Here is a 57,671-nt window from a genome sequence, read left to right on the forward strand (position 1 = left end):
TCAATCATACCAAACACTTTCTCTTTACCTACCGCCGTTGCTGCAATGGCATTGGATGTCGGATCATTGGCGTCCATGGACGTTAACAGATTAACCGTTGATGTATATGAGCTGACATGACTGATCACGCCGACCAGCCCTTCCTGGGAGGTAACGGCCATCCCCGGCTTGATTCCCGCATTTTCACCGATATCAATGTTAATGGTTCTGCTATTTGGATCCGAATTGGCACTGATAACCTGAGCAATTCGTGAACCGTAATTATAGCGATTCTTCTGTTCTTCTGTGAAATTGAGCGCTTTCTGAAGCTGCTCATTCACTTGCTCCATATCATTGTATTTCAGCCGATCTCGAGTGTAGTGACCCATCGCGATGCGGAGCTCTTCATTCTCTTCATATACCGTACGCATGTTCGCTACATCTTTGAAAAAGCCCGCTACATAGGAAGCGGGCTTGTAAAATACGTATTGTACAAATCCAACTGAATCCTTCAGGAATTTCTCCGGCCAGGATAGAGTGGTTCGCGGACTGAGCGTAAAGCCCATTAACGCGATAAATGTAACAAGGCCCACCAGCAAAACAAAAAGTCTTTTGTTGCCTAGCAGTTTAAACAGTTCGAACACCCTCTAACATCCATATTCTCTTCCGAGCCATGCCCGGCGGGGAGACTGTCAGACCTGTAGTCCCTGCGAGAATATCAGCCGATCCTCCCCTGTTAAGCGGGTAATAGCTCATCCCCGGGGTTAACCGGGTCCTCTATAAAGATATCTTGCCACTTGGTCGCTATGCCAAGTTAGGCAAATACCAATTAACGTTTGGAACGAACTGCCGAACTGCTTCTGCTTTTGAACAAATGAATATTCTCTAGCGCTTTACCTGTTCCGATGGCTACACAATCCAGCGGGTTCTCAGCCACAATGACAGGCATTCCTGTCTCACCAGCGAGAAGCTTGTCCAGGTTGCGAAGCAACGCCCCACCACCTGTAAGAACGATACCCCGATCCATGATATCGGCAGCAAGTTCAGGCGGGCATTTTTCCAGTGTTACTTTTACCGCTTCAACAATCGCATTCACCGTATCAGCCAGCGCTTCACTGATCTCGTCCGAAGTAATCGTAATTGTCTTCGGCAGACCTGTTACAAGGTCACGTCCACGAATTTCCATCGTTTCTACTTGTTCCAATGGCATAGCTGATCCGATGTCCATCTTCAATTGCTCCGATGTACGCTCACCGATCATCAGATTGTATTGGCGTTTGATGTACTGGATAACGGATTCATCCATCTCGTCACCTGCTACACGAACCGAACGGCTCGTTACAATACCACCAAGAGAGATAACAGCCACTTCCGTTGTACCGCCACCGATATCGACAACCATACTACCCGTTGGTTCCCATACAGGCAGATCTGCACCGATTGCAGCAGCAAAAGGCTCTTCAATCGTATAGGCTTCACGGGCTCCAGCCTGTTTGGTTGCATCTTCAACCGCACGTTGTTCTACTGCCGTGATCCCGGATGGTACACATACCATCACGTTTGGATGACGCTGGAACATGGAGCGTTGTTTTTGCGCCTCACGGATGAAATATTTGATCATTGTTGCCGTTGTATCGAAATCGGCAATAACGCCATCTTTCATTGGACGAATTGCACGAATGTTACCTGGTGTACGTCCAATCATTTTTTTGGCGGCTTCACCTACTGCCTCGATGCTATTTGTATCTGTCCGTATAGCGACAACCGAAGGTTCTCGCACCACAATTCCTTTTCCTCGTACATAAACCAACGTATTTGCTGTCCCCAAGTCAATACCCAAATCTTTCGTAAAACCACCAAACATAACATAATCTCCTTTTCTGCCTCATATAGCCGCTCCATTCTGATCCAGAGCGTAATAATTTTATTCCCACGCAATACGTGGAGCTAATATTCGCATTTGTTTTTTTGCATTTGTAAAGTGAACCTATCTTTTACGGACAACGCCGTTAACATTCATAGGAAAACATCAACGCCAACCATTATATTATACTAAGCCCTTCTCCTTCAAACTTACGTACGTTCCATCTCCAATAATAATATGATCAAGCACGTCAATGCCAACAATAGCGCCTGCTTCAATCAGTCTCTTGGTTATTTGGATATCCTCCGGACTTGGCGTAGGATCACCACTCGGATGGTTGTGTGCGCACACAATCGATGCGCTGCTGCATTTGATGGCAGCCCGGAACACTTCACGCGGATGTACAATCGAAGCGTTAAGGCTGCCCATGGAGAGTGTTTCCTGGGCAATAATATGATTTTTGCTATTCAGAAAGAGACACACAAAATGTTCTTTTTGCAAATAACGCAATTGTTCCATCAGGATATCAGCTGCATCACGCGGTGTACGAATTGAAGTCGACTGTGTGAGTCTGCTTTTGGCAATCCGATGACCCAGCTCAATGCCAGCTTTCAATTGCACAGCCTTGGCATTGCCGATCCCTTTCATCGCGGTCAGTTCTTCCAGGCTCAAATCCATCAACGAGCGAATGCCACCCGCTTCGGCCAGAATCCGCTGTGCCATATGCACCGCGGATTCCTGTCTTGTGCCTGTTCGAAGTAAAATTGCCAGCAATTCAGCATGGCTTAAGGCGCCCGCCCCGTATTCCATCATGCGTTCTCTCGGGCGTTCTTCCTGGGGGATGTCGCGCATCATGTATTGAGGCGACTCCATATGTTCCCTCTTTTCATTTCACAACATTTGGCTTCATTCATGTTCGTGGCAACACATGTACGCCGAACCCGTCCAACATATCACTTAACAAAGATAGCGGCAACCCAACCACATTAAAATAACATCCTTCAATGCGGTCGATCAGTGAAGCACCAATGCCCTGTATGGCATATGATCCTGCCTTATCTGAAGGCTCACCTGTCTGCACATAAGCACGGATGGTCGCATCCGACAGCTCTTTCATCGTTACATCGGTCTGGCGGTAATGAACTAACGACTGTCCATTGCCCGCATCAATACAAGCGACGCCCGTAAACACCCGATGTACGCGGCCCTGCAGCCGGGATAACATACGTTCAGCATCCGCTTCGTCTAAGGGTTTGCCTAGAATCTCACCATCCAGAACAACAACGGTGTCACTACCAACAATAATAGCTTCCTGCTCGCGGCCTTCAAGCCCGCGATACACGGCAAGCGCCTTGCGCAAAGCAAGTTCCTGTACCGTCTGTTCAGGTGTCCACTCTGGTGGTGTATCTTCATTGGCATGACTTGGTATTACATCAAACGCTAGGTGGAGTGATGCGATCAGTTCTTTGCGCCGAGGCGATGTGGAGGCCAGAATAATAGGGCGCTGTTGTGTGTTATCCAAAATGAACGGCTCCTTATGCCACGGCAACATCCTGTCCGGATCACGATAATAGATGTCACTGGTTTAATTTTTTTCGTCATAACTCGTCATTCTCCTACAGTCTGCGATACAGCCACACAGCAGCAATCATACCGATCAGACTCAGAAGGCTCATTTGAAATTGAAGTGAAATATCATAACTGATAATATCCAGATCAGCCTGTGGCGACCAACGTATGGTCGTGGCTTTCGTAAGAAAGGCTACTGCCTTTACAGGCTGCAGTGCCTTGGCGATCCACGCTCCGGCCATCCAGCCGAGCAGCAGAAACAGCAATAACATGCCGAAGTTTTTTTTCATCGGTAATCTTCCCTCGCCATTTTTTGACACCCACATTATTATACGGGGTTTTGTACGTCAATACAAACACAAATCCGGCAAGGGGAACTATTTCCAGTTCCTTGCCGGATGGGTATTTCCAAGCGTTGTTATGGGAAAGAGCATGTTACTGCTTTATCGCTTCGAGCCATTTTTTCTGCTGCAGTACATATTCCATCAGATCGGACTGCACGGACCACATGTGTACATCATCCGGGTTTTTGTTGTACTCCGCGATAGCCGTAATTGCACTGTTCATTGATTTCTCCATTCCACCAATAATAGGTTGTACATCTGCGGTCAGGCCAGGTGTAAGACTATTCAATCCCGTCAGCCATGACTCGTGCTTATTTTGAATCGCGGTCATCGTTTCTGTAGAAACTGCTGCCGGAGCAGACTGTCCCAGCTGCTGAATGGACAAAGTAGATAATTGTTCCACCAGTGCAGAACTGTTTGTGAAGAAAAGCTGCACATCCTCTTGTTTGCCACCGAATATAGCCGGATTGATCTCAGGGTTCACAATCTCCTTGACATATAGTTCAACTCCCTGGGCTTTTAGCCTGGAGCTAAGTAGCTTGGCCTCTTCACGATCAGCCGAAATGCCTGCATATACTCGATTTCCATCTTCAGGATCAGAACCTGCGGCTATACCTGCCTGAGCCAGCTCAAGCTTGGCCTGCTCAGCTCGTTCAGGAGAACTGAATACGCCGTATTGAAGTGCATAATACGTGCTGCCAGTCGCCGCTGTCTGAACCTGCTGTTCTGTACCTGCAGCCCCCTCCTGACCCGTCACAGTGGAAACTGCCTGATTGACGGGAAGAAGATCGCCTGGCTTGACGGCTCCTTCTTTATTAAAAAATGAAAGAATAACCATACCAAAAAGCGCTCCGGTAACAAGTGCCCCAGTGACAGAACCAATCATTTTCCATCCCCTTGGGGGGCGATTGCGTTTATAGGAATAGTTCTCGGAATCTGCAAGCCAGTCGTGGCCTTGATCATCATGGGTATTGGACAGATCACGACGCTCTTCCTCCGGATTATCGGTGTGATTAACATAACCGTAACCGGTACGGTTCCCAAAATAATGGGCCTCATCCAAGTTCAAGTTCGAATCATGGCTCACCCGCTCGTCAGGTTCAGGTACAGTAGAGCTTGTCAGCACCGTCTCTCCCCAGTCTCCGGGGATATCCTCAGGCGTCCATGATGGGGTTGTATCCATCTGCTTAGGCGTTAGCGGTTGATTATGCGGTAATTCTTCACTTAACGTCACCAATGGACTGGACGCGGATATCCTCTTGTTTTCAGGCTTGTCCGACTCATGATCCCCGAAGCGAAACGTCATTCTAGCATTGCTCACCCGTACCCTCTCCTTTGTCCCATTTATATAAGCTATATGCAGAGACCGGAGAATACATTCCATATAACGCAAAAAACGCCTGCTTCGTATCGAAGACAGGCGATTTCTCAATTGATCTATTTCAAACCTTTGGCAAGTGTATCGCCGACTTTCCAAATATCACCTGCACCCATCGTAATCACAAGATCTCCTGGCTGCAGACGATGCTGCAAATCAGCCACAACTTCCTCTTTCGTTGGGAGGTAACGTGCAGAAGCATTACTGTTTTGAACGATCAGTTCAACCAGTCTGGCTGAGGTTACCCCTTCGATCTGTTTTTCGCCCGCAGGAGAATAGATATCCGTAATAAGCACCTCATCCGCTTCCGCGAAAGCACGACTGAACGCATCCAGCAGGAAGAACGTCCGCGTATAACGCTGTGGCTGGAATACCGCAATAATGCGTTTGCCCGTTGCTTTGGCGGCACTAATGGTAGCTTCAATCTCAGTCGGGTGATGAGCATAATCATCGATGATCAGCATATCGCGCGCCTCACCCAATACCTGGAATCTGCGTTTGGCTCCGTGGAATTGGATGATAGCTGCCACAATCTTCTCAAATGGAATGCCCGCTTCCAGACAGGTAATCACAGTAGCCATCGCATTATAAACGTTATGCTTACCGGGCACTGATAATTCCACCGTGCCCATAGCAGCACCCTGATGATTCATCGTAAAGGAGATACGACGATCGCCCAGTACAATATCCGTTGCCGTATAATCCGCAGCACGATCAATACCATAGGTTGTAATCCGTGACTTGAGTTCTGGCAAAATCGCTTGAACATTCTCGTCGTCAGAACACACAATCGCTGTTCCTTCCGGACGAATCTGGCTCAGGAACTGCACATAAGCCCTTTTGAGCTCCTCAAAATCACTGTTGTAATTCTCCAGATGATCTGCCTCAATATTGGTTACAATACCGAGCCATGGATGGTACTGCAAAAACGAACCATCGCTCTCGTCCGCTTCAGCGACTACCCAGTCGCCTTGACCGGCCTTCGCGTTGGTACCCACATTCATGATTTCTCCGCCAATAATGTATGTCGGATCTGTATCACATTTATCCATAACAAGTGCAATCATGGATGAAGTGGTTGTTTTACCATGAGCCCCAGCTACAGCCACACCTTTACGTTCGTTCAACAAACGTGCAAGCATCTGGGAACGATGCAGAATCGGAATATTCAGCTCTGCAGCTGCTACCCGTTCCACATTATCAGCAGGCGCTGCCGTAGAGTAGACAACAAGATCTGCTCCAGTGACGTGCTCTGCCGTATGTCCGATATATATTTTCGCTCCCTTGGCTGCCAACTTCTCGGTCAACTCCTGTGAAGCGACATCCGATCCGGTAACGGTGTATCCCATTTCCAACATAACTCTTGCGATGGCACTCATGCCATATCCGCCAATCCCTATAAAATGAACGTGTTCCGATGTATTTAACAAAACTTTCACCAACCTTTTTCAGAATCGGTTTGATGCAAAAGGGCTGCCCGCACATCCGCAATCAGGTACAGTGTGCCGGAGACCACCCCCAGATCTTCCGCTTCCGTCCGTGACTTCAATAGATCAAGTGCCTTTGCCCATTCGGGCTCGACGATGATTTCCAGTTCCTGCTTCGCAATGGCGGGACGTACCCGTTCGACAATCTGCAGCAATTCGGCTGCATCCATTTTGCGTCGGAAATCTGGCTCGGTCAGGATCAGCGTATCCACTAGTGGCAGTATATGCTGCAAATACGCTTCGTGATGCTTATTTGCCAACATACCCATCATCAAAATTAACTTGTTGTGCGGATAGACATCCATAATGCTCTTGGCCAGTGACTCTGCCCCTTCCGGATTATGTGCTCCATCAAGCACAATTCGGGGTTCATCGACGACTTTTTCGAATCTTCCTGCCCAGAAAGCATTCTCCAGTCCAAGTGCAATATCGTTGTCATCCAGCATAAATGCCATGTATTGTCTAAGCAATTCAAGCACCATAAGTGCGGCCGCTGCATTGTCACATTGATGTGAGCCCTGCATGCGTATGCGAACGTCCAGATCACGGAACGGGCCTGTAAAATGAAAAGATTGTCCGTTCTCATTGCTGTCCAGTCTATGATAAGAGAATTGATCTCCAGCCAAATACACGCTTGATTGAAGCTGCTGTGCTTTCTCCTGAATCACCTTCACAGCTTCGGGTTGAGTCGCGCAAGTCACAACGGGTACTCCCGGCTTGATAATACCTGCCTTTTCTCCAGCAATCTGCTCAATCGTATCTCCAAGCACATCCGTATGATCCATACCAATGTTCGTGATGACGGACACAACAGGTGCGACAATATTCGTTACGTCCATCCTTCCCCCTAGCCCCGTCTCCCATACCACAACGTCAGGGTAACACTCCTCTGCATAGTACAGAAGCGCCAGAGCCGTGGACACCTCAAACATCGTGGGTGATCCAAGCGGAGTGGAGGCCATTTCCATAACCAGTGGATGTAATCGGTTCGAGAGCTTAAGCAGGATTTCTTCAGGAATATCCTCACCGTTGTATTGAAAACGGTTTGTAAACTTGGTGATATAAGGCGACGTAAAGGTACCCACATCATATCCAGCCTGAAGAAGCACTGACGTCAAAAAAGCGCAAGTCGAACCTTTGCCGTTCGTTCCCGCGACATGAATAAATTTGAGACGTTGGTGTGGATTGCCTAACATGGACATCAGACTCTCGATTCGTTCCAATCCAGGTCGGATGCCAAAAGGAATAAGGCCATTGATCCAGTCCACGGCCTCGTTGTACGTAAGTAAAGGAGCTGCTGCATCTGTCCCGTCTAATTCCGTCATCTGATTCACCTTCGGTCCCGAGTTTGAGTGAAAAAAGCGGCCGGATGGCATAATGGCTCTCCATCCGACCCACATATATTAACCTTTAAGTTCCTTGATTCGTGCAATCACTTTATCCCGTTTATCGGAATAATCTGCTTGCTTGGCGCGCTCTTCCTCAATAACTTTGGCAGGAGCTTTGGCAACAAAGCCTTCGTTCGCCAGTTTTTTCTCTACACGGAGAACTTCGCCCTCAAGGTTCTCCAACTCTTTCTCCAAACGAGCCACTTCCTGCTCGATATCAATAAGACCTGCGAGCGGCAAGTATAGTTCTGCCCCCGTAATGATCGCAGTCATTGCCTTATCCGGTGAGTTTAAATCCAGCCCACTATCGAACTCGGACGTATTACAGAAACGTTTGATGTAGTGACTGTTACGCGCAATGATGCTGGACGTCTCAGCACTATTTGCTTTGACCATCAGCTCGATCTTTTTGCTCATCGGCACGTTCACTTCTGCACGAATGTTTCGCACTGCACGAATGGTATCCATGAGCAGGTTCATCTCGGCAACAGCCTCTGGGTTCTCCAGAGCAGGATCATATACCGGCCATGATGCCAGCGTAATGGTCTCACCTTCATGCGGCAGATGCTGCCAGATCTCTTCGGAGATGTATGGCATAAACGGATGAATCAGGCGCATGGTCTGATCCAGCACATAAGCAAGCACGGATTGTGTTTTCTTCTTGGCAACCGGATCTTCCCCATAGAAGGACAGCTTAGCAAACTCGATGTACCAGTCACACAGGTCATCCCAGATAAAGTTATACAACACTCGACCCGTTTCCCCAAATTCATACGCTTCGATTAGACGCGTAATATCGCGGGAAGTTTCGTTCAGACGGTGCAAAATCCAATAATCCGCTGTACCAAGCTCTCCGCTAATGTCACGTTCCTCATAGGTGAATCCTTCCAGATTCATCAATGCAAAGCGCGAAGCATTCCAGATCTTGTTGGCAAAGTTACGAGCCTGCTCCACTCGTTCCCAACGGAAACGCAGATCCTGACCTGGCGTGCTGCTGGTTGAGATCATGTAACGCATTGCATCTGCGCCGTATTTCTCAATCACATCCAGCGGATCTACACCGTTGCCCAGTGATTTGGACATTTTGCGTCCATCTGCATCACGAACAAGACCATGCATCAGCACATCCTTGAACGGAATCTCATCGGTGAATTCCAGTGCAGTGAAAATCATACGTGCAACCCAGAAATATATGATGTCATACCCTGTCACAAGTACACTTGTCGGATAATAACGTTTCAGGTCTTCCGTATCTTCCGGCCAGCCTAGTGTGGAGAATGGCCATAAGCCGGAGCTAAACCAAGTATCGAGTACGTCTTCGTCCTGTCTAAGCTTGCGTCCAGCATTCTCTGGCAGCGTTGTTGGATCTTCAGCAGATACGATGATTTCACCTGTTTCTTCATCATACCAAGCAGGTATACGATGTCCCCACCACAGTTGACGGGAAATACACCAGTCACGAACGTTCTCGATCCAGTTCAGATAGGTTTTCTCAAAACGATCTGGAACAAAATTAACCCCTTCGCCGCTCTGTTGTTTCTTAATCGCTCTCTCTGCAAGTGGCTTCATCTCAACGAACCACTGTGTAGACAGATACGGCTCAACAACAGCTCCGGTACGTTCACTGTGTCCAACCTGATGCGTGTGATCCTCAATGTTGATCAATACGCCCTGCTCTTTCAAGTCAGCAACAATCTGCTTGCGGCAGTCACTGCGATCCAGTCCCTGATACTTGCCTGCCTCAGCATTCATTGTGCCGCTCTCATCCATTACTGTAATCTGAGGCAGATCATGACGAAGACCTACTTCAAAGTCATTTGGATCATGCGCAGGCGTGATTTTAACTGCACCACTTCCAAACTCTTTATCCACATAATCATCAGCGATAATTGGAATTTCGCGTCCAATGATAGGCAGTACAAGTACTTTACCAATCATATCTGCATAACGCTCATCCTTCGGATGAACAGCAACCGCTGTATCACCCAGCATCGTTTCAGGACGCGTTGTTGCCACTGTAACGTAGCCACTTCCGTCTTTGAGCGGGTACCGCAGATGGTACAGGTGACCCTGAACCTCTTTATATTCAACCTCAATGTCGGACAGAGCTGTCCGGTTCACCGGGTCCCAGTTAATGATACGTTTGCCTCGGTAAATAAGGCCTTTTTCATACAGTTGAACAAATACTTTACGAACCGCTTGGGACAGACCTTCATCCAGCGTAAAACGTTCACGTGAGTAATCAAGCGACAATCCCATTTTGCCCCATTGCTGACGAATGGTAGTGGCATATTGATCTTTCCAGTCCCATACCTTCTCCAGAAACTTCTCACGTCCCAGATCATAACGAGTCAGACCTTCTTCACGCAGCTTCTGCTCCACTTTGGTTTGGGTAGCAATACCTGCATGGTCGGAACCCGGAAGCCACAGTGCGTCATAACCTTGCATCCGTTTGGTGCGGATCAGAATATCCTGCAGTGTAAAATCAAGCGCATGCCCAATGTGCAGCATCCCGGTCACATTTGGGGGTGGAATTACAATCGTATACGGCTCGGCATCTTTACGTTGACCGGCTTTGAAATATCCACGTTCCATCCAGGTGGAGTACCATTTATCCTCTGCCGCCTTAGGATCGTAAGTGGTCGGCATTTCTGTTGCAGCTGATTTTTTTTCCTCAGACATGTGTCATTCCTCCGTTACTTCATCATCTTCGCCAAAAAAAACAAAAAAACCTTTCATCCATCAAAGGACGAAAGGTTAGCTTTCGCGGTACCACCTTTGTTTCACGCCTACAGCAAGATAGACTTCACCCTCTGTACATGACGTGACACTTCAAGCAGATAACGGCTGCTACCGGCCCATCCTACCTCAGAAATAAATGACGATAGATCTCATTCATCCCTTGTATTCAAACAGGCAACTCCCGGGCGACTTCGATCAGTTGGTTCCTGCGGAATCTCACAGCGTTGCAATTCCACTCTCTGAAAGGTCATACTGTCTACTACTCCCGTTCCACGTTGTTCTTCAAAAAACCTACACACATCATACCTTGCTCGTGCGCGATAGTCAACCTGACAACAGCGGATAAAGAGCGCTGGAATGCAGGTTTAGGACGAATCATGCAAAAACCCGCAATCCTCAAGGGGATCACGGGTCGTAACGAAGGCTTTAACTACGGATTAAGGGATGTACAATATCTGACCTTCTTCCACAACCTGCTCAGATAATCGGTTATACAACTGAAGTTCCCTCGTGCTCAATTGATATCGATCTGCAATAGCATCCAGTGTATCTTCTCGCTGAACGATGCAAAGTTTCACCTTGCGGAACGGGGTCTGGTCCACGATCGTTCCCAGGAACAGGTTCTTCCATTCCACATCATCAGCTGGATACGTTTCTTCCTGTACCACACCCGCAGGAACCTCATCGCCTCGCTCCACTTCAGCATCGCGTGCCGCTCTACCGGAGGATAACAAAGAAGAGATACCTACGCCCTCTTCTTGCCGTGGTGCGGATTCTTTTTTGCTGCCAAAAGCAACCTTCAGCTCTGGCTTGTCTTCCGTCTCAGCCACAGGTTCAGGAACAAATGCTTCGTTCTGTACGAACTCGTCTACCCCAGTCGCTTCAAAAGACGGCCGGTCTTCCTCAGCGTTGCCTGGTTCGGACGAAGCAAATACACCTTGCCAGTTCTCCGCCTGTGATTCGCCCGGGACATCGGCAACTGCCTGATTCTCCTGCTGAGGTACAGATCTCGCGGATTCGAAGTGCCATACCTCTGGTGCGTCCGGTACATCCGGTGATGCCAACTCATTAGATGATTGAGCAGTAGGCTCTGAGACTGCTTGATCTGCACTTCTCGAGTTCGCAGGCAATGCATCCACGGAAGGCTCGGACCAACCCGAAGACTCATCTTCCAGAGGCAGCAATGGTTCTGACTCAGGGTAAGAAGCTAATCGATCTGCGGTCTCAGCCATAAATGACGAAATCGGAGAAGGTTCGCTGTATTGCTCATGAGATGCCAATTCATCTCCATTCGCTGTCAGAGATGCGGGATCTTCATTTGCATCAGGTTGTCTGTTTTCGTTAGCGTACTCCGCACTTAGCTCCTCAGATTGAAGTGGCTCTGCGGATGACGCATTCGCATAATCCTGCTGCCATTCTTCGCTATTCCTTAATGTCTCTTCCCTTGTGGACAGGTCAGCGAATTCCGGAGCACCATATGCAAGTTCTGCTGCATTCGCAAGTCTCTCTTCCTCACTCCGCTGGAGCAGGTACTCTTGTGCAAATGTGTTGGGATCGCTACCTGCCTGTGCTGCTTCATCGGAACGGTTGGATTGCTGAACATCAGGTGAATGAACAACTGTAAACTCATCTGCTGACCATACTTGTGGCTCTTCAACAGGAAAACCTTCGATACCTCGCAGCGACAATACACCTGTAATGTTCAGACTGCGATTGGATAACAGATCCACGTCAAAATTTTCGATCTCGATGGAAATATCCTCAATCGATCTGACCCGGTTCAGCGGCACTGTGATCTCCACGGGAATGAAATGTTTGAGCTCCTCTGAAGCCTCATTTTCTCCTCTGTACGCACCTGTAAGTAAAAGATGCCCTCTTAATGTGGCATGATCATCCTGCCCTATGACTTGAATGCGCGGGTATAGTTCAATCTCCTCCAATTCCTCAATCGCAGGAACTCCCTCAGACAAATGAACGCGCTCATAAATATCGAACCGCAAACCATAAGGTTGATTCAACAAAGGTGGCGTCCTCCTTTCGGCATATGTTCACCATGATCCTTCTCATGGGACTGATCCATGGTCCAAATCCTTCGTTACCCCATCTATATGCCTTGAATGAGGGGAGCATGCCACCTTTTGAAAAACCTTGCTATATATGTTCACCTCATGATTATTTACACTGTCACTCCAATGACAGAACAACCTTCTGATCGCTGTTATCCCCAGATTTTTTTCATTCCTTTTTATAAAGGGAAAATCCGGGGATAGCTTATGCTTCCGAAGCAGTTTTCTTTCAGAAAGCTTTTAGGCGAACGCTTTGCTTCTTCTGGTTGTTTCTGTCCTCTCCGTTCTCGTGTAAATAGTTAGTCGAACTTATATAGTGTATTAATAATTTTGACGCTCACGCTCTGCCAATTGTGTGAAATCGGACGGCCAAGGGTCGTTCACTTCAATCATCGCTCCGGTTAACGGATGACTAAACTTAAGCATCTCTCCGTGAAGTGCTTGTCGTCCAATGGCATCCGCTCTACCTCCATACAACGCATCACCAATAAGCGGATGTCCCGCGTAACTCAGGTGTACACGAATTTGGTGTGTGCGTCCTGTATCCAGCTTTAATCGTACAAGGGTTGCTCGTTCCCACACTTCGACGATCTCCACATGAGTAACAGCTTCCTGTCCACCTTCCGAGACACGCCTGCGCTGTTTGTGATGTCTATCCTTGCCAATCGGAGCATCAATTTTGTGGAGTTCAGGGGGGATTTGTCCACCTGCAATGGCTACATAATGGCGGCCAATCTCTTTGCGACGCATCGCTTCATCCAGTTTGGCGAGGGCAAAAGCATTTTTGGCATACAGGACAGGTCCGGTTGTATCCTCGTCCAGTCGATGAACATGGCGTACGCTCGCCTGGATTCCGTTCATTTCATAATAAGAGGCAACCACATGATCCAGCGTGATGGCCTGATCGGCAAGGCTTCCATCTGGATGCAGTTTCATGCCTGCCGGTTTGTGCATAACCAGACAGAAATCATCCTCATACAATACATCCACATCAGCCCAGCGTGGCTCAACATCGATTGGCTGGGACGCAAAAAGGGCCAGCCGAAGCCGGTCCCCTGCAAGTTGTATTCCTTGGTTTGCTTTTAACTGACGGAGCAGTTTCTCCGGAAACTGAAGTTCAGACAATAGCCACTGCTCTGCGGCCATCGGTTTGTCCGAACTGCCTGTTACGGCTTTCCCTGGCATCAGCTCAAGCCATTCCCCGCGGCGTTTCCAACTTTTGATGGTCATAGCGATTGAAGAGCTTTACGATTCGCCTCAATCGTATCGTCAATATCCTGCTCTGTGTGCACACCAGAGACAAACATACCTTCGTATTGCGAAGGCGCAACACTCACACCTTGATCAATCATGGCCGCAAAATAACGACGGAATTGATCCAGATTGCTTTCTTTGGCAATATCATAATTGGTTACTGGAACGGCACTGAAGAATGGACAAACCATGGAACCCACACGGTTAATGGTTATCGCAATACCCGTCTCAGCTGCATTTTTCTCGAATCCGGCTTGCAGACGTGCAGACAATGTCTCCAGACGGTCATAGACCTCTGGTGTTAATAATTTGAGCGTGGTATATCCTGCTGCCATAGCCAGCGGGTTCCCACTCAGTGTACCTGCCTGATAGATCGGTCCTGTTGGAGCAATCTGTTCCATCAGATCCCGACGGCCACCATAAGCACCAACCGGGAGTCCGCCACCGATAACTTTACCCAGACAAGTCAGGTCAGGTGTAACCCCATATCGTCCCTGAGCACAGTTCAACCCTACGCGGAAACCGGTCATGACTTCGTCAAAAATAAGCAGGCTGCCATATTGGGTCGTCAAACTGCGCAGGCCTTCAAGGAAACCGGAAGCCGGAGGAACAACCCCCATGTTACCCGCCACAGGCTCCACAATAACAGCGGCCAGTTCTTCACCATAACGTTCAAAAGCAAGTCTCACGGACTCCAGATCGTTATAAGGCACCGTAATGGTATTCACAGCTACGCCTTCAGGTACGCCTGGACTATCTGGCAGACCCAGCGTTGCAACACCTGAGCCAGCCTTGATCAGCAAGCTGTCTGCATGTCCATGATATGATCCTTCAAACTTCAGAATTTTACTGCGTCCGGTTACCCCGCGTGCCAGTCGAATGGCACTCATGGTTGCTTCCGTGCCGGAATTAACCATCCGCACGATATCGATAGAAGGTACACGCTCACAGACCAGTTTTGCCATCTCGGTCTCCAGCAAGGTAGGCGCACCAAAGCTTGTTCCTTTGAGGGCTGTCTCACGCAAAGCTTCTACAACGTCAGGGTGTGCATGTCCCATAATGAGTGGGCCCCACGATCCCACATAGTCAATAAAAACATTGCCATCAATATCGTAGATTTTGGACCCTTCACCGCGCTCTGCATAGATCGGAGTAAGTCCCACCGATTTGAATGCGCGTACAGGGCTGTTCACACCCCCGGGTATGTACTGCTTCGCTTCCTCAAACGCGCTGCGTGAGCGCTCATCATTGCGACGATTACCTTGTTGTGCAGTCATGAATATCCTCCTCAATGTAATTATTTTATTTCTCAGCCAACCAGCGTGAAGCGTCTTTTCCGTAGTAGGTAATGATCATATCTGCACCTGCGCGTTTCATGCTGAGCAGGATTTCCATGGCAACTTTTTTCTCATCGATCCAGCCTTGAATCGCCGCCGCCTTCACCATGGCATACTCGCCACTTACATTATAGGCAACAAGCGGAAGATCAAATTGATCCTTAATCGTACGCATGACATCAAGATAGGAAAGGGATGGTTTTACCATCAACATGTCCGCTCCTTCGAGCACATCCGTCTCTGCTTCACGCAAGGCTTCACGTGCGTTCGCCGGGTCCATCTGATATGACTTGCGGTCTCCGAATTGTGGTGTGGAATCCGCAGCTTCACGGAATGGACCATAGAATGCGGATGCATATTTAACAGAGTAAGACATAATCGGAATATGACTGAATCCATTCTCATCCAGCCCCGCGCGGATCGCTTGTACAAATCCATCCATCATGTTGGATGGTGCAATAATGTCCGCTCCTGCTTTGGCTTGAGACACTGCCGTTTGCACGAGTAGATCAAGTGATTCATCATTTAACACATCTCCGCAGATGTGGCCGTCAATCTCCACGGTGTGTACCATACCGCAGTGACCGTGATCCGTGAATTCACACAGACAAGTATCCGCAACAACCAGCAGTTCCGGGTACCAGGATTTGATCAATCTCGTCGCTTCCTGCACAATGCCATCTTCAGCGAAGCCAGATGAACCCACACTGTCCTTCGTCTCGGGAATACCGAACAATAACACGGCTGGAATTCCCAGCTCGGCAATTTCCGTTACTTCCTCCTGAAGACGATCCAGCGAGAAGCGGAATACGCCAGGCATGGATTTAATTTCAGATTTCACATTTTCTCCATACGTCACATAGATCGGTTGAATAAAGTCGTCCACGGTTAGATGGGTCTCTCTGACCATATTGCGAATACCTGTGGATTGACGTAAACGGCGATGCCGTACAATTGGAAAACTCATACGAGTAAAACCTCCTTGAAAGTTAAATAGAGCAAAAAGGGAAGCGCGCTGGTATCCTATCGAATTCAGCACGCTTCATATGTTGACATGATTACATGTGTATTAATTTCGAAGAGCGCCTTCTTTGGTACCTGTCCGTTTCCAGTCGCATAGCACTGTGATCAAGCTATCCATCGTTGCTTCCTCTGCCATCAGTGTAACCTTCAGTCCAGCGGCTTCTGCCGTCTTGGCTGTAACAGGTCCGATGCACGCAACCTCCACATCTTTCAATAAAGGCAGTGGATCTTGCAATCCCATACGTTTCAACATACTCATGAAATTGGTAACCGTCGATGAACTTGTAAAGGTCACCGCATGAATTCCACCTTCTTCAAGCAGCTTGAGCAGTTCATCATCATCCTCACCAGCAAGGATCGTATCGTAGGTGATGGCTTCGGTGACCTGAATTCCTCGTTCTCTCAACTGGTCACGTAACCATGTACGTGCAAGATCACCGTGCGGAAGCAATACTCTCTGGCCTTCCTTCAGCTCACTTTCAAAAGCCTCAAGCATGCCTTCGGCCTGGAAAGGACCTTTGACAACCTCTGCAACGATGCCATGTTTGCGCAAGGCATCTGCTGTGGAAGGTCCTACGGCAGCAATTCTCGCTTGATGAATCGAACGAATATCCTTGCCTTCCTGTTCCAGATGGCGGAAGAAAAACTCCACGCCGTTCACACTTGTGAAAAACACCCAGTCATAGGTATTTAAAGCACTGAAGGCGTCTTTGACACTTTGCTGCGCAGATTCACTGGACGGCATAACCGTCTCAATGACCGGAAACTCATACGGTTCGCCGCCGAGTTCCTCAATGCGATTCACCAGTTCACTCGCCTGACTGCGAGCACGGGTTACCAGAATTCGTTTGCCAAACAGCGGCAGCGCTTCTGCCCATTTCAACTGTTCCCGCTGATTGACGACATCTCCCACCACAATAACAGCTGGTGGTTGGAAATTGGCTGCGATCACTTTCGCTTCTATATCTTCAAGGGTACCTGTAAGGGTATCCTGTTCCGCTCGTGTTCCCCAACGAATCAGAGCTACCGGTGTTTGCGCTGGACGACCATGGCGAATCAATTGTTCGCTGATATATCCAATTTTGGCAACCCCCATCATAAATACAAGTGTGCCCGTCGCATTCGTCACTTTATCCCAATGGATACTGCGATCAAGCTTGTCCGGACTCTCGTGCCCCGTAATAATAGAGATGGAAGAGGCATAGTCACGGTGAGTCACAGGAATTCCGGCATACGCAGGTACACTTATTGCAGCGGTAACCCCAGGTACAATCTCAAACGGAATTCCGTTTTTGTGCAGCAAACCCGCCTCTTCCCCCACGCGTCCAAAGATAGTTGGATCGCCGCCCTTAAGCCGAACCACAACCTTGCCTTCAAGAGCCAGATCAACCAACAGTTGATTGATCTCTTCCTGTTTCATCGTATGCCGATCCGGGCGCTTGCCCACGTAAATCTTGACTGCGCCGGGTTTCATTTGTTTCAACAATCTCGGACTTGCCAAACGATCATAGACTACCGCATCGGCTTTCCCGATGGATTCCCACCCTTTTACCGTAATCAGCTTTGCATCCCCAGGACCTGCCCCTACCAAAAAGACCTTTCCCACCATGTCTTCATCCCCTAACTTCTGCCAGTATCTGCTCTGCTCCCCGTTCGATCAATCTCCACGCCACTTCTTCACCCAGACGAACCGGGTCCTTGCCGATCATAGCTTCCTTAAGAATCAGTCCACCATCCGGCGTGCCGACCATACCTGTTAATTGTAACGTGTTTTCACCATTCAGGGAATCTGCATCTTGCTGAGGCACCCACACTGCATGAGCACCGATCGGAACCTGACAGCCCCCATTCAATACACTGAGAAAACGGCGTTCCGCCTGTACAGGAAATGCTGTCTCGGGATCGTTATACAGCTGCAGCAAGTGCAACAGTTCCTCATCGTCTTCACGACATTCGATACCAAGCGCGCCTTGACCCACTGCCGGAAGGCAAGCTGTTTCCGTCAGGTACTCTGTGATCCGATCTTCCCAGCCCATACGGTACAATCCTGCCGCTGCCAGAATAATCGCATCGAATCCTTCGTTCTCCAGCTTCCGCAGACGGGAATCAATGTTGCCGCGAATCGATTCCAATTGCAAATCTGGACGATAGGCCTTTAATTGACTCGACCGGCGCAGACTGCTTGTTCCGACTCTAGCTCCTTCTGGCAGTTGATCCAGAGTAAGTCCACCATTGGAGATCAGCGCATCCCGTGGATCTGCACGACGAGGAATAGCACCATTGATTAATCCTTCGGGTAACTCGGAAGGCATATCCTTCATGCTATGCACAGCCATATCAATCGTACGATCAAGCATCGCCTGTTCAATCTCTTTGACAAACAGACCTTTGCCTCCCACTTTTGACAACGTTACATCCAGAATGAGATCTCCCTTGGTAACAATCTTATGTACTTCAAAGTCAAAAGCTAATCCTTCCCGCTCACAAATATCGCGTAAATCCTGAATGACATGGCCTGTCTGGGTTAGCGCAAGCGCGCTCTGTCTACTTCCAACTTTAATTGTACGCATATCTACACTTCCTCCTGATTACGGGATATCCAGTCCCCGATTTCTTCTTCGGTCCACCACCGAAAATGGCCTGTACGAATATCTTCTAATATGTGCATTTCAGTTAATTGCCGAAGCAACGTACTCCTGAGACTTGAAGAAGATACGCGTGACTTCACCTCAGTCCTCATCTGGTGCAAAAACTCAAGGTACGTCTCATATTCATCACCGAACTGTCGTTCGAGTGTGGCACGTATCTCCGCAGCTGCTGCCGGTCCCGCTCCTGCTGTGGATATCGCTATGCTTAATCTCCCACGCCTTACCACGCTTGGTGTAATAAAGCTGCTGTGCTCCGAAGACATTGCGTCATTCACCAATATGCCCGCAGCCTCAGCATCCCGAACCACAGTTGAATTGACCTCTGAACGGTCAGTCGCTGCATATACGAGAAAGGCCCCCCGCAAATCTCCATTGCGGTAGGACCGGTCTATCCATTGAATTCGGGATTCATGATGCAGTTGTTTTAATACGGGAGTAAGCTCCGGACTAATGACCGAAATCTGTGCCTCAGCATGCAGCAATCCCTTAATTTTACGTTCGGCAACACGTCCACCACCAACCACGCAGCACTTTTTGCCTGAAGTATTCACAAATATCGGCGTGTAACGGTCCATCCCCTTCACTCTCCCGTCCAACGATGAAACGCTGAATACGCATTGGATAAAAAACTTATAATGACAAATCCGTACCCGATCAGTGTCCATCTTGCCATGATAATTGTAGAGAACTGTTTCCTTCTCTTGGATACGAAGTACCCCACATAGATGGCAATGGCAAGACCTGTCGCAATAACTTTGAGATCCAAGAGCAGGACCCAGCGTGTTTCCGCTACGATGGACAACACCGCAAGCATCACAGAAACACCAAGGAGCGGTGTACCTATGAAATTAGCACCATCCATGTATTTGCCGATCACTTCCAGGCTTGGCATCCGTCGCATCGTATCATTCCACTTTTTTTTCTTCAACTTACGGTGCAGGAACAGATATAACATGGCAAATACCGTAGCAACGGTTAACGCCGCAAAACCAAGATTCGCCAAGGTAATATGCATAATGAGTAATCCATGTACCGTTTGCCAGTTATGCAGTGATATCTCTCCGGCCGTAAACCACAGTCGGTTTAATACCGTAACGGAAAAACCTACAACATTCAGCAACAAAATCACAAATTCGGAACGCTGGATGCGAGTCATGACAAGAGACATCAGCACAATACTGAATGAAAATATAAACAAAAAATCAAAGGTGGTATAGATGGGGAAATGGCCTTCAGTCCACATGCGCAATATGACATGCGTTACCTGCAATCCCCAAACAACGACAAGAAACCCTGTGCCTGTCCGCTTCGCCCCCGCATTGCGTCGAATGCAGTCCGAGAAATAGAACAGTAGGCTCAGGGCATACATATAGATTAGAGCTTCATAAACTTGTTCAGCAAGGGTCAAGCTGCCCACCCGCCTTATACGCCTGCCGGAGCATAAGCCGGCACGGGGTCTTGCCGGTTTTCGTTAAGGTGAGCGGCTGGTTTCGCCAGAGCTGTAGCATCACTCTGACTCACTTTTTCAGCGGCCATCTCTACTGCATCTTCCAGAGCGAAAATCTGAGTAAACATGCGCAGAGCTTCATCACCTTGCTTCGTGCCTGCCATTTCCTTAATCCGATTAATCGGATCTGTCGTCATTTGGTTCACAATACTCTTGGTCAAACGACGAATGACTTTACGTTGATGTTCATCCAGCTCAGGCAGCTTATTAAACAGGCTATCCATCGTTTCTTCATGAATGGAGACACCTTTTTCCTGCAAAGCGCGAATAACGGGACGAACACCCAACGTTTTGAGCCAATGGTAATAATCCTCCATCTCAAGCTCAATCATTCTCTCAATCTTGGCAGCTTCCACCTTACGCATCTCCAGGTTACTCTCCACGATTCCTTCCAGATCATCAATGTCATAGAGAAATACGTTGGATAATTCACCAATCGCCGGATCAATATCCCGTGGAACCGCAATATCAATCAGGAACAATGGACGAGATTGACGACGCTTCATGCTCTCTCGTACCACTGCTGCATCCATGACATAACGTTCAGCTCCAGTGGAACTAATCACAATATCAACTTCATTAAGTCGATCTAGTGCCTGTTCCATGGTACAAGGTGTCCCCCGGAACTTGGCTGCCAATTCTTCAGCTCTTGCGAGCGTGCGATTCGCCACGATGACCTCGGATGCCCCGTTGGCATAGAGATGTTTCACGGTTAGTTCACTCATCTTGCCGGCACCCAAAATGAGCACCTTCTTGTCTGTGAACATGCCAAAAATCCTCTTACCGAGTTCAACAGCAGCATAACTGACAGACACGGCGCTCTCCCCGATGGAAGTCTCCGAATGTGCCCGTTTGCCCAGCGTAACAGCCTGTTTGAACAGCATATTAAACCAGGTACCTGTTGATTTCTCTTCCTGCGCTTTAAGAAAAGCCTGTTTCACCTGTCCAAGAATCTGAGTCTCACCGATGACCATAGAATCTAGTCCGCAGATGACGCGGAACAAATGGCGCATGGCTTGATCATCTTCATATATATATAAGTGTTGCGTAAATTCTTCCCGTGGTACGTTAAACCATTGTTCCATGAATGTTCGAATAAAATAACCACACATGTGAAGACGGTCCACCACAACATACAACTCGGTACGGTTACATGTGGCTACGATTACACCTTCCAATACACTCTTGGTCAGCTTGAGCTGCTGCAGCGCTTCAGACAAATCCTTTTCTGCAAATGTGAATCGTTCCCTAACCTCTACAGGCGCCGTGCGATAATTCAAACCAACGACAACGATGTGCATTGCAAGTTCACCTGCCTAATAAATTTCCAATCAAAGTGCTTACTGCATATGTCTATCCATTTATGATTGACAAGGTTAATTATATCACACATCATAGCCATGACTGGGTCATTTTTATGAAATGTTTATGAAATCACCATGTTCATCATCATATGCACTGTCATTTATTGTAGTGTCTCACCAAAGTTCACCGTTATGCGTTAAAAAGTGTCGATTATGAATTTCCTAACGATACGCATATTAAAACAAATAGCCATGGAATTATTCCATGACTATTAGAGTTTGGGAGGTTATGTGTCCATCCCGATATGTGAACATTGTGTATGCAATATACTTTTTATTTAAACCCGTTCAGTCTGGTTGTTCATGTCTGGTGTTTCAACTTGCATTTCGCCCAAACCACGTACCAACTTCTTTGCATACGTTTTTTCAGGCTTTAATACGGATACCAGGTAGTCAATAGCAAGCTGTGGGTCTACAGTCTCCCCACAAGTGTAACAATCAATCGCTGCAAAACCTCTCTCAGGATACGTATGAATGGAGAGATGGCTCTCAGACAATAGTACAAGTACGGTCGCTCCCTGTGGATCAAACTGCTTGGACTGTACGGACATCACTGTCGCGCCACATGCCTCCGCTGCTTCAACCATTTGGGCTTCCAAATACTCTGCATTGTTCAGTAGATTAAAGTCGACACCCCAAGTATCAACAGCAACGTGTCTTCCGAAAGTTGAATATTCCATCCTTCGGTTCCCCCTTCCTAGGAATAAAATGTTTGAAAAATTTCATCCGCTAGGACCTACGTCATTCACTTCCCGAGGGAAAAATCTCTCGCAACATATAATGTCCTGAGTGAATCCTGGTTCCTATATTGTTTTCAACGAGATTAAAAATAACATTGAATCAGAGTGAAATCAACCCTTTTCCAGAAGATTGTAAAATAAATATTTCCAATTCGGAATATTCGATCTCACATCAAAAAATTCCCCTGAAACCTCCACATTGGCGAGTGCCACTGCCCGGAAGATACAAGGGAATTCATTATATACATATACGTTTATAAACATACAATTTTAAGTTAATAAGCTTCAAGCTCAAACAACCGTTTTTGATGACGAGCAAGGGTCTCATCAATCTGATGGAGCTGACCAGCAGTCGCATCTTTTCTAGTGTCCAGTAGTGAATCGATCTCGGCATACACACGGTTGATTTCGCGTTCTACATCTCTGGCCTGGAACAGATGTTGCAATTCAAGCAACGTATTTTTGTATTCATAGATCACTCGGGTGTTCTCCCCGGTCTTCTCCACAATTTTGCGGACAGTGCCTTGAGCATAAACATACGTCATGGTGAACCCTTTATAGATCCGATGAACGACCCCGTCACCCTTAAAAGTCACAAAGAGCTTCCGGACAACGTTGGTCAGATGCAGATTCACCAGGCGGCAAGATAATTCACAGATATAAAACCCTTCTATGCGGTCAAAGGGGAAATGCACTTCTTCTCCACTTACATCCCCCAGCACAACCTCCTGACAACCATTGTCCAACACCTTAACCCGGTGATGAAGCCTGCCGTCTTCTGTCATGCGCAAAAACTGATGCATCTGGGGTTCTGACAATTTCATAGTGGCCTTCACATACTCTGTGGCTAACCGCTGAGCCATACAAATCCCTCAATTCTTTCCCGATTGTTTTGTCTTCCTGCACATGTAGCAGTCATCTCAAAATTCTTCAGGCCGGCATGGCCGGTAATTTTGGTACTGTTGGCAATATGCACCTATGGTCATTATACACTACCCTAACGTTATTTTTCTCCAGACCCAGATAATGAATTCTCACGAAATCCCTTAAAAAACCGGATTAATCTGGATCTCATCAAAGATTCATTTAGCATGCTCGCTTTCCTGCACTAAAACGGTATACTATCTCGGTTATCCGTTAATTCCGTTGGTTTCTTCCTCATCAGAAGCACCCTCTGCATCCAGCACTGGTGCATACTTATCTATGCGGGCATGGCGGGTAATGATGTCCCATAACTCTTCTTTCCCCAATCCCTCTTCGGATGAAAACGGCACAAACAAATCCCCTGAACGAAGACCCAGTGATTCCTTAATGACTTTGATATATTTGGCTCTGCGGGTTTTTGGAATCTTGTCCATCTTGGTTGCTACGACAACCAAAGGCAGTCCATTATGACGAAGCCATTCGTTCATCATCTTGTCCTCTTTGGACGGTTCATGTCTCATATCAACCATCTGCATGACCAGTTTCAATTCCTCGCGTCCCAACAAGTATTTCTCCATCATTTTACCCCAGGCAAAGCGTTGCTCTTTAGAAACTTTAGCGTAGCCATATCCCGGGAAATCGACGAAGTAGAGATCCTGATTAATTTTATAATAGTTGAGTTGCTGTGTCTTACCCGGTGTAGAGCTCGTCCGAGCCAAATTTTTACGATTGATCAAACGGTTGATCAGGGAAGATTTCCCCACATTGGAGCGTCCCGCCAAAGCAATCTCTGGCAGACCGTCCTCGGGGTATTGTTCAGGCCGAACGGCACTGATAATAAATTCAGATTGATTTACTTTCATATTGTATCTTTCCTCTCTTGAACGCCTGTGCTATGCATCACCTGTTGAAGGTATTATGCCATGGATTGTTCTATCATACCAAAAAAACCGTTCCAGCGGACGCCGAAGCCTCCGCAGAACGGTCTAATCTTCATACGAACCTTTCGGATACGTGGATTACAGGTGAATTCCTGTCTGCTCAACAAGTGCATGCTGCAATACCTGATCCATATGGGCTACAGGGACAAACTCCACATCTTCCTTGATGCTGTCTGGAATGTCACGCAGGTCCCGTTCGTTATCCTTAGGCAATAATATTTTTTTATAGCCGGCACGATGGGCTGCCAGTGATTTCTCTTTCAGACCACCAATCGGCAACACACGTCCACGCAGTGTTATTTCACCAGTCATCGCGATATCCTTGGACACATGTTTGTTCGTCAAGGCTGAGATTAACGCTGTTGCCATCGTAATCCCGGCAGATGGACCATCCTTCGGAATCGCTCCTTCCGGAACGTGGATATGGATATCGTTTTTCTCATGGAAATCAGGCGAAATTCCAAGCTGTGTAGCTTTGGAACGGGTGTAACTGAATGCGGCTTGTGCCGATTCCTTCATGACATCCCCCAGTTTACCTGTGAGAGTCAATTTACCTGTTCCAGGCACAACAGTCACTTCAATGATAAGGGTATCTCCACCCACTTCAGTCCACGCCAGACCCGTTACGGTACCAATCTGATCTTCCAGTTCGGCCATACCATAACGGAACTTGCCAGGTCCAAGGTAGTCTTTGATCTCATCGGATGAGATGTTAATCTGACCTTCCACACCCGATACGATGTTCTTGGCAGCTTTCCGGCACAACGAAGCCATCTGCTGTTCCAGATTACGCACACCTGACTCCCGTGTATATTCACGAATTACACGCAACAACGCGTCATCCGGGATTTCCAATTGCTCTTCTTCCAAACCATGGTCCTGCTTCTGTTTGGGCAACAAATAGTTTTTCGCAATTTGTTGCTTCTCCAGTTCCGTATAACCAGGGATGTTGAGCATTTCCATCCGATCCAGCAATGGACGCGGAATATTGTGTACCGTGTTGGCAGTTGTTATAAACATAACGTTGGATAAGTCAAACGGCAATTCTACAAAATGATCACTAAACGTATTATTTTGTTCCGGATCAAGTACCTCAAGTAACGCTGCGGAAGGATCTCCGCGGAAATCTGAAGCCATCTTATCAATCTCGTCCAGCAGGAATACCGGATTAAGTGACCCTGCCGTTTTCATGCCCTGGATGATACGTCCAGGCATGGCGCCGACATAGGTACGTCGGTGACCACGAATCTCAGCCTCATCCCGCACGCCGCCAAGAGATATTCTTACAAACTCCCGACCTAGCGATCTGGCGATCGAACGAGCAAGTGATGTTTTACCAACCCCTGGAGGTCCAACCAGACAGAGAATTGGCCCTTTGAGCTTCTTGACGAGCTTCTGGACAGCCAGATACTCCAGCACACGTTCTTTGGGCTTTTCCAGTCCGTAATGATCTGCATTGAGCACATCTTCGGCTTTCTGGATATCCAGATCATCCGCTGTCATCTGACTCCAAGGAAGGCCAAGTAGCCAATCCACGTAGTTGCGAATGACTCCGCCCTCGGCTGAACTTGCAGGCATTTTCTCCAGTCGATCAATTTCTTTCTCGACCTTTTCTTTCACCTTGTCCGGCAAGCCGAGTTCTTCCATCTGAGTGCGAAGTTCCTCGACCTCACCCGCACGGCCTTCTTTTTCACCAAGTTCTTTCTGGATCGCTTTCATCTGCTCGCGCAAATAATATTCCTTCTGCGTTTTCTCCATCTGTTTCTTCACACGTTGGCTGATCTTGCGTTCAAGCTCCAGCACTTCGCGCTCATTGTTCAGGATATCCAGCAATTTCTCCAGACGTTCCCGAACGTCGATGGTCTCCAGAATTTCCTGTTTATCCTTGATCTTCAAGGACAGGTGACTCGTGATAACATCGGCCAGACGCCCTGGTTCTTCGATGTCAGACACCGCTGCGAGTGTCTCTGGTGTCACTTTTTTGGACAGATTAATATAATTCTCGAACTGGTTCAGAACGGTACGCATCAAGGCATCCGTCTCGGGATGGGTATTCTCCTCTTCAGGCAGCTCTTTAGCCAGTACTTCATAATATTCCTCATTGTCCGTATATTCAATAATTTCAGCCCGTTCCAAGCCTTCAACGAGTACACGAATCGTACCGTTCGGAAGCTTCAGCATCTGTCTGACCTTGGCCACGGTTCCGATTCTGAAAATGTCCTCTTGTGTTGGTTCTTCAATATTTACTTCGGCTTGGGAACATAGGAGAATCAGATGTTCTTCTACCATCGCTTTTTCTAAAGCCTTGACCGATTTCTCCCGGCCCACATCGAGATGCAGTACCATACTCGGGTAGACGAGAAGTCCTCTTAAAGGCAGTAAAGGAAAACGACGACCTTTCGCTTTGCTCGGTCCCATCGCTTTCGCACCTCCAATGGCTCTCAGGTTGTAGTCATTCATTATTCTATCAAATGTTCACATAAAAAACCAATGAAGGGAAGCGCTTAGCAGCTTCCCGAATCTGTAACCTGTCCTGGACGAGGCACGTCCGCACGCAAATAGGAAGCGGATGCCGGTGGAAAAATCTCCGGTGCAGGTGCAACTGTCTCCTCTGCAAGCTTCGTTTGTTCCATCTGTTGTGATTCCGGAACCCAGGCGAACACTTCACGGAATACATCCTGTACCGTATCTACCGGGATAACGCGCAAGCCATCCAGATTCTCAAAAATGGACTGCCAGTTCTCCGCGGGAATAATAACGGTCTTCGCTCCAGCCTGAAAGGCAGCCTCCACCTTGGCCAGCACGCCACCGATAGGCTTAACCCGACCATGAATACTGATCTCGCCAGTCATCGCTGTCTCATGATCCACAGGACGCCTCTGAATGGCTGATGTAATGGCAGTCGCCATGGCAATCCCGGCGGATGGACCATCAATAGGCGTCCCACCTGGGAAATTCACGTGTAAATCGTAATCATTCGGACGAATACCCATGGCTTTTAATACGGTTAACACATTTTCAACCGAGCCTTTGGCCATACTTTTTCGCCGGAGTGTACGCGAACCGCCTCCAATCTCTTCTTCATCCACAACGCCTGTAATGTTGATTCGGCCTTGATCTTTAAGAGCCGGAACAGCAGACACTTCGATCTCCAAAATGGTTCCCATATTCGGTCCGTATACCGCCAAGCCGTTAACAAAACCCACCTGCGGCTGTGTAGGGACCTTCCGATCAGGCCGTGGCTGAATCTGACTGCTACCCGCCACCCACTCCACATCAGATGCCTGAAGCGTCTCACGCTTCTCTGTCAGCGCAAGTCCAGCAGCCAGCTGGATGATATTGACCGCTTCACGTCCATTGGTTGCATATCGCTTGACCACATCAACGGCATCCGGACATGGACTGAACCCTATTTTCTGAACAGCATCCTCTGCAATTCGCCCAATCTCCTCAGGCAACAAAGGACGGAAATAAACTTCCATGCAGCGGGAACGCAGAGCTGGTGGCAGTTCATGAGGCGAACGTGTCGTTGCTCCAACAAGGCGGAAATCGGCCGGCAGGCCATTTTGAAAAATATCGTGGATATAAGCAGGAGTATGCGTGTCTTCCGAGTTATAGTACGCACTCTCCAAAAACACCTTGCGATCCTCCAACACTTTCAACAGCTTATTCATCTGAATCGAATGCAATTCACCAATTTCATCAATAAAAAGCATTCCCCCATGCGCTTTTGTCACAGCGCCCGGTTTTGGTTGGGGAATACCTGCAACGCCCATGGCTCCTGCTCCCTGATATATCGGATCATGAACCGAACCAATTAAGGGGTCCGCAATACCACGTTCATCAAAACGGGCTGTTGTTGCATCCAGCTCCGTGAATTTCGCGTCTGGCTTGAAAGGCGATGTTGGATTCTTCTTAGCTTCTTCCAAAACGACCCTTGCGGCAGCTGTCTTCCCGACTCCGGGTGGGCCATAAATGATAACATGTTGCGGATTCGCACTGCACAAAGCAGCTTTAAGGGCACGCAGCCCGTCTTTTTGCCCAACAATATCGTTAATGGTAGCTGGACGCGTCTTCTCCGACAGCGGCTTGGTGAGTGAGATCGAACGCAGCTTGCGCAGCTTCTCCAGTTCCTTGCGAGATTCACGCTCAACGGCACTACGGTTTGTTTTCTGACCACGCAGCAGGTTCCAGAAATACAAACCAATCACCACTCCAAAAAATAACTGAATCAACATGATGACCATACCAAATTCCATGTCTTCACATCCTCCTATTTTGTCGCTATTCTCATATGAGATCATGCTAATACTTGGTAGTATAGCCTTTTCAACGCGACGTAAACGGGCGATGCGGAATTTGTATGCGAGAAAATAAAAAGCCCGCCATCGCTGGCGAGCTTTTGCTGTAACAAGATATGAATCAATCAGTGCGAACGACCAGGAATAACACCTGTCTCTTCGTAGGCTTCGACGATTTTGTCGATCTCTTTTTTTAATTCCTCAACCATGATTTCTTCAGGCACTTTACGAATCATCTTACCATGACGGAACAAGAGACCTTCTCCACGAGCACCGGCTATGCCGATATCCGCTTCTTTGGCCTCACCTGGACCATTAACCGCACAACCCAACACCGATACTTTAATCGGCACCTTCAGTTTGGAGATATACTCTTCCACTTCGTTGGCAATGGAGAACAGGTCGATATCCAAACGTCCACACGTTGGGCAGGAGATCAATGTAGCTGCATTTGTGATGAGTCCAAATGTTTTGAGCAGATCACGAGCAACCTTGATTTCTTCTACCGGGTCTGCGCTAAGCGAGATCCTCATCGTTGAACCAATACCCATGGACAGCAAGGCTCCCATACCTGCGGAGCTTTTGATTGTACCGGAGAACAGTGTACCTGCTTCGGTAATCCCGAGATGCAACGGATACGGAATGATTTGAGCTGCTTTGGTATACGCCTCAATTGCCATTGGCACATCTGATGCTTTGAGAGACACGATGATATCATGGAAATCAAGCTCTTCCAAAATACCAATGTGATACAATGCACTTTCTACCATAGCATCTGCCGTAGGATACCCATACTTCTCAAGGAGATGGTTTTCCAAAGAACCCGCATTTACTCCAATCCGAATCGGAATGCCGCGGTCTTTACAAGCCTTAACCACTTCTTCCACTTTTGCACGTTTACCGATGTTACCTGGATTAATCCGAACTTTATCGATGCCGTTCTCAATCGCAAGTAAAGCCAGCTTATAGTTGAAATGAATGTCCGCTACGAGCGGTATATTAATGCGTTTTTTGATTTCCTTGATGGCTGCGGCAGCTTCCTCATTATTCACCGTTACACGTACCACTTGACAGCCCGCTTCTTCCAGTCGCAGAATCTCTGCAACCGTTGCTTCAACGTCTGCCGTTTTGGTTGTACACATACTTTGGATAATGACTTCGTTACTGCCACCGATCGTTACGTTTCCCACTTTCACGGGACGTGTATCCTGTCTTAAATACATGAGTGATTTCTCTCCCCACAACGTCAAAGCTCCACCCTGACAGAGACAAGAATTCGCCTTCTGCCAAAGTGGAGAACTGACAAGTCTATATTTCAGAGTTCAACGGGATTCAGGCCTTTTATTAGGCGCTCTCTTCCTGCTTATCGTCCTTCGATTGGCTTAGTTCAGGCACGACTCTTTTCTCAACAACTTCTTCGGTAATGACACAGTTCGTAACATCTTCACGTGAAGGCACTTCATACATGATTTCCAGCATGATACCTTCAATGATGGCACGCAATCCACGTGCACCTGTGTTACGTTTAATTGCTTCTTTTGCAATCGCAAGCAATGCAGCTGGTTCAAATACCAGATTCACATTATCCAGCTCAAGCAGTTTTTGGTACTGTTTGGTAAGCGCGTTTTTTGGTTCGGAAAGAATCCGTACCAGCGTATCTTCATCCAGCGGCTCCAAAGTGGAGATGACTGGCAGACGGCCTACAAATTCCGGAATCAGACCAAATTTCAGCAAATCTTCCGGCAATACCATACCCAGGTATTCACCTGGTTTCAGATCTTTTTGCTCAGAAACGGTATTAAAGCCAATGACTTTTTTACCGATCCGGCGTTTGATCATTTGCTCCAGACCATCAAAGGCACCGCCGCAAATGAACAGGATGTTTGTTGTATCGATCTGAATGAATTCTTGATGAGGGTGTTTACGGCCACCTTGTGGTGGTACTGAAGCCACAGTTCCTTCAAGAATTTTCAAGAGAGCCTGTTGCACACCTTCGCCCGATACATCACGAGTAATGGATGGGTTTTCGGATTTACGCGCTACTTTATCAATCTCATCGATATAAATAATGCCACGCTCTGCTTTTTCCACATCATAATCAGCAGCTTGAATCAGTTTGAGCAGGATGTTCTCTACATCCTCACCTACATAACCCGCTTCTGTTAATGACGTAGCATCCGCAATAGCAAAAGGAACATTCAAAATTTTTGCCATCGTTTGCGCAAGCAACGTTTTACCAGAACCTGTTGGCCCTAACAGCAAAATGTTACTCTTTGACAATTCAACGTCTTCAATTTTGCTTTGTGTGTTGATCCGTTTGTAGTGATTATACACCGCAACAGACAATGATTTTTTCGCTTGTTCCTGCCCAATAACATATTGATCCAGAATATTACGAATTTCTTTTGGTTTCGGAATATCTTTCAGGTCTACTTCTTCATCATGACCAAGTTCTTCCTCAACGATTTCGGTGCAAAGTTCGATACATTCATCACAGATGTACACGCCTGGTCCAGCGACCAACTTGCGTACCTGCTCCTGAGATTTACCGCAAAAAGAGCATTTCAACTGCCCTTTCTCATCGTTAAATTTAAACATGAAACCACCCCTTTAGGAATTGATCGGTCTACTGAGCACCTGGTCAATAATGCCGTACGTCTTAGCTTCTTCAGCGCTCATGAAGAAGTCACGGTCGGTATCCCGCTCAATTTTCTCAAGAGGCTGACCCGTACGATCGACGTATATTTGATTCAGTTTCTGACGTGTTTTAATAATCCATTCTGCGTGTATCTTAATATCCGCAGCCTGTCCTTGAATGCCGCCAAGCGGCTGATGAATCATTACTTCGCTGTTTGTCAGCGCATATCTCTTGCCAGGTGCACCGGCTGTCAGCAATAACGAGCCCATGCTTGCTGCCATCCCTACGCAAATGGTAGATACATCCGGCTTGATAAATTGCATCGTATCGTATATACCCATCCCTGCGGTGACAGAACCACCAGGTGAGTTAATGTACAAGCTGATATCCTTCTCAGGATCGTCGGCTGCCAAAAACAAAAGCTGTGCTATGACAAGATTGGCTACATCGTCATCAATCGCACTGGTTAGAAAGATAATGCGATCTTTCAGCAAACGTGAATATATATCGTAAGACCGCTCGCCTCGATTGGTTTGTTCTATAACCATTGGCACCAGACTCATGAGACCAACCTCTTTTCTACATGTAATTAGACATAGGCCACCTGTAAAGCAAACCCAAATTCATTCTAACACTTTCCTGTGACAATGTCATTTTTCACAAGAGGGGTGAGACATCAATTTGTTTACTTTTTTAGCCTGATCATATTTAACCATGTTTTCTATGTATGTGCAAATTGAAGCCATCCTATGCCGTCTTGCCGTTTTTTATTTGCATGAAGTACATAGGTATGTAAAAAGTGTACGCGGATCAATAAAATTAGTGTTCATCCATATAATTACTTCATTTTCTATAAAATGGATGTCATAATTTAAAAATAAGGCACGCAATAATTCACGTGCCTTATCGTTTATTCAACTGACAAGTTGAAAACAGCTTGTCTTATTTATCGTCAGCTTCTGCAACAACTTCTTCAGCTGGAGCTTCAACCGGTTCAACAACTGTGCTGTTCTCAAGGAGAACGTCAATCGTTTTACGCAGTTTTACTTCATCACGAAGGCTGTCCAGGGAACCATTACCCTCGAGGATGCCACGGATCTCATCAGCAGGACGCTTGTAAGATTCAGCCATTTTTTCGAGTTCTTGATTCACTTCTTCATCAGACACTTCAATGTTTTCCGCTTTACCTACAGCTTCAAGCACCAGGTTATTGCGAACACGTTTGGAAGCATCTTCTTGCATTTGTCCTCTCAGGTCAGCTTGTGTCTGGCCAGAGAAGCTCAGGAACATTTCAAGGTTCATCCCTTGGTTGCGAAGACGGTTGTCGAAATCACGCATCATGTTTTGTACTTCGCTCTCTACCATTGCAGAAGGAATGTCCACTTCAGCGTTCTCAGCCACTTTTTCTACAACTGCATTTTCTTGAGCAGCTTTGGCTTCGTCAGCTTTACGGGATTCCAATTGTGTTTTCAGATCAGCTTTGTACTCTTCAAGTGTGTCGAATTCGCTAACATCTTTAGCAAACTCATCATCCAATGCAGGAAGTTGTTTGCGTTTGATTTCGTGAATTTTCACTTTGAATACCGCTTGTTTGCCAGCAAGTTCTGCTGCATGGTAGCTCTCTGGGAAAGTCACTTCTACGTCTTTGAAGTCACCTGTGGACAGACCCACAACTTGTTCTTCAAATCCAGGAATGAATGTGTTGGAACCCAGTTCCAGGGAATAACGCTCAGCTTGTCCACCTTCGAAAGGTACACCATCAACGGAACCGTCGAAGTCGATTACTGCAACGTCGCCGTTAGCAGCGGAACCTTCGTCGATTACAACGAGTTCAGCGTGACGTTGTTGAAGACGCTCAAGTTCTTCAGTCACTTCTGCTTCAGTTACTTCACCTTTTGCTACAGCAACTTCGATTCCTTTGTACTCACCAAGAGTAACTTCTGGTTTCACAGTTACTTTTGCTTTGAACTTGAATGTTTGTCCTTTAGCAAATTGTTCAACATCTACGTCAGGACGATCAACCGGGAAGATATCCGTTTGGTCGATTGCTTCTGTATAAGCTTCAGGAAGCAAAATGTCGATTGCTTCTTGATAAAGGCTCTCTACACCAAAACGTGCTTCGAAGATGGAACGTGGTACTTTACCTTTACGGAATCCAGGTACGTTTGCTTGTTTAACCACTTTATTAAAAGCTTTGTCGAGTGCTGCAGTTACACGATCTGCATCCACTTCAACCTCAAGAACCCCAAGGTTCTTCTCTATCTTTTCCCAAGTTGCTTTCATTGTATACTTTCCCCTCCAAAATTCACATGTTCACGTAGGCAATCACGTACAAAATAACCATTTTAGTATAAACAAGATTAGATTCTTTTTCAAGGGGAATCCCTTGATACAGTTTAAGGAAAACGTTTCCGGCCTCGATTAACCATCCAAACCGGCAGATACAAACTGTTTCATAGAACGATAAGCCTGCTCCAGTCGAAAGCGCATCGCGCCTGTCACAGCATACATTGAGCGGGTATTTTCCTCATCATGCGAACCACCCAGACTGTCTGCAACGGTCATATGTAGAGCTGCTGCCCATATATCTGTCATGGAATCATTTTCTTCCAGCATCGATACATAATCACGGGTTCCATACACCGCCATGACATATTGTATCCACAGTTCCTGGGCAAAATAAAAGAGCGTAGGTTCATGAACCTCCGTCTGATCTGCCACTCGTTCCAGAATCTGAACGATTTGGAGCGGGAATTCCTCTGGTCTAAGAGGCACGGTGTCGATCTCGACTTCAACCTGCTCTTCGCCTCTCGTAAACAGGATCATACCTTGAACACCTCGGCGACGCAAGGTTTGCAACACCCGAAATTGAAGCAGAGGGTGAAGCGACTTATCTTTTAACCAACTGGTAAGTGCCTCGTCAATCTTCGGTAGATCAAGATAGGCCAGCTGCTCCAAAGCCAGCATCGTCTGTTCAGACAGCGGCTCTTCCATTACTGTGCGAAGCATCTTATCTGCATAACCATCATCCTGTTCAAGCTTCATTCGGGCATGCTGCCGTGCCATGTCCTCCTCACTAATCTCTTCTTCCTCTTCTCGTTCTTCAAGAACGGCAGGCGAGGTTTCTTCATATTGAGGAAACGCAGCCTGAAGCCATTCGAGCAGGGCCCGCCATTCATCGTAATGGCGCTCTTCCTGTCCCTGACATTGCAGCAAAAAGTGAAGCAATTTCATCGCTTCACCATACCGTTCATTTTCAAGCATAACTGTCAATTGAATCTGGTAATAGTCCAGCGTCTTAGGAAACAGCACAATATTGTTGTTATGCTCGGTTTCCGGGGTCGTGGATTCCTTAATGGGAGCACCTCCTCTATATCCTGAATCTCCAGTCGGAATCAACATAAATAGATGTATATATTAAAACGATTGTTGCTCTATTTTCTGAGTTCTCCTGATATTCTAACATAACCTTAAATATAATGAAAAAAACGTTACTGCCGCCAAATATCATATACGAAAAATAGTTTAAAATAAAATGCTTGATATTCCTGTATGCATATGATAAAATCAATTTTGCTTGAAAAAATTCATGTCTCAGTAGCTCAGCTGGATAGAGCAACGCCCTTCTAAGGCGTCGGTCGGGGGTTCGAATCCCTCCTGGGACGTATTAAAAGAAAACTTCCTTCGGGAAGTTTTTTTGCGTTCTGGGGATGAGAATCCCAACGGTTCGTCGGAGCATCCGCTTCGTTAGCACCACTTCGCAGTCTCGACTGCAAGGAGAGTATCCCTCCTGGGACGTATTAAAAAGAAGCTTCCTTCGGGAAGCTTTTTTTGTGTTCTGGGGATGAGAACCCCAACGGTTTGTCGGAGCATTCGCTTCGTTACATGCTCTATGTCGTTGCATTGGAGCATCCGTATTTGCTCATTCTATAAGCAACACGTTGAAGTATCGATGTTCTAACGAACACAGGACACTTTATTTGCTCCAAATTCAGCATTGTGGAATTCTAACGAATCTTAGAGAACTTATTTCACCATTCTGGGGTATTAACTCACTTATTCGCACTTCGTAGCCTGATTAACGTCGCTGAGGTTCGTTAGAATCTGAAAATAGCCGTTTTACCCATTATAAGACCACGTGGATTCGTTAGAATTCACAGGGTAGTCAAGGCACCCATTGTCGATTAGGTGTTTTTTCATTTCATTGCTCAATATTGACATAGAATGTTATGCTTACGGAGTGGGTAATGTAACAATCCATACATATTAACTTCTTAGGAAACAGGAGATTTTATCAATGTCATCTTCAATAGAGCAACACTCATCTATCCATACTGAGGAAGAACATTCTTCAACATCCAAAAGATTCGGCCTGTTATTAGCAGGCATTATCGTCATAGCAGCTACCATGAGGTCACCGATAACCGCAACAGGTCCCGTCGTGGAGATGATCCGCTCAGATACAGGTATCGGCCATACGATGGTCGGGCTTCTGACCTCACTTCCTTTGCTCGCCTTTGCAGCAGTCTCTCCTTTTGCACCACGTCTTGCCAAACGTTTAGGACTCGAATCTGCTCTGCTATTGGCTGTTATGATCGTAACCATTGGGGTGGCATTACGCTTGTTGCCTTCCGTTCTCTCCTTATATGCAGGAACCGCAATTTTGGGGTGCGGCATTGCATTAAGCAACGTGCTTTTGCCAAGTTTGATCAAACGTGATTTTCCATTACGGGTAGGTATCGTCACCGGATTATACTCTGTATCCATGAACATATTTGGCGCCATCGCCTCAGGTGTGAGTGTGCCCGTAGCAGGAGCCACATCTATGGGTTGGCGTGCTTCGTTAGGCATGTGGGCCTTGTTGTCCATATTGGCGCTTCTCTTGTGGCTCCCCCAGATCGCCGCAGGACGTCAGCGAATGTTATTCATAGCCACACAGAGTGAAGGGACACCTGTACGTCTACGGACCTCTTCCCTGGCCTGGTTCATTACTTTATTTATGGGTCTGCAATCTCTAATATTCTATACAACGATTACCTGGCTTCCCGAAATTCTTGCTGAGCAAGGATTCAGCCCCACCTCAGCAGGGTGGATGCTCTCCCTGATGCAGATGGTTAGTGTACCAGCTACCTTTATCGTTCCAATCCTCGCCGGCCGAACGCGAGATCAGCGTGTTCTAACCGCGATAACGTGCTCTTCTTTAATTGTCGGGTATGCTTTATTGTTAAGTGGCATCGCTTCGCTCGTTACCATTGGTGTCACGTTGGCAGGAATAGGTGCTGGAGCTTCATTTGGCATGGTAACAATGTTCTTCGTCCTTCGCACAAAAGATGCCAGACAAGCTGCCAGCCTGTCCGGTATGGCCCAGTCCTTCGGATATATGCTAGCGGCAGTTGGACCTTTACTGTTCGGTATGCTTCATGACTGGACAAAAGGATGGACCCTGCCGTTGCTAATACAGGTCATTCTGGCCATCGCTTTGTTAATCGCAGGGATTCAGGCCAGCAAAAATAGAATGATCGGTTAGTCATACAATTCATTTATAAAAAAAACAAAACGGCCTCCATCCTGCAAATCAGGATGGAGGCCGTTTATGCATAGAACAATTCCTTCATTAATTGAATCCATTTTAATCAATTTCAATGAGGAATGAACTTACTTCACTTTTACCTTAATCGTGTCTGTGCTGGTAACACCGCCTGCGTTAATTAACTCTGCCCGATACGTATACGTGCCCGATGTTTTCCCGGACAGTGTAGTCACAGCACTTTGTGCATAAGGTGTAGCCGAACGGAGTTCTTGCGTATCGATCAACTTATCATTTTCATAGAGACGATACTCTGTAGCGTTGGTCCCCCACCACAGGTTCATGGTCACCTTATAATTGCCATCGCCATCCCAGTTATCGTGAGAAAGAACCGCTTTGCCTGGCGTTGCGTTGGTAACCCGAACAGTCAACGTCTGACTACGCGTTGTTCCCTTGTCGTTAGTCAGCTCAGCCACGTACGTATACGTGCCATTGGCTTTGCCCGTGATCTTCGTCTGAGCAAACTGCGCCCAAGGTGCGTTGTAAGTCAGCTTCTGCGTATCAACCAAAACCCCGTCCTCATATAACTTGTAGCTAGTTGCGTTCTCGCCCCACCACAGGTTCATTGTAACGATATACGCGCCCTCTGGTAAGCCGTTGCCTACCCAGTTATTGTGAGACAATACAGGCGTACCTGGGGCCTTGGTTGCCGGAGTTTCAGGTTCGGTCTCCACGGCTTCCAATTTCAGTGCCGTATTGGCTGTGCCCGAAAGCCCCTGTTGGTCTTTTACGGTAAGTTCAACAGCATACTCGCCTGCTTCAATTCCCTCCAAAGGAAGGTTGAAGGTACCATCAGCTTGTACTTCAAAGACTCCTTCTTTATAAACCGATCCATCCTCTTTTTTCACAACATACGTTGCTTCCAGAGAAGCGGCCGGATCAAACGTGATGTCCCATCCGCTGGCAAGCGCAGGAGCTACACGGAAGTACAAGTCTTCCACGCTACCGTTAAGGACAGCAGACTCATCCTCTTTGAACTCCAACGCTTCTGGTGCAGTTACAGCCGGAGCTGTCTTTTTCACCAAAAATGGCGATGTGTCTTCCTTATAGGTTTTGCCGTCCGTACCAATAGTAGTGATGTCTACCGTATATAAACCATCCGGAATCTCAGTCACTTCATCGGTTGTGTAATCTGCATATGAGCCGTCCCAAGCAAGGTTGTATCTTGCATTGGCATTGAAGTTGAAATAGTTACCAAAGATGGAGCCGATATAACCATCTTGATAATATCCACCTTCCGGATTAAGACCATCATAGATCTCAATCAGGGCAAAAGTCATTGGATTATAGAATTCCATCGCTACATTAAGGGTATCCAACGTACCATCAGCCTTCAATGGATAGTGGAATGGATTTTTTTCAGTGCCTTTTACGGTTTCAATATATTTAACCCCACTCAACGTAACGTTGAAATGAGCAACATATGGCACAGTAAAAGTATTGGTTCCGTTTGAGAATTCAATGTATCCTTGTGCTTCTGTAGTCGCAGTAACCCCTCTTGGAACGGTGATTGTTACTGCAAGTTCTTCCTCACCATTCAGTGTGAAGGAACTCTTGTCTACCGCAACGGATACACCAGCGACGTTACGAGTTGGATTCACATTTACGGTGTAATCCCCGCCACTACCATTCAGCGCTTCAACTTTAATCGTTTTGGTAATCGTCTTTTCATCTGTACTTAAGAAATTACCGTAGTTGATACTTCCGGTGATATTCTCCTTTTCAACAACAGAGCCACTTTCTGTGTATTGAGTCACATCAAGCACTTTGACAAAAGCAGCAGGATCAATGGTGTTGACAGCCTGAATACGGCCAGCACCTTGATCAAATACATCAAACTTGGTTGTATCCAGCACTTTACTATTGTTCATCAGTGCAACTTTGATATCAAATGGTGTCCATTCCGGATGCTTCTCGATCAGCAACGCAATCAAACCTGCTACATGAGGTGTAGCCATACTTGTACCTGATTTACGATCATAAGCTTGTGCGTAATCTGCGTCTGGCTCATCCTTGCCGTACGCAGGAATGGTAGACAAAATGCTTGTACCTGGTGCAACAATATCCGGTTTGATGTCCAGCGTTACCTTTGCAGGTCCACGTGAACTGGATGAACTCATTTCATCGCCCGGAGTTTGGGAACGTTCAAAATCACTAAAGCTCACTTCAACGGCTTGGCCTGCGTCCAGCTCAGCCTTGATCACATCTCCATCTTCCTTGGACATGCTCAGTGTTGGAATGAGTTCAAAGTTATCTCCCAGACTTACACCGATTGGACCGGGAATGTTGTTATATACAATAACAGCCAAGGCTCCGGCTGCTTTAGCATTGGCGATTTTCTCTACAAATGCGAGTTCACCACGCTGTATTAATGCCACTTTACCTGTAAAATCCTTGCCTTCAAAATCAGTTGGCTTACCCAGTGCTGCATATTCAAGCTCATATTTTCCTGTCAAAACAGTTTCAGGGTCCGCTGAAAGGCTCCATCCCATCAGATCCAGACGGTAAACCGACTCTGTAATAGCCAGTGGAGCTTCAGTCGGAGCAATTACAGACTCTTCTTCCACAGGGGCAACTTCAGGAGAAGCTTCAACAGGTGCAGAAGGTGATACAGATGGAGTATTTTCTTCTGTTGTAACCTCTTCTACATTCGGAACTTCAGCTTCGTTAGAAACTGTGTCCTCCACAGCCGCTGCACTTTCCTCATCAGCAGTTGCAGGTACACCTTGCTCTGAAACTTCTGGTGCTTCTGTTCCAGGTGCCGTCCCCAGTTCAGGAGATTGTTCAACCTCTGGCACCGGTTGTTGTTCAGGTTGTGCCTCTTCGCCTTCCTCACCAATCCAGAAGTGAGTATCGGCTGTAATCAGCTGGCTAGGTCCTGTAGAGTTACCTACCGTAATGGCCATTGCAGACGCACCCGGAGAACCGAGTGTATAACGGTTAGGTCCACTGTTACCACTTGCTACAACCGCTGTCACACCAGACAACATCGCATTATTCAGGGCAACCGAAGTGATATAACTCGGGTCGTTGGCGGCGTTACCTAACGAGAGATTGATTACGTCCATGCCATCTTGAACAGAACGATCAATTCCGCCGAGTACCCATGAGGTTTGACCACTACCATACGGTCCAAGTACACGGTAAGCATAGATATCTGCTTCAGGAGCCACACCAACAATACCGTAGTCCCCTGCTTCGCGAGCAGCAACGGTACCCGCTACGTGCGTACCGTGAGATGTGTAATAGGGGCTTCCAAGCTCGTTAAGCTCAGGCTCGCCCGATCCTTTCCATTCTTGATATGTTGTTTCATACGGATCATTGTCGTTTCCAACAAAGTCCCATCCGCCTTTGTAAGCTTCCTGCAAATTAGGATGTTCATAGTCAATCCCAGTATCAATGACACCCACTTTGATTCCATTTCCTTTGTAACCCAGATCCCATACTTCAGGTGCACCAATAAAAGGCGCTGTGTCTTTCATGTACGGGTTCACTTCATCTGTCTCGGGCGCTATTGTAACTTCAAGGTCTGGATATACGCTGACCACGCCAGGTATTTGAAGCAATTGTCCCACCTGGTTTCCTTTAAGCTCAATCGCTACACCATTCAGGGCATATGCATATTCTTCCAATACTTCATGTTTGATTTTCTTCTGAGTGAGGCTATGTACAAATGACTGTTGTTGTTGCTCAACTTGAGTCACAGCCTTTGTTTCCATAGAGGAGGTAAAAGATTTTCCGGAGAGGGTTGATTCACCTTGCGCTACTGCAACAGGTTTATTGGAAAGCTCAACGATCACTCGGGTGTTCTCTCCACCCAGACCTTCCAAGCTTTTATCCAAAAATGGATCTGCGGCAAGTTTTGCTTCCCGTCCTGCAAGAATCTCTCTCCATTGTTTGGCTTCGGCTGTACTGGGTAAGTTGTCAAGCTGAATAACTGAATCTGCGGGAGCGGCTCCAGCCGCGGGGAGAATAATGGAAAAGACCATCAGAACACTTAATAACGTGGATATCAATCGTTTACTCAAGGCTTTGCCCCTCCTTTTAAATGTGAATACGTCACCAAATGATGGGTTCCTGCTGTGTTTGTGCGTACTGCAATACGCCTCCAATTTCACCGCCTATCTGCAAGAAGATTGACCCTTGGTAAATTATTCTATCAAAATACCACATTTTCCTTCTAAATACTTACAAATATGATATAGAAATTACTTATATGGGTCTTGAGTATGATAAAAATATCCATTTGTAATTATTTGTCGTTTGAATATTTCATTTTTAAAATAATGCATCAAAAAAAAGACCAAGAGCCTCTTTATCCGAAAGAGGCTCTTGGTGTATAGGGGAAGCGTGGTTAGTATACAAAGAATACCGGAATTTGTTTAACATCGATAAAACTGCTACATATCGCGAAATTTTACTTTATTCTGGCTTCACGGCTTCAATACGCAGGCGCTTGTAATCGGCATACATCGCATCATCTTTCCAAAGGTGAGACATCACGATCTGACTGGTTTCATGGCATATTTGTTGTATCTCTACATGACTGAGACTCTCAAAATAGTCCCCTCCAAAATGAGCCAACCAGCCTACTATACCCTGCTCACCATCTGCTAGTCTCGTAGGACGGTCGTAGTGATAGGCCTGTCGCACCACAAATCCACGTTGCTCTAAAATATGGCTATATTCTCCGATCGAAGGAAAGTACCAAGGGTTGCGTTCCGATGCACGAATGCCCGTGTTTCGCTCCATAACCTGCTCTAATGCATTCACAATGGTCTGCACGTTCCCTTTACCACCGAATTCTGCGACAAAACGCCCTCCGGGCTTCAAAGATTTCCATATACTATCCACCACTAATCGCGGGCTTCGCATCCAGTGCAGGGCTGCATTGGAGAAGACGGCATCATACAGTCTATTCGTCTCAAACTGATGACCGTCTCCTTCCACGAACTCAAGTTCAGGGAATTTCTTCCTCGCACGGCGAATCATGTCCGTCGATGCATCCATGCCAATAACTTCAGCTTCGGCCAGAGAAATTTCATGCGTCAAATCCCCCGTCCCGCAACCCAGATCAAGAATGTATTCCCCTTTTTGGGGTTGAAGCCAAGAGATCAGATTTTTGCCGTATCCGGACACAAAAGCCAGTTTGTCGTCATACTCATCTGCTTGCCATTGATTTAATGATTTCATGGATACCACCGTCGCTTTCGTTATTGATATCCTCATTGTGGCATAGAATTGTTTATTCTTTAAATATATAAATTCTATATTGTTTATAGGTATAACCAATAAAAGCGCTAACGAAGCGGATGCTTCGACGAACCATTGGGGTTCTCTTCCCCTGAACGAAAAACAAGAAGCTTCCCGAAGGAAGCTTCTTGTTCTTTACGTCCCAGGAGGGATTCGAACCCCCGACCGACGCCTTAGAAGGGCGTTGCTCTATCCAGCTGAGCTACTGAGACAAATATGTATAACAAATTTTCGGCGCGGTTCTTATTATACTCTGATTTCTATATTTTTCAATAGTTTTATAAAAAAATTAATAATTATACTTAAATGCGGGCTCAAACATTTACTTTTCGGTGTTATTCTCATACTTCAGCCCCTTTGAGAATATGATAGCTTGAACCAGGTTATATTGAGGAGATTGGGACATTTAGAGTAAGATTAACATCAGACATTTTCAATGTCAGAATTGCTGGGTAATCTTTTGCATACATACATTTCAATGATCCATTGAAGGAGAGAATCGTCATGAGACAGCTTTTATCAGCCCTATCCTATTTCAGTATTTTCTTTGCCCCGTTCCTGTTTCCGATCATTATATGGATTGTTGCCAAGGATGATTACATTGAGGGACATGCAAAACGCGCCTTATTCTCACATGTATTCCCCTTTCTCGCTGCCATTCCGTTATTTTATTTCTTCGTGACTGCGCATAGTCTGGGTTCCGCCGTTGGGTTTGTCATTCTATTCTTTGTGATTTACGGATTAAGCTTTGTGTACAATGTGGTTAAAGGGATTCAAGTGCTGCGCGAGTATGCTTGATCACATCTCCACCTGATCTGACCATCGCATAACAAAACCCGCCGTTCAACAACGGCGGGTTTTTCCAGTTACAGATACAGTCAGAGCAACCAGCAACAGCAACAGGTCACATCTACATATAGCTCAACATCGAACTCTATCCCACTATCGCCACATGTGTTGCTGGAGCGTTACCTGTTAAGCCTGCCCGATCAGATAACGCTGAAGTGTTGGACCAAGCAAACCAAAGGAAAACAACTCACTTTGAAACCGAGCTTTATCTTCTTCTACTGTCATACCTTCGCTGTTCTCAAATGCGGTATCTGTCGCCTCTTCAAACGCAGTATGCATATTATTGTTATACCAGTCGATCGCCGAATCGGAGTGATTGCGTACAATCCGAACAACTTCCAGCGAATTTCCGGGCTGTGTTGAAGCCACGTATACAAGTAACGATGGATCTCCGGCATTTCCAGGCTGCACTTCAACCTCTGCACAAGACAATCCATCCACCTCGGTTAATCTGCGTATTTTGGCATCTTGAATGGCATACATTCGTCATCGCGCTCCTTTTCCTTTGTGCTTATCATGTACTTTGTTCAATCTGGTATCGTGTCTCTGGTGTGCCCAATCGGTAAATCTCTCGATACACCTGTTGTAATACCGTTTCATAAGCTCGGTTTACGGACTCCTCCGGTGTATCTGGCCATGGGAATACCATGCCAGGAAAGGCCTCTTCCTCCTTTTCCTGCATGAGGCTCAGCAGTCCCAATAATTGCTCCGCTTCCTGCGGCGTTGCCTGAATGATCCATTCATATGATGTTACCGACGGATCCGGAATAACGGAGCGGCCCATGACAGACACATAATACTTCATACTGTCCATTGCATGTTCTCTCCTTCACAGGCATGTTGAGGCCGTTGTCCCTAGAACTAGTTTCCGAAGAGGACAGACATTTTATGCCTGCTTTCGGCATATATTTGTTACGACCTCTGACGAAAAGACAACATTTGCTGGTTGCCAGTAACTAAGCAGCCATACGGATGAATGACTCGACCAAGAAAGGATGAACAAACCATGTGCGGTATTACCGGCTTCATACAGTGGAATCGGGATTTGACCCAGGAATCAGAGCTGCTGGTCCGTATGACGGATAGCTTGTCGAACCGGGGGCCCGACGCTTCAGGTACATGGATCTCCAATCCTTGTGCCTTTGGACATCGGCGTCTTAGTGTAATGGACCCCGAGAACGGCGCACAGCCCATGCATGCGTTACAGGGAGATACCTCCTATACCGTCGTGTATAACGGAGAACTATACAATGCACCCGAGTTGAAAAAGGAATTGCTCCAGCGGGGGCATCAGTTCCGCACGCAATGTGATACGGAAGTGTTGCTCGCCTCTTATATTGAGTGGGGACCGGCATGTGTTGACCGGTTTAACGGTATTTTTGCTTTTGCCATATGGGATGGGGGACGCGAACAGGTTTTTATCGCAAGAGATCGCCTTGGCGTGAAACCTCTGTTCTACAGTAATAACAAAGACACTCTCGTATTTGGTTCAGAGCCCAAAGCTCTGCTTATTCACCCTGATGTGGAAGCCGCTGTTGGCCCGGAAGGATTGGCCGAAGTGTTTATCGTAGGGCCTGCACGGACACCAGGACACGGCGTATACTCTTCACTAAGCGAACTCAAGCCTGCGCACGCGCTGATCTATAACCGAAACGGTATCCGAACCTATGCCTACTGGAAACTGGAAAGCCAGAACCACGAACATAACCTGGAAGAGACGGCAGCAGAGGTACGCTCTCTCTTGCAAGATACACTGGAGCGCCAGTTGGCTTCGGATGTTCCAGTATGCTCTCTTTTATCAGGAGGACTGGACTCCAGCGCCTTGTCTGCATTAGCCGTTGATTATTACAAGCGAACCGGGCAAGGCCAAATCAGTACGTATTCTGTCGATTATGTGGATAACGCCAAGCATTTCCAGGCGCATTCCTTTCAGCCGGGTGCAGATGGACCCTGGATTAAGCGAATGGTGGATGAACTCAAGACCGACCATCACTGGATTGAAATTGAGAACGGAGAACTGATTCATGCACTGACACAGGCCATGTTAGTCAGGGATCTGCCAGGTATGGCAGATGTAGACTCCTCGCTCTATTTGTTCTGTAAAGAAATCAAAAAAGGGGCCACCGTTGCCATTTCAGGCGAAGCAGCGGATGAAGTGTTTGGCGGTTACCCCTGGTTCCATCGAGAAGATATGCTGAACTCCGGTACGTTTCCGTGGTCTGTAGCACCTGATATGCGAGCAGCGTTGTTATCCCCGGATATTCGGGAATGGATTCGGCCACTCGATTATTTGGCAGACCGCTATTCGGATGCAGTGGCTGAAGTGCCTCTGTTGGATGGGGAAACAGGTAAAGCTGCACAAATGCGGGTGATGTCCTACCTGAATATTACACGTTTCATGCCTACACTTCTGGATCGCAAAGACCGGATGAGCATGGGGGCAGGACTGGAAGTGCGGGTACCTTACTGTGACCATCGTCTGATCCAGTATGTGTTTAACATCCCTTGGGAAATGAAAATAACGGGCGGACGGGAAAAAGGTATTCTGCGTAAAGCACTCGAAGGTGTCCTGCCTGACGATGTGTTATATCGCAAAAAGAGTCCGTATCCGAAAACACATAATCCGCAATATCTGGCCGCGGTCAAACAGCAGGTACTTGATATCCTGGATGATCCCACTTCGCCGATTTTGCCTTTGATCGACAAAACTCAGATCCGCAATCTTGCGTCTTCACCAGATGCAGCTTCCAATCTTCCCTGGTTCGGACAGTTAATGTCTGGGCCACAGTTATTTGCATATCTGACTCAGATCAATACCTGGTTGCGGACATATAAAGTCGCTATTCGTTAAGATCATGTTATGCATTGATTCAACATGATGAATTATTTAAGGGTGCCCAAACAGTAACTACTGTGTTTGGACACCCTTTTATTACTTTTTTATAAGAATCTCTGTACGGATGCGCTCGTTCTTCATCCACATTCCACTCAGTTCAATTTATTGCACTTTGAAACGACTGACGGTCTGTTGCAACTGTTCTGCCATCAAGGAGAGATCATTGGCTGCGGAAGCAATCTCCTGCATCGCAGACAACTGCTCCTCAGAAGATGCACTCACTTCTTCTGTTCCGGCGGCCCCCGTTTCGGTCACTTCCATGATTGTTTTCATAGACCTATTAATCTGTTCTACCCCTGTTGACATTTGCTCAATTGAAGCAGAGACTTCCTGTGTTTGCCCCGCTACGCCCCCAACCGCCTCACGAATTTCATCAAATGTGGCTCCCGCCTGGTGAACAAGTGTAATCCCCTCTTGAACCTCTGCGGATACAACCACCATAGATTCAGCAGCATTTCGCATTCCCTTCTCAATCGATGCCACCAATGGAACAATTTGATTAGCAGAAAGCGCAGACTGCTCAGACAGCTTCCGAACCTCTGTAGCAACAACCTGAAACCCTCTTCCCTGTTCGCCAGCTCGTGCAGCCTCAATAGCAGCATTAAGGGATAGGAGATTCGTCTGTGCTGATATTTCCGAGATGCTGTCCACCATTTTCACAATATCCTGAGAGTGTCTGCTCAGTTCCTGGATCACGACCGACAGATTCGACACCGTCCCTTGTATAGAATTCATTTGACCTATCGCAGACTGAACTGACTCGCTACCCGATATTGTTTTTACGGAGACTTTGGTAGCTTCTTCAGACATATGGAGTGTGTTCTCCGTAACTTGTTGAAAGCCTGTCGTTAACTCATTCATCGTCTGGAATCCATCACTCGCCATTCGAACCTGTGTATCCATACCTGTTGCAATCTCACCCATTGTGATGGCCACTTGCTCTGTGGCGGTTACTGTCTGTTCGGTGCTTGCCGTCAACTCCTCTGAAGAGGCAGCTACCCGTTCTGCACTGTCTCCTACCTGATGAATGAGTGTACGCAAATTGGCAGACATGATGTTAAAGGCTTGGGCGAGATCACCAATCTCATCCTTGTTACGGACCACAATAGGCTCACCAGTCAGATCTCCGTCTGCAATCCGGCTCGCGGATTGGGCAATAGCAGCAACAGGCAAGGATATCATTCTGCCAATGACATTCGCCACAAGTGCCCCGATTAGAAGAGAAGTCACTCCAATAATTGCAATCCACCTAAGGACCTGCACAATCTGAAGATTAGCCTCCACAACGCCTGAGTTCATGGCATCTTGTTGATGCGTTTCCATTCCTTCCACAATGCCTTCAAATTCAGAGATCAGACTTGGGGCTGTATCCTTCAGTAATCTTGAGATTTCACTGTTATTCCCCTGTCTTGTCAATGTCATAATCTGCTGCGCAAGTTCATAATATTGGCTCATCGCTTCATCCGATCGTGAAAGGTAATCTTTCATCTTTGAACTTGAAACTGATGATTTTAATTCTTCATTTAATGCTATGTAATCTTCATAAGCTTTATTAAATGCCTGTTCGTTCTCCGCACTGTCTTCCAGAATATAATTTCTCAAAGCAATCTGCTGTGATTTAAGATCAATCGACATATTTTTAATGAGTAATAGTTTGCTTGTTCTATCATTAATTAATTCTGTATACGTTTTCTCAACGGCTATAAACTGCGTATATGTTATAACCGTTATAGCCACCAATAATAACAGCACAGATGAGAAACCCATAAGTAATTTACGGCTAATTGAGATTTTTTTCATGTGTACTCCCCCGAAAGTTCAGATAACGTGCATGATGCTTCCTACCTCCACCCTCCTTTCAATTAAATTGAGACTTTAGACCCAATTAAAAATATAATTCGCGATTATATGTACAAATACTATTCGTAACAGGGTCTTTTTTCCTATTCATACTAACCCATAAAATATAAAATTTGAATCATAAACTTAAAAATATTATTTTTCAAAATTGTCAAGGCCCTTTTAATAAAGAACACAAACACTAACTCTAGTCCGGTAAAACAAAAAAACACCTTCCAGAAGGCAAGTCCAAACCAAAGGTCTGATCCTGCCTATACTAAAAGATGCGTTTGAAGTTACGCTGATATGTGGTTTAGAAACGGATAAACCTATTCCAGCTCCCCAGTGGAATAGCTAAACATGAAATGCCGGTCAACGAATCAATACCGGATTACGTTCAAGCAGCCCGCTGCCAAACGTTTCCCTGAACGGGGAATCCTCCATATGGATATAACCGATGTAACAGCCACATTTTTTCATGCGACAGGGCCGATCCTCAGACAAAGCCTGCAAACCATCGCGATATAGATGTCCAATGATTCGTCGATCCTTGTAACATCTCTTCACATGCCCGGACCCCTGTATATAAAATACTTCCGAACCGGCAGCACATCGTTTGCCCAAGCTCTCATAATCCTGCAGATTACCTTCAAAAAGCGGATCAAGCCCACGTAAAAACTGAATCTCTTCCGGCGTGTAATACTTGGGCCGATCTTTGAAGGCATTAACCCACATATACACATCATCCGGCAAAGCCTGTCTCATGGACTCAATTGCGGGGAAAGCACTACGGAGTCCGACAGTACCGACACTAAAAGCAAGTCCCATCTGACGCAAGGTCAGACATTGTTTAACAAAAGAAGCCTCTTTTGTCTCACGAGGATGATACGTCGCCCAAAAGGCCGCTTTATTCGCATCCAACTCCCTCGCCCAATCCAGTTTGACGGACAGGTTGGTTTGAATTGCAACCTTATCCACATGTGGCATATGTGACAGCTCAACCATCGCTTCCCGATACCACCGACGCACCAAAGCTTCACCATAGGGATTGAAGAAAATCGAAAATTGATGCCCAGCACTCTCTTGCTCCCTGACCCAATTCACAAATTGACGCAATTGTTGTTCATCCACTTCCAACGTCTCTTTGGAATCCACGGTTTTGCTAAAAGGGCAGTATGGACAGTCGTAATTACAGGAAGACAACTTCCCCCGATAATACAAAGTCGCTCTCATGAGAAAACAAACCCTTCCATCTGTTCACGAATTTCGGCAGATATAAGCCAATCTCCAATCGCATCGGAGTAACCCAGTCCTTCTTCTGTCAGACGCAGCACCTGCTTGTCCTCATCACTCTCCAACTCCGCCATGCCCTCTGTCAACAGTTCAGCCAACCAGACATAGTCGGACATCACATCGGTACCAAAGCGTTGTTGGTAGTCAGACAACGTCAATCCCTCCCGATGCAGCAAGGCTTTCAGAATAAAGCGACGTCTCTGTTCCTCACGGCTTAACACGATGCCATAGTCCGCCACATCGTAGCGCTCGGTCGCCACGTAGTCGGCAATGATGCTCTGCGTCGCCTTGTAACTCACGCCATACTTGGAAGCATAATGTACTTCACTTGTATAAGATCGTGCACCACATCCCAGTCCAACCATGCCCTCCTCCTGACAACTATAAGGCAGAAGCACTTTGGACGACGACTGTTCCTTGGCAAATCTGCGCATCGAATATTGCACATAACCTTTACTTTTTAAAGTCTCACGTGCAGCTTTATACAGTTCCATCCGAATATCAGGTCCCTGACGGCGAATATCATCAGGCTTCACGATTGTATTTTCCCGTGTATACAAGGGATAGATAAAAATTTCGCCCGGTTCGTAAGCCAGAACTCTTTCCAATGAATAGATCCACGATTCCACCGTTTGACCCGGCAAACCATAGATCAGATCCAGATTTAACAATGGGAAATCATACCGAGTAAGCTTCTCAAGCGCTCGTTCAACTTCCTGCGGTTTTTGTGGACGATAGATGGCAGATGCTTCAGCTTCAATAAAACTCTGGATACCCATACTGACACGATCCACACTTCGTTCCTTCATGATGGCCAGCTTGGCTTCCGTAACGGTATCCGGCGACGTTTCCACTGAAATCGATGCTTGCGCAGGGTCCAGCCCCATCACATGTTCAGCAATATCAAACAGACGATTCAACTGAACCTCATTTAATAATGTAGGCGTTCCCCCACCAATCGCGAACCGCGAATACGGTCTTCGAGATGTAATGGGTGCCCACTGCTTCGCCTGACGTTCCAGCGCATCTACATAGCGTTCATGCGTATCTTCCCGTCGATCCGGCAGTGTGAACAGATTACAGAATCCGCAACGAGCAGCACAAAAGGGAATATGCATATATAAAAAATACGTATCGGTATTCTCTCGTTCCCACAGTGGCCCTAACGGCAGTGGTGGGTCAAGCTCCCGATAGGCGGTCTTGTGTGGGTACGAGTATAAGTAAGAACGATAAGGGAATGCTAGTACTTCACTGAGACTTGTAGCTATATTGGATCCGGACTGTGTGGAATGGCCTGTTGTTGTATGTTGTATATGTTTCTCCATCGGTTTCCTCCTGTCTCCGGTTGTTGTCCTCATAAGATCAATACATTCTATACTAAAAATTCACGGTAAGGCACCGTCCAGACGACATCATGTGCAAGCCGGTGTCCTTGATACCCATCTTCACCGTAAGCTGTACCATGATCGGAAAAAGCCAGGCAATACGTAGGGCGGGCGCGTTTTCGCATCGCCTCGAACAATGGCCCAAGAGCCTCGTCTACATATCGAAGTGCAGCCCGTTGAGTCTCCACCGAGTCTTCCTTGGCTCCTTCTACAAAGTAACGATTCGGACCATGAATGGCAGACACATTCAAAAACATAAATATCTTTTCATCCGGCGCTGTCTGTTCAAGCAACTTTAAGGCATGCTGTACCTGATGCTCTGTTGATTTGGGGTTGGTTACCCCAAAGTTCATTCTCCAGTAGCTCTGTTGGAAATAACCGGGCAATACTTTCGCAAGCGGGTTTTTTTTCGTAAAAAAGATGACGCCGCCAATACAGATGGTACGGTAACCTTCAGCTGCGAACCCGGATACGATATCCGGTGTATCAAACAGCCAGGTGTGCGGATGTGTTTTGAGTCCGGTATTCCGGGAATGAAATAGCCTTACATGAGATGCCTTATCTGTATTGGCAGGAGTCGGCATAAAACCACCAAAAAAAGCATGGTGTGCCGCATATGTAAAACTGCCTGGGGTATGACGCTTCTCCCACGGACCCGAACCACACAGATTAGGACAATTCTCCTCTTCCAGCTTGGCTACGTCATAGCGTAACGTATCCAGCGTAATCATTAACAGATCATGGGAGCCCACAATGGTGTTCATATCAGGCATGTTGAATAGGCTCCTTTCGTAAAAGTTCCATTTCCCACTCATAGGTTCCCAGGCCATGATGCTCGACTCTGTATAACAAATCTCCAAACGGATTCACATCCAGCACATAGGCACGCGGATTCGAACCACTAGTAAGCATCACATCAATCCCGGCTGACCACGAGTTGGGAAATGCAGACATGGCTGCTTGCGCTGCCAACCGTACCAGCGACATCCGCTGTTCATCCAGGCCTGCTTCAGCAGGCAGCATACGCTCATTGCGCAGATGCAGATTGGTAATCGGGGTACGGCTCAGCCGCATAATCGCGTGACCTGCCTGTCCACCTGCAACCAGTTGGCGAATATCATAGGCCCGCTGATCAAGCGTGGCTTTTGGCATCCATCGTTCAATCTGTGCACCTTCTGCACATAACCAGTTCATCAGCGTAGCAATCTCTTCACTGCGGGTATACTTGCGTAGACGTCCTTCATTGAAGAAAATCGTCTTGCCCCGCGACTGTTCCATTCCCATCGTTGTTACAGCAATTTCATCACCCGTTCGGGGATTGACTTGATAGGCAACAACTCCTGAAGCCCCGGAGCCGTACGCAAGCTTCACAAACACACGATGCATCTCGGCAGCCTTCATTGAGCTACGCAGGTCCATATAATCGCGGATTGGCTGCGAAGATGGAAGCGCCGGGGGTACATCAACTCCATGTGAAGATAGATGCTGCTGACATGTTCTCTTGTCAAACATCAATTGGATATCGGCGGGATCATTCAAGAATCGGACTTCAGGCCAGATTTCCCGAGACTCACGGCCGATTCGATCCAGACATGCTTTCCAGCCACGAAACCACTGGGCGGGAGCGTATATTCTTCCCCACTCCTGTTCCAGCGCAAGTGCCTGTTCTGCGGAAAATGCTTCTGTACCCATCCCAGCCGTTAATGTTGACGAATCATTCATAGCTCCAAGGAACAGTAGTTCACGCTCCACGTCCCAATCCTCACCAGGAGCATCGATCCGAATCAGGGGTACAGGCAGATTGAAATCTACTGTATCAGCGATGGTTCGTCCGTGTCTCCAATTCTGCAGCAATTGAGCATATGGCAGTACAACCGCAGGTTTCAAACCCAATCTATGCCTAGCCTCTTGCAGCCCTTGTGTTCGTCGGTTATCAGGGTTTCCGATCAATAAAAAAGGCTGATCTTGCGTTAGATCAGGTACATCTATTGGTTGATGCAAACTCTCATTCATTTCCTTTACACCTGACATCGACTATTCCGTTAACGATGGATAGCGCCAGTCATCCTCATCACTCTGTTGCTGGTCGCTAACATCTACAGATATACCCGATCGGTTCCATCGACTAATCATTTCATTGGTCATGTAATGGTAACTCAGATCAAGATGTTTCAGTTTCTTGATCTTGTCACTGGCAAGCAACGCCTCAGCCCCTTCATCGGACAACGTTCCTTGCGATAGATCCAGTACTTCAAGTTGATCCAGAATAGGTGCTTCAGCTGCTGCTTTGGCAATCTCATCCTGAATTTCACTGTCTTTCAGACCCAAGTAAACCAGCTTTGGAAATAATCCTTTTTCTAACAAAGGGAGTACATCTTCAAGTGATCCATTGAAACCATAATTATCCACACCCAGGTACAGTTCCAGTTTACGCAATTCAGGCAACTTGGCATGGGTGATTGAAGATAACACTTCTCTCGGGAGACCACCACAAATAATAATTAATTCTTCAAGCTTGGCATGCTGGAGTGGTTCCAGACTGAGGCCGCTACTGCCCATTACAGAGAATGATTTTAATTCTGGAAAAGCACCTAACAGTGGTGTGAGATTTGTCTGGATAATCCACGATACTTCACATTCTTCGAATCCCATATCTCCGATGAACAGTTTCTTCAATGACGGAAAGCTTGGAGCAGACTCGACGAGCGTACCTATGAACTCATCAGGCGAATTTTCATAAGCCTGTCCCCAATCTCCGATGACCAGACTTTCCAATGAGCTAGCCTCCGGTTTAGCTGCCAGTTCCTTAATTAACTTTTCCATACGAATGCCGTCCTCATAATCATCGTAAGATACAACAAGCTTCACTTCTTGCATGAGTAGATCCCTCCGTTTAAGGTTCATATGTGATTCGTTAGTTTGAATGTTAACCCATACCACACAAGGCTTGCAACTTCTTCCAACTCCAGTCCCAATGAGATTCCCAATCGTGCAATGTAAACCATTTCTCATGTAGGTACAAGAACATACGTTCTGATGTATAGTCGCAGAAATAGCTATCTTCAATTAGGTATATGGATGGACCCTCACCGAACCCGATCAAACACTTCAATTCATAGAAAAAGCGTTAATGGCGGATGAAGCATCCCATCGGAATGCTTCTGTCCTTCCATTAACGCTTTGATGTTCACATATCATGAAGTTAAATCAAGATGTTTCATTTAGTCTTAGCCTTCAAGTCTGGATACAAGCGCTCTCAGCGCATGACCACGGTGACTAATCGCTTGCTTTTGCTCAAGCGTCAGCTCTGCCATCGTCATCTCGTATTCAGGTACATAGAAGAGTGGGTCATATCCAAAACCGCCAGCACCTGCAGCTTGAGCCGTAATCCAGCCTTCCGCAGTGCCTTCTGATTCATACTTATCACCTGTTGTTGGATCGTACAGGACCAGCGCACAAACGAAACGAGCCGGACTTAGTAGCGGCTGCTCGGTGTCCTCACCGGATTTCAACGATTCCAGCGTCTCCAGCAACTTCGCATTATTCTGTGCATCCGTTGCTCCTTCACCTGCATATCTCGCTGAATATACCCCTGGCTCACCATCCAACAGGTCTACACATAAACCTGAATCATCTGCCAGAACGGGCAAACCAAGCGCATCACCAACCGCTTTGGCTTTCTTCCAGGCATTCTCCGCAAACGTTACGCCATCTTCTACCACATCCGGTAGCTCCGGATAGTCAAACATGCTCTTAACCTCTTTGCCAAGCGGTGCGAAAGCATGAGCGAATTCACGGACTTTACCCGCATTGCGGGTTGCAACAATGAGGATTGGGCTGTCCAAACTCATCTTAGGCTTCCCCTAATCCACGCGCGCCGATCTTGAGCGCAATCGGTCCAAGCACTTCTTTTTGACGCTCGATCATTTCCAGAATTCCCTGTTCGCCCAGTTCCAACATGGCGTTCAGCTCACGGCGATCAAATGGTGCTTCCTCACCTGTTCCCTGAAGCTCGACGTATTTACCGCCACCTGTCATCACCAGATTCATGTCTACCTTGGCTTTGGAATCTTCATCATAGTTCAGATCCAGTACAGGCTGTTCACCCACAACACCCACACTTACTGCGGCAATGAAATCCGTAATCGGGAACACTTGCAGTTTGTGCTGTTGGGAGATCTTGTTCACGGCAAGCGCCAGCGCTACAAACGCACCAGTAATGGACGTTGTGCGTGTGCCTCCGTCAGCTTGAATAACATCACAGTCCAAGGTAATCGTACGCTCACCAAGAGCCTGCAGATTAACTACCGAGCGCAGTGCCCGACCAATCAGACGCTGGATTTCCATGGTGCGTCCAGTTAATTTGCCGCGATTGGCTTCACGTTGGTTCCGAGTATGTGTTGCACGTGGCAACATGGAATATTCAGCTGTTACCCAGCCTTTACCCTGCCCTTTCATAAAGGGAGGTACACGTTCCTCTACTGTAGCTGTACAGATCACCTTTGTATCTCCAACTTCAATCAGTACAGAGCCCTCGGCGTATTTATTCGTGTTCACTGTTAAATTCAGCGGGCGCAGCTGTTCGCTGGTTCGTCCGTTTGATCTCATATTTTCTGCCTCCTACGACTTAAGCATCCTGTAATGTTGAACTTATTCACACTTTTAGAGATTGTTCAAAAAGATCGCTTTTGATTACGAAAAATGCCTTAAGGCATCATCAGCATCGAATATGGAATTCAGCCTAATAAGCATAAGCTTACGAAGTATGTTTCCTTCGGAAACATTGTAGTTGCTCACGTAGTTTGCCTACGCTCCGCTACTCCATTTCTAGCTTCATCCCATCTTCTCGGTACTGAAAACCGATCTTTTTGAACACGTATTTTTACTAATCCCTTATATTTTACCAAAGAGTTCGGTTAAAAGCATCCTTAAGCATTCCTTGCTCATTAAATCGGAATTTCGTTGATATATTCAGGCTTGGAAACCGGCGCACTGTAATCCCTGTTGTCGTCACCCATGACCGTTTTTTGGCCGTTCCACTCGATCTGTACTTTGGCATCCTTGCTGGCTGTGTTCTCCGCAGTGGTTAATACGACAGACTGTAACAGCTCGCTTGGCACGATATCCCCTTCGGCAAACATATCATCTTTCAGGGCAACCGTGACCGTGCCATCCTCTGCCGTTTTGACCGATTGCAGCTCCGTTCCGCCTGTCATAACCTCTTCCAGTTCTCCACCTTTGTCAGGTCCTTTGATCAGTTCGTTCAATGCTGCCTGCACCCGATCTTCACCAGGTGTAACCAGACGTGTCACTGGAACATAATATTGGATGCCCGCTGGCGAAGCAGCGGAGAAATAGACCGTTACCGGGCTGCTGTTGGTCACAAACGTATCACCCAGATCCAGATTGATTCCCACAGCCCGATTCAGCGGTTCAGGCAACGGCGTGCTGTTCACAGGCATTTGTGTTAACTTTTTGCCATCCACCCAGATCTGCACATTCTCCACATCAGGCGTTCCCGTCAATGTCCACGTGACAGCTTCTAGCATTTTCCGTTCTTCCTTTGCATCATACTTGGCAAAATTACCCGAGAATTCAACGACCGCCAGCTTGTCATCCGCGTGAATCGTTACATTCTGCACAACCGTTCCCTGCGGGAGAACGCCCTGGAATCCTTCAGGCAGCATACCCGCATAGGCCCCGCCTGTGACAAGTGTGTCCAGAGCTGTCTTTGGACTGCTTGCGTCTGTTCCAGAAGGAAGTGTCAGGGATACCGGAGCGAGCAGCCCCTGCTGGTCTTGCAGATATACCGTCGTTAACGGGAGCATTGCGAGTGCTCCATTCCCTTCGGCCGCTTGAATCATAGCTGCTTCCTGGATGGGCGGTGGTGGATCAACAGCTTCGGAAGACTGTGCTCCAAACATGCCGCAGCCTGACAATACCATAGGAATACTCAGCAGCGCTGCTGCCGATACCGTACGCAAAGAATGGATCTTTCTCATGATCACGTTCCCCCTCATCATTTTTACAGTTTGTACTACCATGTATACGAGCCTTTGTCCAAAAAATAACTAAAAGATAATAAGAAAAATGTCTATCAACGCACTTTCACGGAAGGCAGACCGTTTTTAGCTGAAATTTTTCATGTGTTAATCGAATTGTTCAACTTCACTGAAACTTATAATTTTATTATCTTAAAGAAACGTAAACCAGGTTAATAACGTATTAGGAAGCAAGAGTAGGGACATTGCTAACTTCAGAGGAGGAATCGCCCATGGAACATCCTGAGCAAGAAAAAATCCCTTACAGCCTGAATAGCCGCAAGGTCGCGGAGGCCACAAGGGAATGGCTGCATAAGCGGGGCGTCACGATCCCTGAGATCGCAGAACTGGTCATGTTATTGCAGCAAAAATATTATCCAGGTCTTACGATGGAAGAATGTATCGAAAATGTGGAGATGGTTCTACGTAAACGTGAGGTACAGAATGCTGTTCTGACGGGGATTCAGCTTGATATTCTGGCAGAACAGGGGCAGCTCATATCTCCTTTGCAGGAGATGATTGAGAACGATGAAGGACTGTATGGCGTGGATGAGATTTTGGCATTCTCCATCGTCAATGTATATGGTAGCATTGGATTTACGAATTATGGTTATGTGGACAAGCTGAAACCAGGGGTGCTTGAACGACTGAATGACAAGAGCTTGGGCCCTGTCCACACGTTCTTCGATGATATTGTCGGTGCGATTGCATCAGCAGCGAGCAGTCGGATCGCCCATCGCAAACAATCCGAGCTTGAAGAAGCACTGGGAGAAAAACCTGTTAGTGATGACGCTGTATAATGCGTAAATCGTTTCATAAATGAAGCCATGTGGAACATTGGACATGTGTATGGATGCTTCGTGAAATGACTGTTCAATAAAATAACTGTTCATGGAAAAAGCGGCCTGATGGCCGCTTTTTTGCATGTGTAGCGATACATATTGAATAATCCACATTTTATTATTTCAGATGTTTAGGTCGTACCGTTCCCACCAAACCAAAACCTTCAACCCAATTCTGCTCGGAAGGTGAAC

At 46.9% G+C, this 57,671-nt stretch carries 46 protein-coding genes, 2 tRNA genes and 1 other annotated feature (2 of these 49 only partly in view); of the genes, 5 read left to right on the forward strand and 43 right to left on the reverse strand.

Annotated features, from left to right (window positions below; translation table 11 throughout):
• The 28 genes from mreC to MHH92_RS24110 all read right to left on the reverse strand — a co-directional run.
• Positions 1 to 623: the 5' portion of a rod shape-determining protein MreC gene (gene mreC, locus MHH92_RS23975; protein WP_047841182.1), read on the reverse strand. It extends 250 nt beyond the left edge of the window; 623 of the gene's 873 nt are visible here — the first part of the coding sequence; it begins with the start codon at positions 621 to 623; its stop codon lies beyond the left edge, outside the window.
• Between the two features lie 185 nt (positions 624 to 808).
• Positions 809 to 1,843: a rod shape-determining protein gene (locus MHH92_RS23980; RefSeq protein ID WP_017692612.1), complete on the reverse strand. Its 1,035-nt coding sequence runs from the start codon at positions 1,841 to 1,843 to the stop codon at positions 809 to 811.
• A gap of 183 nt (positions 1,844 to 2,026) precedes the next feature.
• Positions 2,027 to 2,716 (reverse strand): RadC family protein, encoded by a 690-nt coding sequence (gene radC / locus MHH92_RS23985; protein WP_036673540.1) that lies wholly within the window; start codon positions 2,714 to 2,716, stop codon positions 2,027 to 2,029.
• A gap of 37 nt (positions 2,717 to 2,753) precedes the next feature.
• A complete protein-coding gene (locus MHH92_RS23990; RefSeq protein WP_036673538.1) occupies positions 2,754 to 3,365 on the reverse strand; it encodes a Maf family protein in 612 nt (203 codons plus the stop codon).
• 94 nt (positions 3,366 to 3,459) lie between these two features.
• Positions 3,460 to 3,702, reverse strand: a complete 243-nt coding sequence (locus MHH92_RS23995; protein WP_047841183.1) for a DUF4321 domain-containing protein — start codon at positions 3,700 to 3,702, stop codon at positions 3,460 to 3,462.
• A 145-nt stretch (positions 3,703 to 3,847) separates the two neighbouring features.
• Positions 3,848 to 5,077 (reverse strand): SPOR domain-containing protein, encoded by a 1,230-nt coding sequence (locus tag MHH92_RS24000; RefSeq protein ID WP_176873006.1) that lies wholly within the window; start codon positions 5,075 to 5,077, stop codon positions 3,848 to 3,850.
• A 116-nt stretch (positions 5,078 to 5,193) separates the two neighbouring features.
• Positions 5,194 to 6,513 (reverse strand): UDP-N-acetylmuramate--L-alanine ligase, encoded by a 1,320-nt coding sequence (murC, locus tag MHH92_RS24005; protein WP_047841184.1) that lies wholly within the window; start codon positions 6,511 to 6,513, stop codon positions 5,194 to 5,196.
• Positions 6,514 to 6,569: 56 nt separating this feature from the next.
• Positions 6,570 to 7,946 carry a bifunctional folylpolyglutamate synthase/dihydrofolate synthase gene (locus MHH92_RS24010; protein ID WP_036673600.1) on the reverse strand — a complete coding sequence of 459 codons (1,377 nt, stop codon included), beginning with the start codon at positions 7,944 to 7,946 and terminating at the stop codon, positions 6,570 to 6,572.
• Positions 7,947 to 8,024: 78 nt separating this feature from the next.
• On the reverse strand, positions 8,025 to 10,691 hold the full coding sequence (locus tag MHH92_RS24015; RefSeq protein ID WP_307416337.1) for a valine--tRNA ligase: 2,667 nt from the start codon (positions 10,689 to 10,691) through the stop codon (positions 8,025 to 8,027).
• 60 nt (positions 10,692 to 10,751) lie between these two features.
• Positions 10,752 to 11,033, reverse strand: a binding site (T-box leader).
• 155 nt (positions 11,034 to 11,188) lie between these two features.
• Positions 11,189 to 12,772, reverse strand: a complete 1,584-nt coding sequence (locus MHH92_RS24020; protein WP_340906822.1) for a LysM peptidoglycan-binding domain-containing protein — start codon at positions 12,770 to 12,772, stop codon at positions 11,189 to 11,191.
• A gap of 366 nt (positions 12,773 to 13,138) precedes the next feature.
• The gene (locus MHH92_RS24025; RefSeq protein WP_340906824.1) at positions 13,139 to 14,047 is read right to left on the reverse strand and encodes an RluA family pseudouridine synthase; all 909 of its coding nucleotides are present in this window, start codon (positions 14,045 to 14,047) and stop codon (positions 13,139 to 13,141) included.
• On the reverse strand, positions 14,044 to 15,348 hold the full coding sequence (gene hemL, locus MHH92_RS24030; protein WP_036605898.1) for a glutamate-1-semialdehyde 2,1-aminomutase: 1,305 nt from the start codon (positions 15,346 to 15,348) through the stop codon (positions 14,044 to 14,046). The genes MHH92_RS24025 and hemL overlap by 4 nt, the downstream gene beginning before the upstream one ends.
• Before the next feature lie 25 nt (positions 15,349 to 15,373).
• A complete protein-coding gene (gene hemB / locus MHH92_RS24035; RefSeq protein WP_017692601.1) occupies positions 15,374 to 16,375 on the reverse strand; it encodes a porphobilinogen synthase in 1,002 nt (333 codons plus the stop codon).
• A 102-nt stretch (positions 16,376 to 16,477) separates the two neighbouring features.
• Positions 16,478 to 18,040: a uroporphyrinogen-III C-methyltransferase gene (cobA, locus tag MHH92_RS24040; RefSeq protein ID WP_036673530.1), complete on the reverse strand. Its 1,563-nt coding sequence runs from the start codon at positions 18,038 to 18,040 to the stop codon at positions 16,478 to 16,480.
• Between the two features lie 4 nt (positions 18,041 to 18,044).
• Positions 18,045 to 19,001 carry a hydroxymethylbilane synthase gene (gene hemC, locus MHH92_RS24045; RefSeq protein ID WP_340906829.1) on the reverse strand — a complete coding sequence of 319 codons (957 nt, stop codon included), beginning with the start codon at positions 18,999 to 19,001 and terminating at the stop codon, positions 18,045 to 18,047.
• 2 nt (positions 19,002 to 19,003) lie between these two features.
• Positions 19,004 to 19,654: a precorrin-2 dehydrogenase/sirohydrochlorin ferrochelatase family protein gene (locus tag MHH92_RS24050; protein WP_340906832.1), complete on the reverse strand. Its 651-nt coding sequence runs from the start codon at positions 19,652 to 19,654 to the stop codon at positions 19,004 to 19,006.
• Between the two features lie 5 nt (positions 19,655 to 19,659).
• The gene (locus MHH92_RS24055) at positions 19,660 to 20,487 is read right to left on the reverse strand and encodes an ABC transporter permease (protein ID WP_415841522.1); all 828 of its coding nucleotides are present in this window, start codon (positions 20,485 to 20,487) and stop codon (positions 19,660 to 19,662) included.
• Between the two features lie 14 nt (positions 20,488 to 20,501).
• Positions 20,502 to 21,887, reverse strand: a complete 1,386-nt coding sequence (gene hemA / locus MHH92_RS24060) for a glutamyl-tRNA reductase (RefSeq protein WP_036605893.1) — start codon at positions 21,885 to 21,887, stop codon at positions 20,502 to 20,504.
• 341 nt (positions 21,888 to 22,228) lie between these two features.
• Positions 22,229 to 22,630: an adenosylmethionine decarboxylase gene (gene speD, locus MHH92_RS24065; RefSeq protein ID WP_340906834.1), complete on the reverse strand. Its 402-nt coding sequence runs from the start codon at positions 22,628 to 22,630 to the stop codon at positions 22,229 to 22,231.
• Positions 22,631 to 22,965: 335 nt separating this feature from the next.
• Complete coding sequence (locus tag MHH92_RS24070) at positions 22,966 to 23,553, reverse strand: non-ribosomal peptide synthetase module (RefSeq protein ID WP_340028522.1); 588 nt, start codon at positions 23,551 to 23,553, stop codon at positions 22,966 to 22,968.
• Between the two features lie 267 nt (positions 23,554 to 23,820).
• The gene (gene yihA / locus MHH92_RS24075) at positions 23,821 to 24,477 is read right to left on the reverse strand and encodes a ribosome biogenesis GTP-binding protein YihA/YsxC (protein WP_036605890.1); all 657 of its coding nucleotides are present in this window, start codon (positions 24,475 to 24,477) and stop codon (positions 23,821 to 23,823) included.
• Positions 24,478 to 24,633: 156 nt separating this feature from the next.
• Complete coding sequence (gene lon / locus MHH92_RS24080; RefSeq protein ID WP_036605889.1) at positions 24,634 to 26,973, reverse strand: endopeptidase La; 2,340 nt, start codon at positions 26,971 to 26,973, stop codon at positions 24,634 to 24,636.
• A gap of 86 nt (positions 26,974 to 27,059) precedes the next feature.
• Positions 27,060 to 28,814 (reverse strand): ATP-dependent protease LonB, encoded by a 1,755-nt coding sequence (lonB, locus tag MHH92_RS24085; RefSeq protein WP_036605888.1) that lies wholly within the window; start codon positions 28,812 to 28,814, stop codon positions 27,060 to 27,062.
• A 167-nt stretch (positions 28,815 to 28,981) separates the two neighbouring features.
• Positions 28,982 to 30,079, reverse strand: coding sequence for a flavodoxin-dependent (E)-4-hydroxy-3-methylbut-2-enyl-diphosphate synthase (gene ispG / locus MHH92_RS24090; protein WP_017692591.1), 1,098 nt, complete (start codon positions 30,077 to 30,079; stop codon positions 28,982 to 28,984).
• Positions 30,080 to 30,200: 121 nt separating this feature from the next.
• Positions 30,201 to 31,454 carry an ATP-dependent protease ATP-binding subunit ClpX gene (gene clpX, locus MHH92_RS24095; RefSeq protein WP_036605887.1) on the reverse strand — a complete coding sequence of 418 codons (1,254 nt, stop codon included), beginning with the start codon at positions 31,452 to 31,454 and terminating at the stop codon, positions 30,201 to 30,203.
• Between the two features lie 12 nt (positions 31,455 to 31,466).
• Positions 31,467 to 32,057, reverse strand: coding sequence for an ATP-dependent Clp endopeptidase proteolytic subunit ClpP (gene clpP, locus MHH92_RS24100; protein WP_036605886.1), 591 nt, complete (start codon positions 32,055 to 32,057; stop codon positions 31,467 to 31,469).
• 379 nt (positions 32,058 to 32,436) lie between these two features.
• On the reverse strand, positions 32,437 to 33,777 hold the full coding sequence (gene tig, locus MHH92_RS24105; protein WP_340906841.1) for a trigger factor: 1,341 nt from the start codon (positions 33,775 to 33,777) through the stop codon (positions 32,437 to 32,439).
• Positions 33,778 to 33,915: 138 nt separating this feature from the next.
• Positions 33,916 to 34,851 carry a hypothetical protein gene (locus MHH92_RS24110; RefSeq protein WP_174806500.1) on the reverse strand — a complete coding sequence of 312 codons (936 nt, stop codon included), beginning with the start codon at positions 34,849 to 34,851 and terminating at the stop codon, positions 33,916 to 33,918.
• Between the two features lie 234 nt (positions 34,852 to 35,085).
• Here MHH92_RS24110 and MHH92_RS24115 point away from each other — a divergent pair.
• Together MHH92_RS24115 and MHH92_RS24120 are read left to right on the forward strand one after the other, a co-directional pair.
• Positions 35,086 to 35,159 (forward strand) — tRNA-Arg (locus MHH92_RS24115).
• A 632-nt stretch (positions 35,160 to 35,791) separates the two neighbouring features.
• The gene (locus tag MHH92_RS24120) at positions 35,792 to 37,021 is read left to right on the forward strand and encodes a CynX/NimT family MFS transporter (RefSeq protein WP_340906843.1); all 1,230 of its coding nucleotides are present in this window, start codon (positions 35,792 to 35,794) and stop codon (positions 37,019 to 37,021) included.
• 128 nt (positions 37,022 to 37,149) lie between these two features.
• Here MHH92_RS24120 and MHH92_RS24125 read toward each other — a convergent pair whose 3' ends face one another.
• The 3 genes from MHH92_RS24125 to MHH92_RS24135 form a co-directional block, all read right to left on the reverse strand.
• The gene (locus MHH92_RS24125) at positions 37,150 to 41,109 is read right to left on the reverse strand and encodes a S8 family serine peptidase (RefSeq protein ID WP_340906845.1); all 3,960 of its coding nucleotides are present in this window, start codon (positions 41,107 to 41,109) and stop codon (positions 37,150 to 37,152) included.
• A gap of 394 nt (positions 41,110 to 41,503) precedes the next feature.
• Positions 41,504 to 42,274, reverse strand: coding sequence for a class I SAM-dependent methyltransferase (locus MHH92_RS24130; protein ID WP_340906847.1), 771 nt, complete (start codon positions 42,272 to 42,274; stop codon positions 41,504 to 41,506).
• A gap of 198 nt (positions 42,275 to 42,472) precedes the next feature.
• Positions 42,473 to 42,546 (reverse strand) — tRNA-Arg (locus tag MHH92_RS24135).
• 292 nt (positions 42,547 to 42,838) lie between these two features.
• Between MHH92_RS24135 and MHH92_RS24140 the strand changes: the two genes are divergently transcribed.
• Positions 42,839 to 43,132 (forward strand): DUF4870 domain-containing protein, encoded by a 294-nt coding sequence (locus MHH92_RS24140; RefSeq protein WP_017692583.1) that lies wholly within the window; start codon positions 42,839 to 42,841, stop codon positions 43,130 to 43,132.
• A 177-nt stretch (positions 43,133 to 43,309) separates the two neighbouring features.
• On the opposite strand, the gene MHH92_RS24145 is transcribed toward MHH92_RS24140, so the two are convergent.
• Both MHH92_RS24145 and MHH92_RS24150 read right to left on the reverse strand, forming a co-directional pair.
• Positions 43,310 to 43,666, reverse strand: coding sequence for a hypothetical protein (locus MHH92_RS24145; RefSeq protein WP_036605881.1), 357 nt, complete (start codon positions 43,664 to 43,666; stop codon positions 43,310 to 43,312).
• 31 nt (positions 43,667 to 43,697) lie between these two features.
• On the reverse strand, positions 43,698 to 43,997 hold the full coding sequence (locus tag MHH92_RS24150) for a hypothetical protein (protein ID WP_017692581.1): 300 nt from the start codon (positions 43,995 to 43,997) through the stop codon (positions 43,698 to 43,700).
• Between the two features lie 192 nt (positions 43,998 to 44,189).
• Between MHH92_RS24150 and asnB the strand changes: the two genes are divergently transcribed.
• Positions 44,190 to 46,034, forward strand: a complete 1,845-nt coding sequence (asnB, locus tag MHH92_RS24155) for an asparagine synthase (glutamine-hydrolyzing) (RefSeq protein WP_036673522.1) — start codon at positions 44,190 to 44,192, stop codon at positions 46,032 to 46,034.
• Between the two features lie 147 nt (positions 46,035 to 46,181).
• Here asnB and MHH92_RS24160 read toward each other — a convergent pair whose 3' ends face one another.
• The 9 genes from MHH92_RS24160 to MHH92_RS24200 form a co-directional block, all read right to left on the reverse strand.
• On the reverse strand, positions 46,182 to 47,879 hold the full coding sequence (locus MHH92_RS24160; RefSeq protein WP_076319731.1) for a methyl-accepting chemotaxis protein: 1,698 nt from the start codon (positions 47,877 to 47,879) through the stop codon (positions 46,182 to 46,184).
• 411 nt (positions 47,880 to 48,290) lie between these two features.
• On the reverse strand, positions 48,291 to 49,151 hold the full coding sequence (locus MHH92_RS24165; RefSeq protein WP_076319732.1) for an STM4011 family radical SAM protein: 861 nt from the start codon (positions 49,149 to 49,151) through the stop codon (positions 48,291 to 48,293).
• The gene (locus MHH92_RS24170) at positions 49,148 to 50,536 is read right to left on the reverse strand and encodes an STM4012 family radical SAM protein (RefSeq protein ID WP_340906858.1); all 1,389 of its coding nucleotides are present in this window, start codon (positions 50,534 to 50,536) and stop codon (positions 49,148 to 49,150) included. The genes MHH92_RS24165 and MHH92_RS24170 overlap by 4 nt, the downstream gene beginning before the upstream one ends.
• Before the next feature lie 47 nt (positions 50,537 to 50,583).
• Positions 50,584 to 51,369, reverse strand: a complete 786-nt coding sequence (locus MHH92_RS24175) for an STM4013/SEN3800 family hydrolase (protein ID WP_340906860.1) — start codon at positions 51,367 to 51,369, stop codon at positions 50,584 to 50,586.
• A complete protein-coding gene (locus MHH92_RS24180) occupies positions 51,362 to 52,609 on the reverse strand; it encodes an STM4014 family protein (protein WP_074096267.1) in 1,248 nt (415 codons plus the stop codon). The genes MHH92_RS24175 and MHH92_RS24180 overlap by 8 nt, the downstream gene beginning before the upstream one ends.
• A 21-nt stretch (positions 52,610 to 52,630) precedes the next feature.
• Positions 52,631 to 53,473: an STM4015 family protein gene (locus tag MHH92_RS24185; RefSeq protein ID WP_074096268.1), complete on the reverse strand. Its 843-nt coding sequence runs from the start codon at positions 53,471 to 53,473 to the stop codon at positions 52,631 to 52,633.
• Positions 53,474 to 53,823: 350 nt separating this feature from the next.
• Complete coding sequence (locus MHH92_RS24190; RefSeq protein ID WP_017692573.1) at positions 53,824 to 54,447, reverse strand: XTP/dITP diphosphatase; 624 nt, start codon at positions 54,445 to 54,447, stop codon at positions 53,824 to 53,826.
• Position 54,448: 1 nt separating this feature from the next.
• Positions 54,449 to 55,204, reverse strand: coding sequence for a ribonuclease PH (rph, locus tag MHH92_RS24195; protein ID WP_017692572.1), 756 nt, complete (start codon positions 55,202 to 55,204; stop codon positions 54,449 to 54,451).
• Positions 55,205 to 55,542: 338 nt separating this feature from the next.
• On the reverse strand, positions 55,543 to 56,598 hold the full coding sequence (locus MHH92_RS24200) for a GerMN domain-containing protein (protein WP_047841205.1): 1,056 nt from the start codon (positions 56,596 to 56,598) through the stop codon (positions 55,543 to 55,545).
• 272 nt (positions 56,599 to 56,870) lie between these two features.
• Between MHH92_RS24200 and MHH92_RS24205 the strand changes: the two genes are divergently transcribed.
• Positions 56,871 to 57,437, forward strand: a complete 567-nt coding sequence (locus tag MHH92_RS24205) for a phosphatidylglycerophosphatase A family protein (protein WP_017692570.1) — start codon at positions 56,871 to 56,873, stop codon at positions 57,435 to 57,437.
• A gap of 160 nt (positions 57,438 to 57,597) precedes the next feature.
• Here the strand turns inward: MHH92_RS24205 and MHH92_RS24210 are convergent, their stop codons facing one another.
• A protein-coding gene (locus MHH92_RS24210; RefSeq protein ID WP_339195210.1) for a ferric reductase-like transmembrane domain-containing protein crosses the window boundary here: on the reverse strand, positions 57,598 to 57,671 show its final stretch. 580 nt of this gene lie beyond the right edge of the window; 74 of the gene's 654 nt are visible here — the last part of the coding sequence; its start codon lies beyond the right edge, outside the window; the stop codon is at positions 57,598 to 57,600.

Origin of the sequence: Paenibacillus sp. FSL M7-1414 (assembly GCF_038003195.1) — a bacterium.
GTDB classification, from domain to species: Bacteria; Bacillota; Bacilli; order Paenibacillales; family Paenibacillaceae; genus Paenibacillus; species Paenibacillus amylolyticus.

Bases quoted from the DNA above. Each gene is read 5' to 3' on its own strand.
- MHH92_RS23995 (WP_047841183.1), bottom strand. From the start codon at position 3,702: ATGAAAAAAAACTTCGGCATGTTATTGCTGTTTCTGCTGCTCGGCTGG.
- lonB (WP_036605888.1), bottom strand. From the start codon at position 28,814: ATGGAATTTGGTATGGTCATCATGTTGATTCAGTTATTTTTTGGAGTG.
- MHH92_RS24010 (WP_036673600.1), bottom strand. From the start codon at position 7,946: ATGACGGAATTAGACGGGACAGATGCAGCAGCTCCTTTACTTACGTAC.
- MHH92_RS24175 (WP_340906860.1), bottom strand. From the start codon at position 51,369: ATGCCTGATATGAACACCATTGTGGGCTCCCATGATCTGTTAATGATT.
- hemC (WP_340906829.1), bottom strand. From the start codon at position 19,001: ATGCGTACAATTAAAGTTGGAAGTAGACAGAGCGCGCTTGCGCTAACC.
- hemB (WP_017692601.1), bottom strand. From the start codon at position 16,375: ATGAGTTTTCCAATTGTACGGCATCGCCGTTTACGTCAATCCACAGGT.
- speD (WP_340906834.1), bottom strand. From the start codon at position 22,630: ATGGAATATTCAACTTTCGGAAGACACGTTGCTGTTGATACTTGGGGT.
- rph (WP_017692572.1), bottom strand. From the start codon at position 55,204: ATGAGATCAAACGGACGAACCAGCGAACAGCTGCGCCCGCTGAATTTA.
- yihA (WP_036605890.1), bottom strand. From the start codon at position 24,477: ATGAAAGTAAATCAATCTGAATTTATTATCAGTGCCGTTCGGCCTGAA.
- MHH92_RS24130 (WP_340906847.1), bottom strand. From the start codon at position 42,274: ATGAAATCATTAAATCAATGGCAAGCAGATGAGTATGACGACAAACTG.
- MHH92_RS24015 (WP_307416337.1), bottom strand. From the start codon at position 10,691: ATGTCTGAGGAAAAAAAATCAGCTGCAACAGAAATGCCGACCACTTAC.
- MHH92_RS24205 (WP_017692570.1), top strand. From the start codon at position 56,871: ATGGAACATCCTGAGCAAGAAAAAATCCCTTACAGCCTGAATAGCCGC.
- MHH92_RS24165 (WP_076319732.1), bottom strand. From the start codon at position 49,151: ATGAGAGCGACTTTGTATTATCGGGGGAAGTTGTCTTCCTGTAATTAC.
- radC (WP_036673540.1), bottom strand. From the start codon at position 2,716: ATGGAGTCGCCTCAATACATGATGCGCGACATCCCCCAGGAAGAACGC.
- MHH92_RS24160 (WP_076319731.1), bottom strand. From the start codon at position 47,879: ATGAAAAAAATCTCAATTAGCCGTAAATTACTTATGGGTTTCTCATCT.
- asnB (WP_036673522.1), top strand. From the start codon at position 44,190: ATGTGCGGTATTACCGGCTTCATACAGTGGAATCGGGATTTGACCCAG.
- MHH92_RS24180 (WP_074096267.1), bottom strand. From the start codon at position 52,609: ATGAATGAGAGTTTGCATCAACCAATAGATGTACCTGATCTAACGCAA.
- MHH92_RS24070 (WP_340028522.1), bottom strand. From the start codon at position 23,553: ATGGCTCAGCGGTTAGCCACAGAGTATGTGAAGGCCACTATGAAATTG.
- MHH92_RS24200 (WP_047841205.1), bottom strand. From the start codon at position 56,598: ATGAGAAAGATCCATTCTTTGCGTACGGTATCGGCAGCAGCGCTGCTG.
- MHH92_RS24170 (WP_340906858.1), bottom strand. From the start codon at position 50,536: ATGGAGAAACATATACAACATACAACAACAGGCCATTCCACACAGTCC.
- hemL (WP_036605898.1), bottom strand. From the start codon at position 15,348: ATGACTGCACAACAAGGTAATCGTCGCAATGATGAGCGCTCACGCAGC.
- MHH92_RS24140 (WP_017692583.1), top strand. From the start codon at position 42,839: ATGAGACAGCTTTTATCAGCCCTATCCTATTTCAGTATTTTCTTTGCC.
- murC (WP_047841184.1), bottom strand. From the start codon at position 6,513: ATGAGTGCCATCGCAAGAGTTATGTTGGAAATGGGATACACCGTTACC.
- MHH92_RS24150 (WP_017692581.1), bottom strand. From the start codon at position 43,997: ATGGACAGTATGAAGTATTATGTGTCTGTCATGGGCCGCTCCGTTATT.
- clpX (WP_036605887.1), bottom strand. From the start codon at position 31,454: ATGTTTAAATTTAACGATGAGAAAGGGCAGTTGAAATGCTCTTTTTGC.
- MHH92_RS24120 (WP_340906843.1), top strand. From the start codon at position 35,792: ATGTCATCTTCAATAGAGCAACACTCATCTATCCATACTGAGGAAGAA.
- ispG (WP_017692591.1), bottom strand. From the start codon at position 30,079: ATGTATTTAAGACAGGATACACGTCCCGTGAAAGTGGGAAACGTAACG.
- MHH92_RS24190 (WP_017692573.1), bottom strand. From the start codon at position 54,447: ATGAGTTTGGACAGCCCAATCCTCATTGTTGCAACCCGCAATGCGGGT.
- tig (WP_340906841.1), bottom strand. From the start codon at position 33,777: ATGAAAGCAACTTGGGAAAAGATAGAGAAGAACCTTGGGGTTCTTGAG.
- MHH92_RS24025 (WP_340906824.1), bottom strand. From the start codon at position 14,047: ATGACCATCAAAAGTTGGAAACGCCGCGGGGAATGGCTTGAGCTGATG.
- lon (WP_036605889.1), bottom strand. From the start codon at position 26,973: ATGGGACCGAGCAAAGCGAAAGGTCGTCGTTTTCCTTTACTGCCTTTA.
- MHH92_RS23980 (WP_017692612.1), bottom strand. From the start codon at position 1,843: ATGTTTGGTGGTTTTACGAAAGATTTGGGTATTGACTTGGGGACAGCA.
- hemA (WP_036605893.1), bottom strand. From the start codon at position 21,887: ATGCACATCGTTGTCGTTGGTTTGAATTATCGCACGGCGCCTGTAGAG.
- MHH92_RS24050 (WP_340906832.1), bottom strand. From the start codon at position 19,654: ATGGACCGTTACACGCCGATATTTGTGAATACTTCAGGCAAAAAGTGC.
- clpP (WP_036605886.1), bottom strand. From the start codon at position 32,057: ATGAGTCTGGTGCCAATGGTTATAGAACAAACCAATCGAGGCGAGCGG.
- MHH92_RS24145 (WP_036605881.1), bottom strand. From the start codon at position 43,666: ATGTATGCCATTCAAGATGCCAAAATACGCAGATTAACCGAGGTGGAT.
- MHH92_RS24185 (WP_074096268.1), bottom strand. From the start codon at position 53,473: ATGCAAGAAGTGAAGCTTGTTGTATCTTACGATGATTATGAGGACGGC.
- cobA (WP_036673530.1), bottom strand. From the start codon at position 18,040: ATGGTGGGAAAGGTCTTTTTGGTAGGGGCAGGTCCTGGGGATGCAAAG.